This is a genomic window from Soehngenia saccharolytica DSM 12858 (genome assembly GCF_059568515.1).
Genome location: NZ_JCANTN010000016.1, coordinates 1 through 47,285, shown reverse-complemented (window position 1 = coordinate 47,285; position 47,285 = coordinate 1). Strand labels below are relative to the sequence as shown.

The window sequence follows — 47,285 nt, the reverse complement described above, 5'->3', positions numbered from 1 at the left end:
AGAGTGTAAACTATGAAACCGCCGTATACCGGACGGTACGTACGGCGGTGTGGGAGGTCGATAAATAAATTAATTATTTATCTCCTACCCGATTGAACTTGATTTGAAGAAATATAGATATTTTGCTATAATGAGTTGATAATATTTTATTGGAGATATGATAAAATGATAATAGAGATCAACAATTTAAAAGAAGTGGAAAAACTAGGAGAAAAACTTGGCTCATTACTTGAAAAGAAAGATATAATATGCCTTAATGGCGATTTAGGAGCAGGAAAAACCACTTTTACTCAAGCTATTGGAAAAGGGCTTGGAGTAAAAGCATATATTACAAGCCCAACTTTCACTATTATAAATGAATACGAAGGGAGACTACCTCTTTATCACTTTGACATATATAGGCTTAATGATGAAGAGGAGTTAGATTTATTGGGAGCAGAAGATTATTTTTATTCGGATGGCGTATGCGTAATAGAATGGGCTGAAAATGCTGAAAATATATTGCCAAAAGAAAGGCTAGACATATGGATTAAAATAGTCAATGAAAACAAAAGGGAATTTAAATTTGTTCCACATGGAGATAGATATGTCAAATTAGTGGAGGAGTTGTTAAAATGAGAATATTGGGCATGGACACATCAACATTGATGACAACTGTTGCTATAACCGATGATCAAAGGCTTTTGGGCGAGTACTCGCTGTCAGTAGATATGAGCCATTCCGAAATGTTGGTTCCAATGATAAAGAGTGCATTGGATGGGCTGAAAATCGATATCGAAGATATAGATCTTTATACTATTTCAATAGGGCCAGGTTCTTTCACGGGGTTAAGAATTGCACTGGCAACAGCAAAAGGTTTCGCAATAGCTAATAATAAACCGATTATAGGAGTTCCAACATTAGAAGCTTTAGCATATAATATTTTTTCGGAATGCCACATTGTGCCAATGATTGATGCTAGGAGAGACAGAGTTTTTTCAGGCATATATAAATGGGAAGAAAACTGCTTAAAAGTTGTAAAACAAGACGATGCATTGGATATTGTCGAGTACTGCAATTATCTAAACAAAAATTATGACAAACTTTATGTGAACGGAAATGGGAGCATTGCATATAGAGATATAATAGATGAGATTTTAGGAGATAAAGCTATTTTCGCTCCGTTTAATCTAAATTATATTAGAGCTAGCAGCATTTGCGAGATCGCTTATGAGAGATTTAAAGATGGATTAATTGATGATGTTGACAATTTGAAACCAGTATATTTAAGAGAATCACAAGCTGAAAGACAATTTCACAAGGGAGAATAGCATGAGAGTAACAATAAGGCAAATGGAATCCAAAGACATAAATGAAGTATATGAAATTGAGAAAGAATCTTTCTCTACACCATGGAGTTATGAAGCATTAAAGAAAGAAGTTGAAGAGAATTTACTGGCTTTGTACATTGTTGCCGAAATAGAAGAAAAAGTAGTTGGCTATCTTGGCATGTGGAAAATAATGGATGAAGCTCATATAACAAATATTGCTGTAAAAAAAGAATATAGAGGGCAAGGCATAGGAGACTACTTAATGTTAGCAATAATTGATTACTGTGATAAGCACAATATACCAAATATCACTTTAGAAGTCAGAAAATCCAACCAAGTAGCTATAAACTTATATAAGAAACATGGATTTACTGAATGTGGAATTAGACCAAAATACTATACAGATGAAAATGAAGATGCATTAATAATGTGGAGAAGAAAATAGAGGTGAAATATGAAGACATTGGCAATAGAAACTTCGTGCGATGAAACATCGATAGCCGTTATAGAAAATGGCAGGAAAATACTTTCAAATATAATATCTACACAAATAGAAACTCATAAAAAATTTGGTGGAGTTGTACCAGAGATAGCATCGAGAATGCATGTGGAAAACATCAGCCAAATATTGAAAAGTGCATTGGAAGAAGCAAATATTAATTTGGACGACATAGATTTTATATCTGTCACACAAGGGCCTGGACTAGTTGGAGCGCTATTAGTAGGCATGTCTTTTGCAAAAGCTCTATCTTATAGCTTAGATATACCGTTAGTAGGGGTAAATCACATAAAGGGGCATATATGCGCAAATTATTTATCACATCAAGACCTAGAGCCGCCTTTTATAGCCTTAGTAATATCTGGCGGGCACACTTATTTAGTCGATGTCTCTGGATATGATGAATATAAAGTCATAGGAAGGACTAGAGATGATGCAGTAGGGGAAGCATTCGACAAGGTCGCTAGAGCATTGGGGCTGCCTTATCCAGGAGGACCTATGGTAGATAAACTTGCAAAAACAGGAAATCCAGAAGCAATTAATTTTCCTCGCGTATATCTAGAAGAAAAAAGTTATGACTTTAGTTTTAGTGGCCTTAAAACAGCTGTTTTAAACTATTTAAACCAAATGAAATTAAAGAAAGAAACGATTAGCATAGAAGATGTGGCAGCTAGCTTTCAAATGTCGGTAATTGACGTGTTGAGCGAGAAAACATTTAGGCTCTTAAAAGAAACTAAGAAAAACAAATTGGTTATCGCAGGTGGAGTTGCAGCTAACAGCGGCATCAGAGATGTATTTACTAAAAAAGCAATAGAAAATGATATTGAACTATATATCCCAACTATAACTCTTTGCACTGACAATGCTGCGATGATAGGTTCAGCTGGATATTATAGTTATATTTCCGGAAATAAATCTATGCTGGATTTGAAAGTCGATGCCAATTTAAGTCTATAAAGGATGGACTGCCATCCTTTAAGACATTTCTATCCATTCATCATACATATCATTTAATTTTTCTGCGATATCGTCACGTTTCTTTGATATATCTAAAGCCTTCTCATGATTCTCATATGTTTTGGGGTCTGCTAATATCATATCAAGATCATTTAATTTTTGTTCTAGTTTAAGAATTTCTTTTTCTAAAAGCTTCTGTTTTTCTTTCTGCTCTTTTTCTCTTTGGATTAATTCTTTTTCTTTCTTTTTCTCTAGTTTTATCTGAGTCTTAGTTCTTTCTTCTTCGATGGGCTCTTCTTCATTTAATTCCTTTTTCTTTTCTAAAAAGTAATCATAATTTCCAAGATATTCAAAAATGCCTTCTTCTGTTAATTCATAAATCTTAGTGGCAATTTGATTTAAGAAATACCTATCATGAGATATTACGAAAACTGTACCAGAATACGAATTTATAGCATCTTCTAAAACTTCTTTAGAATCAATATCTAAATGGTTTGTAGGCTCATCCATTAACAAGAAATTGGCATTTGAAAGCATGAGCTTAAGTAATGACAATCTAGCTTTTTCTCCGCCGCTTAAAGAAGACACCTCTTTAAACAAATCATCGCCAATGAAGAGAAATCTACTCAAGTAAGTTCTAACTTGATAATGAGTTAGATATGGGTAAGAATCCCAAATTTCATCTATGACAGTTTTGTCATATGAGAGTTGTTCCATTTCTTGATCAAAATAACCTGTAACTACATTTTTTCCTACGATGATATTTCCATCGTCATATTCCATATTTCCTAACAATATTTTAAACAATGTTGTTTTACCAATTCCATTGGGACCAATTAAAGCTACTTTTTCTCCTCTGTAAATGCTTAATGAAATATCTTTAAAGAGAGTTTTTCCATCAAAAGATTTAGATATATTTTCTGCCAATAAAACATCTCTGCCTGAAGTAACACTTGGCTCAAAGTTTAATGAAAGCATTTTTTTATTATTTTCTACTTTATCGATTAGCTTAATCCTATCTAGCATTTTTTGCCTGCTTCTGGCTTGTTTGATATATCTTTCTCCACCGTATTGCATATATCTTTCGATGATTTCTTGTTGTCTCTTTATTTCTTTTTGCTGATCTTCATATTGCTTTTTTAAAACCTCAATATCTTTCTTTCTTTGTTGCATGAATTTTGTATAATTTGAGTTGTATATGTATAAGTTTTGATTTTCTAAGTAGAAAACTCTATTCACTACTTTATCTAAGAAATACCTGTCGTGTGAAATCAATAATAAAGCCTTGTCATAATCTTTAATAAAACTCTCTAACCATTCAATAGACTCTATATCCAAATGGTTGGTAGGTTCATCTAATAAGAGTATGTCAGGCTTTTCCAATAACAATTTTGCTAAAGCAACTCTTGATTTTTGACCACCGCTTAGTACACTAACGCTCTTATCCATGTCCTCATCTGAAAAACCTAAGCCTTTTAACACGCCTTTGATTTCGGATTTGTAACCATATCCATTTCTATTGCTAAATTCTTCTAAAAGAGTTCCATATTCTTTTAAATTGGATTCGTATGAATCGTCACCTGCGTTGCTTTTTTCAGAAATTAGTTCTGCTAAGGAATTTATTCTTTTTTCCATCTCTATTAAATCTTCAAAAACAGTTAGACATTCCTCAAAAATCGTAAGATTAGAGTCAACTTTGGTATGTTGTTTGAGGTAGCCTATTTTCATTGATGATTTAATGAATATTTCGCCGCTATCTGGTTCTACATTGCCCGCAATAATTTCAAAAAGTGTGGTTTTGCCGGCGCCATTTAAGCCAATCAATCCAATTTTGTCTTTGTCCTCAACAAAAAAAGAAATATTTTCAAGTATTTTTTTATCTACATACGATTTTGTTATATTTGACGCTGAAAGTACTAGCACATTTATCCCTCCGACCAGTATATTTTAACATAATAAAGGAATATAATAAATAGCAAAACAGATTACAAATCTTAATTTTGACTGCAATACAACTTGTTCATTGTGATATCATTGTATTAGGAGGAAGAACCATGATTATACTGATAATTAGAAATCTATTTAGCTGTGTTGGAATAATAATGCTTCTATCGTACCTTATGACAAGGCATAAATCTCTAAGGGAGATGATAACAAAAAAGGAGACCAGCTTAAATGAAAAAATAATATTGACTTTAATCTTTTCCATTTATGGCATTATTGGGACGTACACTGGCATTCCAATAAATGGTGCAATTGCAAATTCAAGAGTAATTGGAGTATTTGTTGGCGGACTAATAGGTGGGCCTTTTGTAGGGGCAATGTCAGGGCTAATTGCAGGATTACATAGAATGCTAATAGATATGAATGGATTTACATCTTTATCTTGCGCTATTTCTACATTCTGCGAAGGAACACTTGCGGGATTTTTGAAGAATAGATACGACAAGAGCGACAATAAGGTCACTTTTGCATTGTTTTACGGAATGTTGGCTGAAATTATGCAAATGGTAATTATTTTAATTTTTTCGAAACCATTTTTATCTGCACTTGAATTAGTTAAATTAATAGCTTTGCCCATGGTAATCACAAATGGCATAGGAATTAGCCTTTCTATATCTTTGATTCATAGCTCAATAACTGAGATAGAGTCGAGAGAAGCATATCAAGCACAATTAGCTTTAAAGATTGCAGACAAAACTTTTCCATATATCAGAAATGGTCTAAATAAAGATAATGCTAGTGTTGTAGCTAATATTATTTTGGAAATGACAGATTTTGACGCAGTTGCGATTACAGATAATACAAGAATACTCGCACATGCCGGTGTTGGTGAAGAACATCATAAAGAAGATAAATACATAATGACAGAGCTTACGAAAAATGTCATAAACACAGGATTGTGCAAAGTTGCTGAGGATAAAAACACTATAAATTGCTCAAATAGTAATTGTAAGTTAAACTCAGCCATAGTAGTTCCATTAAAATATAACGATAGGATAATGGGAACATTGAAATTGTATAAGAAATCCAAACATTCAATTACTAAATCAGAAGAAGCATTAGCGAATGGCCTTGGTAAGCTATTTTCTACACAAATTGAGTTGGGTGAATTAGATTATCAATCTCAACTATTGACCAAATCAGAGCTTAAAGCTTTACAGGCTCAAATAAATCCACATTTTTTCTTTAACGCTATAAATACTATAGCTTCATTGACAAGATCTTCTCCAGATAAATCAAGGGAATTGTTAATTCACTTGAGCAACTATTTTAGAAATAGTTTAAATGATCCTTCTGATGAAGTTGACTTATATAAAGAGATAGAGAACATAAAGTCATACTTGGAGATTGAAAAAGCAAGGTTTGGAGATAAACTCAACATTGTCTTCGATATACCAAAAGAACTAAACTGCACACTTCCTCCATTGATAATTCAACCGATAGTTGAAAATGCCATTAAACATGGTATTTTCGAAAAGTATGATGGAGGAGAAATTAAAATAGTGGTTAGAAAAGGGAATTCAGTAATTTTTATATTTGTCATAGACAATGGAGTGGGAATGGATAAAAACATGCTGGAGAGAATTTTTAAAGCGAATAGTAAACAGGGGATAGGACTCAAGAATGTCAATGACAGATTGAGAGTAAAATATGGAGAGGAATACAAATTGAAAATAACTAGCAAAATCAATCATGGCACAACTGTTCTAATTAGAATCCCGTTAAAAGAAAGGATGATTTTACATGATCAAAGTGCTAATTGCTGATGATGAATACTTAGCAAGAGAGGACATCAAATATTTCTTAAGCAAATATGATGAATTTTCTGTTGTGGGAGAAGCCAATCATGGCAAAGAAGTCTTGGAGATGAACCGAAAATTTAGACCAGATGTAATTTTTTTGGATATAAAAATGCCAGTCTTAAGTGGCATAGAAGTTGCTAAAATAATAAACGACTTAATAGAAAGACCAGAAATAGTTTTTTTGACTGCATATGATGACTATGCGATAAATGCTTTTGAATTAGATGCAATTGACTACATGTTAAAGCCAATTTCAGAGGATAGATTTAATCGATGTATTGAAAAATTGAAAGCGAAATTATCAAGTAATGAAGGAAAATATAAATCCAACAATACAAGTGGCAACTATAGAAATATGCAAATTATTAGCGCATATAAAAATGGTGTGATAATACCAATAAGATATAATGACATTATCTACGCTACTATTTGCGACAGAGATACTATTTTAGTGACTAAAAACGATGAATATAGAGTCAATATTACCCTTTGTGAACTCTATGAGTCACTAAAAGATTACAATTTTTATAAAACTCACAAGTCTTTCATTATAAACTTAAATTATATTGATAGAATAGAGCCTTGGTTTAACTCAACTTATAATATTATTGTAAGGGGAATAGATATTAAGATACCTGTCAGTAGAAACTATGTGAAAGGATTTAGAGAGAGGATGAATATCAACTAGTTGCATTTTACTAGTTGATATTTTCATTTTAAGCACTTAATTTTGCGCTTTAGCACCAAAATATGAATAAGCAACTTTTATTTGATATAGTTAAAATAGGGTGATTTTATGGAAAGTATAAAATATTTAGATTTATTAAAATCAAGATTGAGCAGGTTTTTTGATATAGAAGAAAATTATATTTTGGACAATACAAATTTTGAACTGATGGCTAAGTGTGAGGTTGTTTCAGAGAGGTATTTTCTCACTAAAGGGAATGTATTGGATTCATTCAACACTTATGAATATTATCTTATAAAGACAATTGATAAATGTGATTTAGAATATCTACAATCTATTATTGATAAAATTAAAAACAACTTACAAATATACGATGTAGACGAGAACCATATGAGAACAACTGTGAATGTAGTATTTATAGTAGATGAGAATGTAGAGAAAGAAGTAGAGAATTTTATCAAGAAATTCAAATTTTATAAGAGCTATAAATTTGGATTAAGAGGTTGGGTGGATATAAGCTTAATATTAATAAATGCTGATGACAACAAGATATTAACAAATAAGAAAGGAAAGGAGGTTGTGGGATATTTGCTTGCAAATTAGAATATATAAAAGAAAGGAGATTTAGTATGAGCTCATTATTAATTGTATTAGGCAGTATTTTTGTATTTTTATTAGCCTATGCCACGTATGGATCATGGCTTGCAAAAAAATGGGGAATAGATATAAACAGAAAGACTCCTGCTCATGTAATAAATGATGGAGTAGATTATGTCCCCACAAGACCACAAGTACTTCTAGGCCATCACTTTGCGTCAATTGCAGGTGCTGGGCCGATAAATGGGCCAATACAAGCAGCTGTATTCGGATGGTTACCAGTATTATTATGGGTAGTGATAGGAAGCATATTCTTTGGCGGAGTACATGATTTTGGATCATTATTTGTTTCAATTAGACATGACGGTAAATCGATCGGAGAAGTTATAAATGATACCATGGGTAAGAGAGGAAAACAACTTTTTTCAATATTTGCATGGCTAACATTGCTATTGATTGTATCTGCATTCACAAATATAGTAGCAAACACTTTTGTAAGCACACCACAGGCAGCTACATCCTCTATGCTTTTTATTGTCTTAGCAGTTGGATTTGGATATGCTACTAATAGAAAAGGAGTTTCATTAAAATTAGGCACTATTGTGGGAGTAATTCTATTATTTTTATGTGTTTGGCTGGGAACTATTTTTCCACTAAATTTAAGTCTCAACATATGGATAATAATCTTAGCTATTTATATTTTTGTAGCATCAACAGCTCCTGTGTGGATATTGCTTCAACCTAGGGATTATTTGAATTCATTTTTATTGTATGCAATGATGATTGGAGCTGTATTAGGAATAATCATATATAGACCATCTATCCAATTAGAGGCAGTTACAGGCTTTAAAGCTGCAAATGGACAATATCTGTTTCCAATGCTATTTGTAACAGTAGCATGTGGTGCGATTTCAGGATTTCACTCACTTGTAGGATCCGGCACAACAGCTAAACAGCTAGATAGTGAAAAAGATGCAAAGCTCATTGGTTATGGGGGGATGCTAATAGAAGGCGTTTTAGCAGTAGTTGCTTTGATTACAGCTGCCTATTTAACAAAGGGTGAGTTTAGTGAACTACTACAAGGAGGACCTGTAAATGTATTTTCAAATGGAATAGGAGTATTTATGTCTAAATTTGGAATACCATTTGAGGTTGGAAAGACATTCGTTGCCTTAGCGGTTTCTGCATTTGCTCTTACGAGTTTAGACACAGCTACTAGATTAGGAAGGTTTATATTCCAAGAGTATTTTGAAAAAGAGGGAGTAGAAAAGCAATCACCACTAACAAATAAATATGTCGCAACTACAATTACTGTAGTCTTAGGGGCATATTTAGCTACTGGAGGCTATGCGTCAATATGGCCAATATTTGGATCGGCAAATCAATTGTTATCGGCACTGGCTTTGATGGCAGTAGCATTGTGGCTTAAAAAGTCAAAGAAGAGTTTCAGTATGATCACCATACCAATGGTGTTTATGTTGATTGTTACGTTGACAGCTTTGGTATTTCTAATTCAATCTAACTTCGTCAATCAAAATTATATATTGGTAATTTTCCCTGTACTTCTATTTATCTTGGCGATAGTTCTTGCTGTTTCTGGATATCAGATTTTGTTTAAAAAAGAAGATTTAAACAACTAGTTTTTCTGACAGCCCTAATTTTACTTATTTTAGGAAATTCTGATGTGAAAAAATTGACACTCTTTTTTAATAATGATATAATTATTGCATTAAAAAAGAGGTGGTGAATTTAGTGGCAAAGGATAATCAAGTGTCCATAACAGTCATAAGAAGACTCCCAAAATACTATAGATATTTAACCGAATTAAAAGAAAAAGGGATTAGCAGAATTTCATCTCAAGAGTTAAGCGTACTCACCGGATTTACTGCTTCTCAGATAAGGCAGGATTTTAACAACTTTGGAGGTTTTGGACAACAAGGTTATGGATATAATGTTGAAGATCTTCATAGAGAACTTAAGAAAATATTAGGATTAGATACAAATTACAATGCTGTCATAGTTGGAGCTGGAAATTTAGGCCAAGCTATAGCCAATTACAAGGGATTTGAAGATGCGGGATTTAAAGTATTGTCTCTATTTGATAGAAACCCAAAAGTTATTGGATTAAAAATTAGAGATATTGAGATTAGAGATATAGAAACTATAGATTCATTTATAAAAGAAAACAATGTTCAAATTGGCATAATAACAACACCTAAGGAAAGCGCTCAAAGTGTCGCTGATATTTATGTTCAAAATGGGATAAAGGGAATTTGGAATTTTGCACCAACAGATCTAGTTGTACCTGATAATGTAGTTGTTGAACATGTTAGACTAAACGAAAGCCTATTCATTTTATCTTATTTTTTAAGAGCAATGAACGAGCAATAGAAATTTTATAAAGAAAACTGGCTATTCAAATAATAATAGACAGTTTTCTTTATTGATATACTAATTTCTGTATGATATAATTTAATCATTGTTAGTGCAATATGTGTGAAAATGTTTTCACGCAATTAAAGGAGGTAATATTACCGTGTCAAAGGAAATTTTAAACCCATTAGAAAGTGCACAAAAACAAGTTAAGGAGGCTTGCGAAGCTTTAGGTCTTGAGGCATCTGTTTATGAACTACTAAAGGAGCCTAAGAGATTTATTGAAATTTCTATTCCAGTTAAAATGGATGATGGAACAGTAAAAGTATTTAAAGGCTATCGATCAATGCATTCTGATGCAATAGGACCTGGAAAAGGTGGAGTGAGATTTCATCCAAATGTAAATCCAGATGAAGTAAAAGCCCTTAGCGTATGGATGACATTTAAATGTTGTGTAACAGGAATACCATATGGTGGAGGAAAAGGCGGTATATGCGTAGATCCTTCTACTTTGTCAAAAGGTGAATTAGAGAGACTATCAAGAGGATACGTACAAGGTTTGTATAAGTACTTAGGTGAAAAAATAGATATACCTGCTCCAGATGTTAATACAAATGGACAGATTATGGCTTGGATGGTAGATGAATACGTCAAATTAACTGGAAATATGTCTTTAGGAGTATTTACAGGAAAACCTGTAGAATGGGGCGGTTCATTGGGCAGAAACGAAGCTACAGGCTTTGGTGTAGCTGTAGTAGCAAGAGAAGCAATAGCTAAGTTAGGCATAGACATGGCCAAATCAACTGCTGCAGTTCAAGGTTTTGGAAATGTTGGAAGTTACACTGTTAAAAATGTCCAAAAACTTGGAGCTAAGATAGTTGCTGTAGCTGAATGGGCAAAAGAAGTTGGGACTTATGCTATATACAATGAAGAAGGTCTTGATTTCAAAGACATGCAAGACTATGTTTCAGAACATAAGAACTTAGTAAATTATCCAAAAGCTAAAATAATTACTTTAGATGAATTCTGGGGATTAAATGTGGACATAATGATTCCAGCAGCTTTGGAAAATGCTATAACAGCTGATATTGCACCAAAAATTAAAGCAAAACTAGTTTGTGAAGCAGCTAATGGGCCAATAACACCAGAAGCAGATGAAATATTAAACAACAACGGAATTATAGTAACACCAGATATACTTACTAATGCTGGTGGGGTTACAGTATCATACTTTGAATGGGTTCAAAATCTTTATGGATATTATTGGAGCGAAAAAGAAGTAGAAGAAAAAGAAGAAATAGCAATGGTAAATGCTTTCAATGCAATTTGGAAAATTAAAGAAGAGTACAATGTACCAATGAGAAAAGCTGCATATATGCATTCAGTAAAGAAAGTTTCTGATGTAATGAAATTAAGAGGTTGGTATTAATAAAATTTGTATCAACAAAAAAACTAGTCGAAAGACTAGTTTTTTTATTTATAATTTTTTTATTATAGTATAATGTATATAAAAATGTAAAGGAGTCATATAATGAATTACAAAATAGAAGAAGGAGTAAACAGCTTATTCATAACAGGATTAGAAGACTTTGATCCTAAGCATATATTTGAATGTGGACAATCATTTAGGTGGAAGAGAGAAGAAGATTTAAGCTATACAGTCATAGCAAAAAATAAATTAATTAATATAAAGAAAATTGAAGATATAGTAGTTGTAAAAAATACGGATTACGATGAGTGGATAAACTTTTGGCATTCATATTTTGACTTAGACAGAGATTATTCTACTATAAAGAACAATTTATCACATGATGAACATTTATTAAAAGCGATAGAATTTGGAAGTGGAATGAGATTGTTGAATCAGGATCCATTTGAAACTACGATATCTTTCATCATATCATCCAACAATCAAATACCTCGCATAAAAAAATCAGTTGAATTAATAGCAAATGACCTCGGGACTTTTATTGGCAGTTTCAACGGAGCCGATTATTACAGCTTTCCAGATGCTTTGACCATAGCTGGATTAAGTGAAGAATACATTAAAGAAAAATATAAAGTCGGATTTCGCGCAAAATATATATTAGAAACTTCTAAGAAAATAGCTAGTGGAGAATTTGATTTGAATGAAATTTGGAATTTGCCATATGAGATCGCTAAGAAAGAATTGATGAAATTACCAGGTGTTGGACCAAAAGTAAGCGATTGTATATTGCTTTTCGCATATAAAAAGCAAGAAGCTTTTCCGATAGATGTCTGGGTTAACAGAGTTATGAAAACACTATATTTAGGTGATGATGCCACAAAAAAAGACATAGAAGAAGCTAAAAATGAATTATTTGGGGACATATGTGGCTATGCACAACAGTACCTATTCTATTATGCAAGGGAATTGGGCATTGGAAAATAAACATAATATGGAGGTATAATATGCTTGGAACTATTGTAAATTCTATAACTATAATCATTGGTTCAATTATAGGAATATTGCTGAAAAAAGGAATTAAAGAGGACTATAAAAACACAATAATGGATGGCATCGGCATAAGTGTCTTGGTTATTGGAATTTCAAACGCATTGGAGTTTGAAAATCTTGTAGTTGTGATAATTAGTATTGTTATAGGTAGTATTATTGGTGAGCTGATCGACGTAAATAAAAGACTAAATAACCTTGGAGATAGGTTGCAATCAAAGTTTAAAAATGAAGAAGGAAATTTTTCTAAAGGATTTGTGACTGCATCTTTAGTCTATTGTGTGGGAGCAATGGCAATAGTCGGCTCAATACAATCCGGTTTGTCAGGAAACCATGAAACTCTATATGCCAAAGCTGTTCTTGATGGAATCACAGCAATTGTATTTGCTTCTACATTAGGCATTGGCGTAATGTTTTCAAGTGTAGCAGTATTTTTGTATCAAGGCATAATTACACTGTTTGCAAGTTCTGTAAGCTCTATATTGACTACAATAGTCATCAATGAGATTTCTTCAGTTGGTGGAATTTTAATCATGGCAATAGGAATAAACTTATTAGGTCTAAAAGAAATTAAAATTGCTAATATGCTGCCTGCAATAATAGTGCCTCCCATATATTATATCTTGCTATCCTTATAGCTTTTATGAGAAATTAAGAAAATTAAAGCAAAAACTAGATATTTAAAGAAATAACGAGGAAATAGCGGAAAAACGCTCAAAAAACCCTAAAATACATACTTGATTAGCTATTTAAATATAGTTATTATTGTATTAGATGTTAGCACTCAATTAATGTGAGTGCTAACAATATGAGCACGAAAAATATGATGGAGGAGGAGTAAAGATGAGTTTAAAACCACTTGGAGACAGAGTTATAATTAAAAAGATTGAAGCTGAGGAAAGAACAAAGAGCGGTATAGTTTTACCATCAACTGCAAAAGAAGAACCATCAATGGCAGAAGTAGTTGCTGTAGGTGCAGATATATTAAACGATGAAAAGAAAAAAGATCAAATAAAAGTAGGGGACAAAGTAATATTCTCAAAATATGCTGGAACAGAAGTAAAATTAGATGGACAAGAATTAACTATTCTAAAATTATCTGATATATTGGCTGTGGTTGAATAATAAAAAATTTACTACAAAGGAGTGTTGGAGATGGCAAAAGAGGTTAAATTCAATGAAAATGCAAGAAAAGCAATGGAAATCGGAATCAATAAACTTGCTGATACAGTAAAAGTAACACTTGGACCTAAAGGAAGAAACGTAGTATTAGAAAAAAGCTATGGTTCACCAGTAATAACAAATGATGGCGTTACAATCGCAAGAGAAATTGAATTAGAAGATAAATTTGAAAACATGGGAGCACAATTAGTTAAAGAAGTTGCAACAAAGACTAATGATGTTGCTGGAGATGGTACAACAACAGCTACATTGCTAGCACAAGCTATAATAAGAGAAGGATTGAAGAACGTTGCAGCTGGAGCTAACCCAATGATCATTCAAAAGGGAATTAGAAAAGCAGTAGAAAAGGCTGTAGAAGGGATAAGAAGCTATTCCGTTCCAATCGAATCAAAAGAAGCAATTGCACAAGTTGCATCGATTTCAGCCGCTGATGAAGAAATAGGACAACTGATAGCAGACGCTATGGAAAAAGTAGGCAATGACGGCGTAATCACTGTAGAAGAATCTAAATCTATGGGAACTACTCTTGAAGTAGTAGAAGGTATGCAATTTGACAGAGGATATGTTTCAGCTTACATGGTAACTGACACAGAAAAAATGATAGCTGAATATGAAAATCCATATATTTTGATCACAGACAAAAAAATATCAAGCATACAAGAAATATTGCCAATACTAGAAAAAATAGTACAATTGAGTAGACCACTTGTGATTATCGCTGAAGATGTTGAAGGCGAAGCAATGGCTACATTGGTAGTAAATAAATTGAGAGGAACATTTAACTGTGTAGCAGTTAAAGCTCCAGGATTTGGAGATAGAAGAAAAGAAATGCTCCAAGATATAGCAGTATTAACTGGTGGAACAGTTATTTCAGAAGAACTTGGCTATGACTTAAAAGAAGCTACAATTGAGATGCTTGGTAGAGCTGGAAAAGTTAAAGTAGATAAAGAGAATACAGTTATAGTAAATGGAGAAGGAAATCCTGAAGAAATTCAAAACAGGATAAAACAAATAAGAAGTCAGCTTGAAACTACTGAATCTGAATTTGACAAAGAAAAACTTCAAGAAAGATTAGCTAAATTAGCTGGAGGAGTTGCAGTAATTCAAGTTGGTGCTGCAACAGAAACTGAATTAAAAGAAAGAAAATTGAGAATAGAAGATGCATTAGCAGCTACAAGAGCAGCAGTTGAAGAAGGAATTGTACCAGGAGGAGGAACTGTCCTTGTAGACGTAATTCCAAAAGTAGCAGAATTGTTAGACTCAACAGAAGGCGACGAAAGAACAGGAGTTAAGATAATCCTTAGAGCACTAGAAGAACCTGTAAGACAAATTGCTACAAATGCTGGATTAGAAGGTTCTATTATAGTTGAAAAGGTAAAAGAATCTGAACCTGGAATTGGATTTGATGCATTGAAAGAAGAGTATACAAATATGCTTCAAAGAGGAATAGTTGATCCAACTAAAGTTACTAGATCAGCTTTACAAAATGCTGCAAGTGTTGCTTCTATGATACTCACAACTGAAGCAGCTGTAGCTGAAATGCCAAAACCAGAAACAATGCCACCAATGGGCATGGGTGGAATGGACGGAATGATGTAATTTAAAAAGGTCACCTTGATAGGTGGCCTTTTTGTGTACTTCATTAATATTAGGGTAGGTTGACAATGAACTTAAAGTAGGTTATGATTTTAACAAAGATAATATGGGGTGATTGTGTGGAAAGGGAAGTAGAACTTTTAAAAGCATTAGCTGATAGCAGCAGACTTCAAATATTGGATATGTTGTCATGTGGACCTATGTGTGCTTGTGAGATAATGAAAAGACTTGATTTGACGCAACCGACAATTTCTCACCATATGAAAATTCTAACAAGCTCTGGACTTGTCGATGTTAAGAAAGACGGGAAATGGATGAATTACTCAATTAATAAGGATTCAGTCAATGAAATAATAAACTACATAACATATATCACAAATCCTAAAGACGATTGCATATGCAAGAGAATGATTAAATGACTTTGTTAATTTCATAATTATTTTATTAAGATTAGCATCTGCTAATCTTTTTTGATTAATCGCAAAGAACAATATTTTAATATGCTTGACAAACAAAATTGAAGTTGTTAAATTAGAAAGAAAAACTTAAATAGTTTATTGGAGGGATTATTAAATTGGAATTTATTGGAGAGGGTTTAACTTTTGACGATGTGCTATTGCTTCCAGGGAAATCTGAGATACTTCCTAGAGATACAAATGTCAAAACTAATTTAACGAAATCTATTACTTTGAACATTCCGTTGATGAGTGCAGGAATGGATACAGTAACTGAAGCTAGAATGGCTATAGCTATGGCTAGAGAGGGCGGTATAGGAATTATCCATAAAAACATGAGTATAGATAGGCAAGCCTTGGAAGTAGACAAAGTTAAAAGGTCAGAGCATGGGATAATTACAGATCCATTCTATTTATCTAAAGATCATTTAATTTCTGATGCTTTGGAATTGATGGAGCGTTATAGAATATCTGGTGTTCCGATTGTTGACGAGAATCACAAATTAGTTGGCATATTAACCAATAGAGATATTAGATTTGAGAGAGATACAAGTAAGAGAATAGACGAAGTAATGACAAAAGACAATTTGATTACTGCAAACAACTCTGTAACTATGGACGAAGCATTAGAGATAATGAAAAAATACAAAATTGAAAAACTTCCAATAGTGGATGATGATTTTAAATTAACAGGGTTGATTACTATAAAAGACATTGAGAAATCCATAGAATTTCCAAACTCTGCTAAAGATGCGAATGGAAGATTATTAGCAGGTGCTGCAGTTGGTGTAACTTCAGATATGATGGAGAGAGTAGCGGCTCTTATAAAAAGCAAAGTAGATGTTATTGTTCTTGACACAGCCCATGGACATTCAAAAAATGTATTAGATGCAGTGGCTAAAATTAAGAGAGAATATCCAGATTTGCAAGTGATAGCTGGGAATGTAGCAACAGCGGAGGCAACTGTAGACTTGATAAAAGCAGGCGCTGATGCTGTAAAAGTAGGGATTGGGCCTGGATCTATCTGCACAACTAGGGTAGTAACAGGCGTCGGAGTTCCACAAATCACTGCGATAATAAATTGTGCAAAAGCGGCAAATGACTATAATATTCCTGTCATTGCAGATGGCGGGATAAAATATTCAGGAGATATAACAAAAGCTTTAGCTGCTGGAGCAAGTGTGGTTATGGCTGGATCTTTATTTGCAGGCACTGATGAAAGCCCAGGTGAAGAAGTTCTATATGAAGGAAGAAGATATAAAGAGTACAGAGGAATGGGCTCGATGGGTGCTATGGACTCTGGAAGTAGCGACAGATATTTCCAGACAGAGACTAAAAAATATGTTCCTGAAGGAGTCGAAGGAAGAGTTGATTATAAAGGAGCGCTATCTGATGTAATATATCAACTAATTGGTGGATTAAAATCAGGAATGGGATATGTTGGCGCAAGGAACTTAGAGGAATTAAGGTTGAAATCAAAGATGATCAAAATTTCTTCTGCGACACTCATTGAAAACCATCCACATAACATAAGTATAACAAAAGAAGCCCCAAATTATCAAAGAGGGCAAAAGTATTAGAATTATATGAAACTATACAAATTTATACAATTGTAGTACAATAATTGTATAAATTACAAAAATAAGGTGATTACAATGAAAATTGGCATAGATGTTGGTTCGACAACGTTAAAATGCGTAGTATTAGACGATAGGAATAAAATGATTTTTCATTCATACGAAAGGCATTATTCTCAGATAAACGAAAAGACAGTTTCCTTATTGGAACAATTAAAAAGTGAATTTCCAGATATAAACAGAGCCTCGATAGCTATATCAGGCTCTGCAGGCATGGGATTGGCGCAAAGACTAGACATTCCATTCATTCAAGAGGTTTATGCCACGAGATTAGCTGTAATGAAAGAGATTGAAAATCCTGATGTAGTTATAGAGCTTGGTGGTGAGGATGCAAAAATACTGTTTTTGTCAAATGGAATGGAAGTGCGAATGAACGGTTCTTGTGCTGGCGGTACAGGAGCTTTCATAGATCAAATGGCTACATTGATGGGAATTACTCTGACTCAAATGAATGATTTAGCAAAATCATACAATAAGATATACACGATAGCTTCAAGATGTGGAGTATTTGCAAAATCAGACATACAACCTCTTTTAAATCAAGGGGCAAGCAAAAACGACATATCATGTAGTATATTTCAAGCTGTTGTAAACCAAACAATTGGAGGATTAGCACAAGGCAGACCTATTAAAGGGAAAGTGGTTTATTTGGGTGGCCCTCTTACATTTTTCTCTGAGCTTCGAAAGAGATTTGATGAAACATTGGGATTGATAGGGATTTGTCCTGAAAATTCACTGTACTTTGTTGCATTGGGAGCAGCTTACAGTTCGGAGAGTGCTCTGATTTCATTAGATGAGTTGATTTCCAAGATAAGAAATGTTAAATTCACTACTCGGGCAAGTGGTGCAAAGAGGTTGTTTAACTCTGAAGAAGAATACAATGAATTCAAACTAAGACACGACAAAGACAAAGTCGATTACACTGATCCTAAAAATTACACTAAAGGAGCTTATCTAGGGATAGATGCAGGTTCCACAACTATTAAAGCATGTATTATGGCAGAGGATGAAACGATATTAGATAGTATGTATTCACAAAATGAGGGAAATCCTGTACCAATTCTTAGAGAATTTTTGATTGATTTCATGACTAAGTATCCGCAGATTGAAATACTAGGATCTGCAGTTACTGGATATGGGGAAGAGCTCATAAAAAATGCATTTTCTATTGATTTAGGCATTGTTGAAACTATCGCTCATTACACAGCTGCTAAAAAATATAAACCAAATGTTGATTTTATAATCGACATAGGTGGGCAAGACATAAAGTGCTTTAAAATAAAAGAGGGGTTAATAGACAATATATTTCTTAATGAAGCTTGCTCTTCAGGTTGTGGATCTTTTTTACAGACTTTTGCTCAAGCATTAGGTTATGATATTGCTGATTTTGCAAGGTTAGGAATATATTCACAAAATCCAGTAGATTTAGGGTCAAGGTGTACTGTTTTTATGAATTCATCAGTTAAACAAGCCCAAAAAGATGGTGCTACAATAGCAGACATATCCGCAGGACTTTCTATCAGCGTTATTAAAAATGCTTTGTACAAAGTAATAAGAGCATCAAATGCTGATGATCTTGGAGACAACATTGTAGTACAAGGTGGTACGTTCTATAATGATTCAGTCTTGAAAGCTTTTGAAGACGAGCTTGGTAAAGATGTAATTAGACCTAATATATCAGGTTTGATGGGTGCATATGGTGCAAGCCTGTATGCAAAATACAGTGTAAAAGGAAAAACAAGTACAATAGATTTAGAAGGGTTATTGAATTTTGAACACAAAGTAAAAAGTGTCATATGTGGCTTGTGCGAAAACAATTGCACTCTAACTATAAACACATTTGGAGATAATCGTAAATTTATTGGCGGAAATAGATGCGAAAGACCAATAAAAGGCAAGACAAAAGAAGAAAAGTACAATATGTACGATGAAAAAAGGAAATTATTAGAAAGTTATAAACCTATTCCAGGTAAAAGAGGCAAGATAGGATTACCTTTAGCTTTAAACAACTATGAGTTGCTTCCATTATGGCATACGATATTTACAATGTTAGGCTTTGAAGTAGTAACTTCTCCTTTTTCTAACAGAGAACTCTATACTAATGGACAGCACACTATACCATCAGATACAGTTTGCTTCCCTGCAAAGCTTGTGCATGGACATATTGAATATTTGCTAGATGAAGGTATAGATGTAATATTTTACCCTTGCTTGACATATAATTTTAATGAAAAAAAGGGTGATAATCATTTTAACTGTCCAGTAGTTGCATATTATCCTGAAGTAATAGCAGCAAATGTAGAGAGGACAAAAGATGTCATTCTTATTAATGACTATATTGGGCTTCACAATAAGACATCTCTCATAAAAGGACTTTATAAAGCATTAAACAAACATTTTAACGACATCAATCAGCAACAAATTAGATTTGCGGTGGAATGTGGAATGAGAGAATATAAACTCTATCTCAATAGGATAAGAAAAAAAGGCGAAGAATTTCTTGATTTATCGATGAGATTAAATAAAAGAGCTATTGTACTTGCAGGCAGACCTTATCATTTAGACCCTGAAGTAAATCATGGAATTGACAAGCTGCTTACTGAGCTTGGTGTTATAGTTTTATCAGAGGATTCTATAGCACATCTAGGGAAGAAAGTTGAGACAAATGTATTAAATCAATGGACATATCATTCAAGGCTTTACACAACAGCTCAACTGATTTCCAATTATGACAATGTTGAACTTATTCAGTTAGTATCATTTGGTTGTGGATTAGATGCTATAACAAGTGATGAAGTAAAAGAAATATTGCAAGAAAACGGCAAAATTTACACACAAATAAAGATAGATGAGATAACTAATCTTGGAGCAGTAAAAATAAGAGTTAGAAGCTTATTAGCTGCACTAGATCAAAGGGCAAAAGAGGGTGAACAAGTTGAGCAGGAAATATGATAGAGTTGAATTTACAAAAGAAATGAAAAAGGATTTCACAATATTGTGTCCAAACATGGCACCAATACATTTTGGAATTCTAGAAAAAATATTCAGGCTTCAAGGTTACAATTTAGTTGTCTTGAGGAATGAAGGACCAAATGTAGTTGATGAAGGTCTAAGGACAGTTCACAATGATACTTGTTACCCTGCTTTGCTAGTCATTGGACAAATGTTGGATGCTTTAAATTCAGGGAAATACGATACAAATAAAGTTGCTCTAATGATAACGCAGACAGGAGGCGGATGTAGAGCATCCAACTACATTCACTTATTAAGGAAAGCCTTAAAAAAGTCTGGTTATGAACATATTCCAGTTATATCATTAAACGCTGGAGGACTTGAAAAAAATAGTGGATTTAAAATCACTTACAAAATGTTAATGCAGTTAGTAGCTGCAGTAGCGTACGGCGATTTATTGATGCTTTTAAACAATCAAGTAAAACCATACGAATTAAATGTTGGACAGAGTGAAGCATTAGTGCAAGGCTGGATTGAAGAGATTGGCAGTCGTTTTGAAAGAAATGAGGCAGTAGGTGTTAAAAGCATTAGAAAAGTTTCTGAAGAAATCGTTGATTCCTTTGCAAAGATACCAATTAATAAAACCAAAAAGATAAAAGTTGGCATAGTTGGAGAGATATATGTCAAATTTTCAAGTCTAGGAAACAATAGGCTTGAAGACTTTCTTCATGAAGAAGACTGTGAAGTTATGGTACCAAGTTTGATGGGATTTTTGATGTACTGCGTTGAAAATGGAGTTATAGACTATAAATTATACGGCAATGGTCGATTTAAAAGCCGCTTGATGAAGATGGTAAATGATTATTTATCAAAAGTGGAACTGGCTACTAGCAATGCTGTCAGAGCAAGCGGAAAATTTGTTGTGCCTTCATCGTTTAATCATACAAGAGAGCTTGTAGATGGCATCATAGGATTAGGATGTAAAATGGGCGAGGGATGGCTTCTTCCTGCCGAGATGGTGGAACTTATAAATTTAGGATATCAAAATATTGTAGTCGCACAACCTTTTGGATGTTTACCTAATCACATAGTTGGAAAAGGAGTAATTGCGAATATAAAGAAGAAGTACCCGGATGCGAATATTGTCCCGATAGATTATGATCCGAGTGCTACAATAGTAAATCAAGAGAATAGAATAAAGCTGATGCTTTCAGTTGCGAAAGAGAAAATAAATGGTTTTGATTCTTCTATCTTAAATACAATTGAAGATGAAGAGGAGTTAGCTTTTAAAAAATAAATGATGCCTAGGCATCATTTATTTTTTAATAACCTCATTGAATTAGCTACTGCTAAAATAGTAACCCCTACATCTGCAAATACTGCATGCCACATTGTAGTAATACCAAAAGCGCCTAATATTAAAACTAAGAACTTAATTGAGAGTGATAAATAGATATTTTCGTATACTATTTTTCTTGTCTGTGAAGATATTTGAAATAATTCAATTAGCTTTTTTAATTCGTCGGTCATAAGCACAATATCTGAAGCTTCAATAGCTGCATCTGAGCCTAATCCACCCATTGCAATCCCTACGTCTGCTATAGATAAGACTGGGGCGTCGTTTATTCCATCTCCGACAAATACCATTTTAGAGTTTTTTGTAGATTTTCTATTCATCAACTTTTCGGCAATATCAACTTTATCATCAGGCAATAAATTTGCATAGTATGAATCTATTCCAAGATCAAATGCTATTTTGCTAGCAGTTTTTTCGTTATCGCCAGTGAGCATTACTATGTTTTTAATGCCATTTTTTTTCAATGTGTCGATTGTATATTTTGCATCGTCTTTTATTTTATCTGTAATCACAATATATCCTTCAAAATTACCATCAATAGCTATATATATACTATCGCTATTTTGGTATTTTTCATCTATTTCTATTTCTTTTGACTTTAGGAAATCAATTTTACCTAAAAGTATTTTACTGTTATTTACCGTAGCTTCAATTCCATTTCCAGCATATTCCTTAAATTCTTCGATTGATGATAAATTTATTTCTTTTTTATAATGTTCAATAATTGATTTTGCTATTGGATGATTTGAATTATACTCTGCATATGCTGCAAAATATAATATTTCATCAATTGAGTAATTTCCGACTGTGAATACATCCGAAACTTTGAAAACACCCTCGGTTAGTGTTCCGGTTTTATCAAATACAACAGTATCTACGAAATTTAAAGCTTCTAAAAAATTACCTCCCTTTATAAGTATCCCATTTTTAGAAGCTTTACCTATTCCAGCAAAAAAACCTAGTGGTATAGATATTACTAGAGCACATGGACATGATACAACTAGAAAGACTAATGCTCTATAAATCCAATCTTTAAAGAGAGCTCCTTCTATAAACAGCGGTGGTATGATGGCAAGGCCTATCGCAAGAAAAACCACAACTGGTGTGTAGTATTTAGAAAAAACAGTTATAAAATTTTCAGTTGGAGCTTTTTTTTCACTTGCTTCTTCAACAAGCTTTAATATTTTTGAAACTGAAGATTCCTTATATTCTTTTTCTACTTTAGCCTTTAAGAGTCCTTGAAGATTGATATATCCTCCTAATATTTCATCTCCGGTTTTTACATCTTTGGGCATTGATTCGCCAGTTAGTGCTTTTGTATCCATTGATGATTCACCATCTATTATGATGCTATCCAATGGAACTTTTTCTCCAGGCTTTATCAGTATATAATCCCCAATTTTAACATCCTTTGGATTCACTTTTACAAAATCTTCATTTTCAATTAAATTTGCATAATCTGGTCTGATATCCATCAATTTTGCTATTGATTTTCGAGATTGATTTACTGCTTTTGATTGGAAGTATTCTCCGATTTCATAAAATATCATAACTGCAATTGCCTCTTCAAATTGACCGATTGCTATAGCTCCTAGTGTTGCAACTGACATTAAAAAGTTTTCATCAAATACTTCTCCAGCTTTTATATTATTTAGTGAAGCTTTTAAAACTCCTATTCCAGCTATTAAGTAGCTTGCTAAGAAGAACGGATACTTTAGATACTCGTTAAAAGGCAATGTAATGCCTAAAATAAAAAATAGAAGGCTTATGAATAATCTTTTTAGAGTTTTGTTACTTTCATCATACTTATCGTCTTTAATCTTAGTTGTGTTATCATTAAATTCAATTATTTTAACATCGGGTTCTATAGATGTAATTGTACTTTTTATTTGATTGATCAATTCTTCATTTTGTTCAACGCTAAATTCTACTATTAGCTTTTTATTTATGAAATTCAAAGTAGCTTTTTTTACTCCATTAATTTTATTAACTCTGTCTTCAATTTTTTGCGCACAATTTGCGCAATCTAATCCTTCTAAAACAAATATTCTATTTTCCATTGTCATTCACCTCTGTTTTTATGTCTTATATGGACAATACCTTGGCCTATTATTTCTTTGACATGCTCATCGTCAAGTGAATAATATACAACTTTGCCATCTTTTCTGTTCTTTACAAGATTACTGTTTTTTAATACTCTTAACTGATGTGAAATAGCTGATTGGCTCATATCCAGTAAACAAGCTATATCACAGACGCACATCTCAGAATCTAGAAGTGCTAGAAGTATTTTTATTCTCGTCTTGTCGCCAAAAACTTTGAAGAAATCCGCAGCCTCGCCTAAAAGTTCATCGTCAGGCAGATTTTCTTTAACTCTATTTACAACATCTTCATGAATGCAATTTGATTCACATAGAGGAATACTATTTTTTTCATTAATCATTTTATAACCTCCAATCATATATGAATGTATATTCATATGTTCATATATAATATAACTCAAACAAAAATATTATTCAAGCATTATTTGTAACTTAATTGTTACACATTTTTAATTTTATAAAGGTATAATATCAATGAAAGGAGATTCAGAGATGAAAAAGATTAGTTTATTTTTGTGCTTATTAGTGTCAACATCAATGATTTTAACAGCCTGCCAACCATTAAACAGTAGTGAAGACACTGATAATAAATATATATTAAACAAAATATTACCTAAGGAGATAGATTTACCTCTTGCAAAAGAAAGCTTAAATCAAGAGGAAACCAAAAAAATAATAGAAAAATACTTGAATTTATTGAATCAAAACTTTGATGTTGACTTGGAAAATTACGACATTGGTGATCTAGATGGTGATAGCATAGATGAGATTGTGATGTATGTCAATGAAGAATCAGGTAAAGATAACAAAGGGAAACTATTGGTCTATTCATACGATGGAGAAGGATATTTTTTGCTAGATGAAATCGAAATAAAGTTTGATAAGAAAAATATAGAACTTCGGGTAGGGAAAATATCTGATGATAAAGAAGGAATAATAATTAGCAATTTGGCTAATGATGAAACAACGGTAATATATGTCTATATTATAGACGATGGAAAACTTGTAACTGCTATAAACCCTAAAAAAGTTAATTTATTCTCCATAAATGGAAGTTCTGAAATTAAAGATATTGATGGAGATGGAATATTGAATTTTAACATTTGTACTTATGATCCAGAAGCGGATAAAAATGAAGATTCTAAAATAGTCATTTGGTACAAGTGGGATGGCAAGGACTCGGCTAAGGTTGTAAGAAAAGAATATTTAAGTGAAGAAAGTGAAGAATACGACATAAATCAAAAATATAGTGTTATAAGCGCAAATGCTTTAACAATTGATGACTTATATAGCAAAGCAGATGAAATGACAAAAACAGAGTTTTCTGAGCTATTAAGTGAATATTTAATGCTGATTGACAGTGATCTTGAAAATCAAAATATTGAACTAGCTAAAAATATTTTTGGCACTGACAAACGCAAATACGATTATTTGTTTAATAATCATGAGTCAATAGGGATTGATGAGCTTAAAAAAAGGACAACTCTCATAGAAGATAAGGAACTGAATGACTATTTAACCAATAACATAAAAAAAGGTTATATGATCACTAAGAAAGATGGTAAGTTAGAGTTAAAAATAGATTATGATTATTTTATAAAATCATTTGATGGTTCGCTTACGAACGAGATGTTAAGCTATCTAAGGATAAAAGATGCTTATGAAAACCGACCTATTACTGACGGAACTATTCTTCTAGTGGATAAAAATGAAATAGCAATGAGGTTGAGTGAAATAGAAAATTTTAGGCTAGTATTTCCTTACTCTACTTTATTAGATGAAGTACTAAATATTTATAATAGCTATTTAGACGCATTGTTGTTTTTAGATGATGAAAAAGAGAATGTTACAAAATCTGAATACAAAATAGATGCTGAATACAAAGAAGAACTAGTAAAAATAAAAGAAGCTTATCCTAAAACTTATTTTTCGGAGTTGATTGAGAGAATGTTGACATTAGTTGAAGGTATAGGCGGTGGAGCTATTACACCTACAATAAAAGATTATATCAGGGATATATTTTAAATAAAAGCACCTATTCTAGGTGCTTTTATTGTGCAATTTATTTATTCGCTCAATTAATTAATATGGAAAATTTTTAATTTTTATAGATATTCTGTAGTGATTTTGCATTAATTTATATGAAGATTTATTATATTATTAAGCATTTCATAAAATAATAGTATTTGACAGAATGATAACAATGAATTATATTATGTATAGATACATTTCTATATGAGGAGGGATAAGTTGTTCAACTGGATTAATAATCAAATACTCAAAATGGAATGGCTTTCAGATATAGTCGCAAATTTAGTTACAAAAGTTATAGGGTTAGACATAAATTCAAGACTTGGTGCGAGCATACATTTTTTCATTTATGATTCAATTAAAATATTTATTTTGTTATCTGTCCTTATATTTTTAATATCCTATGTTCAAAGTTATTTTCCACCTGAAAGAACAAAAAAGATTTTAGGGCGATTTCATGGAATTGGCGCGAATACTTTAGCTGCATTATTAGGTACTGTGACTCCATTTTGCTCTTGCTCATCAATTCCTTTGTTTATAGGATTCACAAGTGCTGGCTTGCCATTAGGAGTTACTTTTTCATTCCTAATTTCATCTCCTTTAGTGGATTTAGCATCAGTAATACTTTTAGCTAGCATTTTCAATTGGAAAATTGCGATTGCATATGTAGTAGTAGGCGTTATATTAGCTGTAATAGGAGGAACAACAATAGATAGTCTTCACATGGAAGAATACGTTGAAGAATTTGTTTACTCTACAAACCAACTTGACGAAGATGCTGAAGAACTTGGGTATAAAGATAGAATTGCCTTTTCAAAAGAACAGGTTAAAGATATTGTTGTCAGAGTATGGAAATATGTTTTAATTGGAGTGCTGATCGGTTCTTTAATTCACAATTACATTCCTGAGAATATAATAAATTCGATTTTAGGCAAGGATAAATGGTACTCTGTTTTAATTGCGACGATAGTGGGGATTCCTATGTATGCAGATATATTTGGCACTTTACCTATTGCAGAAGCGTTAGTTGCAAAGGGAGTTGGTCTGGGTACTGCTCTGTCATTTATGATGTCGGTTACGGCACTATCTCTTCCTTCAATTATCATGCTTTCAAAAGTAGTAAAAAAGAAATTATTAGGACTTTTTATAGCTTTAGTAACTGTTGGAATAATTATCATAGGCTACACATTTAATTTCATATCATATTTATTTATATAGGGGGGTTATTTATATGATTATTAAAATTTTGGGTTCAGGATGTAAGAAATGCAATGAGTTAGAAGAAAATGCTAAAGAAGCAGTAAAAGAGGTTGGTTTAAATGCAGAGATCATTAAAGTAACAGATTTCAAAGAAATTGCAAAATACGGAGTTATGACAACACCTGCACTGGTTATCGACGAGAAAGTGGTGTCTAAGGGGAAAGTTCTAAAGAAAGATGAAATAAAAGAAGTTCTATCTAAATAGTATTCTAATCATATAAAAGACTAGAATATCAAAGTTTAACAAAAATTTCTTTAAATTTATGTTAAATATATACAAAAAGGCTTGTTAAATAAATCTTGAAAACGCTTTGGTATTTAGATATAATAAAGCTAAGACGTCACTATCTAAATATTAAGGGGGAATAGACCAATGAAGAAATTTTTAGTAATTGCAATGTCAATGATATTGTTAATTGCTAGCTTAGCTGGATGCAGTTCAGGTGGAAGCGAAGGTGCAGAAATCGCTTTGATTACTGATAAAGGGAATATTGATGACAAATCATTTAACCAAGGTGCTTGGGAAGGCGTAAAAGCTTTCGCAGAAGCAAACAATATTTCACATACTTACATTAAACCTGAAGAAGCATCAGATGCAGGCTATTTAGCAGCAATCGATCTTGCAGTTCAAGGTGGAGCAAAAGTTATTGTAACTCCAGGGTTCTTGTTTGAAGTTCCAATTTATCAAGCACAAGATAAATATCCAGATGTTAAATTTATATTGCTTGATGGAGCACCACATAATGCAGACTACACAGACTTTAAAACAGGTCCAAATGTAGCAAGTATAATGTATGCTGAAGAGCAATCAGGATTTTTAGCAGGATATGCAGCAGTTATGGATGGAATGACAAAATTAGGATTCATGGGTGGAATGGCAGTACCTGCAGTTCAAGCTTTTGGGTATGGATTCCTACAAGGAGCTGAATATGCTGCTAATGAATTAGGATTACCAGATGGTTCAGTTAAAGTTACTTATCACTACACTGGAAATTTTGAAGAAAACGACACAAACAAAGCTACAGCTAAAACTATGTATCAAGAAGGCGTAGAAGTAATATTTGCTTGTGGTGGTTCTGTAGGTAAGAGTGTTATGTCAGCAGCACAAGAAGCTGGCGGAAAAGTTATAGGTGTTGACGTTGACCAAAGATATGATAGTGAAACAGTTATCACATCAGCTACAAAAGGTTTAGCTGCATCAGTACAAAGCGTACTTGAAGCAATCTACAAAACTGATAGCTGGGAAAATTATGCAGGTAAGACAACAGTATTTAATGCAGCAAATGACGGTGTTGGTCTTCCAACAACTGTAATTGGAGATGAAAAAGCAGATGCATTTGACAGATTTGAGAAATTTACAAAAGAACAATATGATGCAATATTTGCAAAATTAAAGAATAATGAAATTGAAATTATTCGTACAATTGATGTAGCAGATCCAACAGGCTATGCGACTGCAGAAGAATTAACTCAAGGTCTAGGCTTGGTAAAAGTAGTCGTAACAACAAGATAATAGTTAATTGTTTGATTACATTTTTATGCTTCAATTGTAAGGAAAAAGGGGAAGGCGAAAGTTTTCCCCTGTTTTTTCTAATAGAAAAGATAAAAATAACTTAATATTTGAGAGTGCCCCGATAAGTTAAAGATTATCGTCTAAGTAATTTGGCACTATTTGTTGTTAGAAAAAATATGAATTGCGCAAAGGGTGAATGATGTGGAAAATGAAAACTATATAATAGAAATGCTCAATATCACTAAAGAATTCCCTGGGATAGTCGCTAATGATAATATCACCCTAAGACTTAAAAAAGGAGAGATACACGCACTATTGGGTGAAAATGGGGCTGGGAAATCAACTTTGATGAGTGTTCTATTTGGTCTTTATCAACCTGAGAAAGGTGAAATCAGGAAAAATGGAGAAGTAGTAAAGATTAACAATCCAAATGATGCAAACGATTTAGGAATAGGAATGGTTCATCAGCATTTTAGATTAGTTGAAGTTTTTACAGTTCTTGAAAACATAATACTTGGGGTAGAACCTACAAAAAATGGATTTCTAGATATGGATCAAGCAAGAGAAAAAGTAGTCGATTTAAGCCAAAGATACGGACTTAAAGTTGATCCAGATGCTGTCATAGAAGACATATCTGTTGGCATGCAGCAAAGAGTAGAGATATTAAAGATGCTTTATCGCGATAATGAGATACTGATATTTGATGAACCGACAGCTGTGTTGACGCCTCAAGAAATAGCTGAATTATTGCAAATAATGAAAGATTTAGCAAATGAAGGAAAGTCGATATTATTTATTTCACATAAATTGAATGAAATAATGGCAGTAGCAGATAGATGCACAGTACTAAGAAAAGGTAAGTGCATGGGAACAGTTGAGATAAAAGATACTACTAAAGAAGAACTATCGAGAATGATGGTAGGTAGAGAAGTTTCACTTAAAGTCGATAAGAAAGAAAGCCAACCGGGAGAGGTTGTACTTTCTATTAGAAATATGACAGTTCCTTCAAAAATTCATAAAAATAATGCGGTAAGAGATGTCTCATTTGATGTAAGAAGAGGAGAGATAGTTTGTATCGCTGGAATTGATGGAAATGGGCAAACTGAGTTGGTTCAAGCATTAACAGGACTTGAAAAAATGACATCAGGACAAATCAATTTATGCGGTAAAGACATATCAAAAGCTTCAATAAGACAAAGATCAATAGCAGGCATTAGCCACATACCAGAAGATAGGCAGAAATATGGACTTGTATTGGATTATACTCTAGAAGAAAATCTAGTACTGCAAAGATATTGGCAGCCTCAATTTCAAAATAAAGGATTTATAAAATTTGATGAAGTTAGAAAATACGCTTTAAGATTAATTGACAAATTTGACATTAGAAGTGGACAGGGGCCAATTACGGTTGTAAGGAGCATGTCTGGAGGAAATCAGCAAAAAGCGATTATTGCTAGAGAAATGGATAAAGATCATGAATTATTAGTTGCAGTTCAACCTACTAGAGGTCTAGATGTTGGAGCTATTGAGTACATTCACAAAATGTTGGTAGAAGGCAGAGACAGCGGGAAGGCTGTACTATTAGTTTCATTAGAATTAGATGAAGTACTAAATGTTAGCGACAGAATACTTGTAATGTATGAAGGCGAGATAGTAGGACAGTTAGATCCTAAAGAAACAACTGATGAGGAATTGGGTTTATACATGTCAGGTGCAAAAAGAGACAATGTAAAGGAGATATACAATGCAGGATAAAAATGGTATGAATTCAAAAACAAATGAAAAGAAAAAATTTAGTGAAATTAAAGGATTTTCATCATTTACTTCTGCTTTGATGGCTATTGTTGTAGGACTATTGTTTGGATTTATTGTAATGCTATTAGCAAATCCGAACAATGCAGTTGCAGGATTTAGATATGTCCTTCTAGGTGGGCTTGGCAGATTTGGAGATGTTCTATATTTTGCAACTCCAATTCTTATGACAGGTTTATCTGTTGCTTTTGCGTTTAAAATGGGGCTATTTAACATAGGGGCTTCAGGACAGTATACTATGGGGATGTTTTTTACGCTTTATGTTGCATTCATGTTTAACTTACCTCCTAGCATACACTGGATAGTAGCAATATTAGCTGGAATGATAGGTGGAATGTTATGGGGATTTATACCAGGAATATTCAAGTCGCTGTTAAACGTCAATGAAGTAATCACTTCAATCATGACTAACTATATAGGAATGTACTTGGTGGATATGCTCATAAGAAGCAATGAAGCAATGTACATCCCATCAATGACCAGAACAAAATATATACCGCAGCAAGTTCAAATAAGATCACTTGGTATTGCTGGATCAAATGTAAATTTTGGAGTAATATTTGCAATTTTAATTGCTATATTACTGTATGTAGTTTTGCAAAGAACTACATTTGGCTATGAGCTTAAAGCAACTGGATATAATAAACACGCAGCACAATATGCTGGAATGAACGGCAAGAGAAATATAATTCTCACAATGGTAATTGCAGGAGGATTGGCAGGCCTAGGAGGAGCATTTGCAATATTGGCACCATCGGAAATAGCAGGAAGTAGTATGACATATGAACCAATAAATGTAATTGCGGCAAATGGATTTAACGGAATAGCAGTTGCATTGCTTGGGAACTCACATCCAATAGGAACTATTTTTTCAGCTTTATTTATATCATATATTCAAAGAGGCGGCACTTTAGCAAGCTTAGTTGGATATAAACCTGAGATCATAGATTTAGTTATTGCTGTAATTATTTACTTCTCAGCATTTGCAGCAATAATGAGCTCTGGGATACGTAGAATTTTTTCAAACAGAAGGGAAAAAGAGAGTTTAATTACTGAACCACAGATTGGAGAATCTTCAGAAAATGTAGATTCTGGTGGAAATGACGAAATTGAAAAGAATACAAATAAGGAGGCAGAATAATGGATACTTTTTATTATTTAGTTCAAAATATGCTTCCTGTATCAATACCACTTTTATTAGTAGCTTTAGGTGGAATGTTTACTGAACGAAGTGGAGTAATTAATATAGGACTCGAAGGGACAATGCTTACAGGTGCTTTTGCAGGTGCGTTATTTGCTTTTGCTGTACAAGGTTCAGGCCTATCACCAAACATGATACTTTTACTAGGTATGATTGTAGCTGCAATTGCAGGCGCTATATTTGCTCAACTACTTTCTTTTGCTGCAGTTACTATGAAAGCAAATCAAGTAATTGTTGGGACAGCAATGAATATGATGATGCCAGCGTTGATACTGTTGATTTCGAAGATGTTTTTTAACAGCGATGGAATAACTACAAACGTAAGATATTTTATCAGAGAAGTCCCTGTTTTGAGTGGAATACCAGTAATTGGAGATTTGTTTTTCAAAAACACTTATTTAACAGTGCTTATAGGATTCTTGATTTTGATCATATCAACACTAGTTTTATATAAGACTAAATTTGGACTTAGGCTAAGAGCCTGTGGAGAACATCCACATGCAGCAGATTCAGTAGGCATAAATGTATCTAAAATGAGATATATTGGCGTTACTATCTCCGGTATATTAGGAGGCTTAGGAGGATATTTTTACTCAGTGGGAATAACTGATGGAAATATAAACGGCCATAATGGGGTAGCAGGATTCGGATTTTTAGCATTAGCTGTAATGATATTTGGCCAGTGGCAGCCAATTAAAATTATGTTTGCTGCTTTATTCTTCGCATTCTTGAGAACATTAGCTTATTCTATACCTTTGATACCATTCTTAGCTAATTTAAATATACCAACTGACTACTATAAAATGATGCCATATGTTGCAACAATTATAGTATTGGCTTTAACATCAAAGAATTCTCGAGCACCAAAAGCAGAAGGAATTCCATTTGATAAAGCACAAAGATAAAATAAACACCTAAGTGAAATCACTTAGGTGTTTTATCATACATAGTCTTCTCTATTAAATATACCCTTAATTTTATTTCCATTCAAAAATTCAAGGATGTTATTGACTGCAAACTCTGCAGCTTTCACCATAGAGCCTGGCACCATACCAGAGTTGTGAGGGGATCCTATGACATTAGGTAATTCCACAAATGGATAATCAACTTTAAACTCTCCATGTCTAAAAGGCTCAATCCACCAAGCGTCAATGCCAGCTTTAAATTCAGGATGGTTTAAAAGATGCTCATACAAATCCTTTTGATTTATAATTTCTCCACGGGCTACATTTATTAATATTGCATCACTCTTCATATTGCTAAATTCTGTCTTTCCAATCATACCTTTAGTCTTTTGAGTGAGTGGTATAGTGATAAATATAAAATCTGACTGGCTCAAGACATAGTTTAAATCATCAACAGTACCGGCAAAGAACACATCTAAATCAGTTTTTCCAGTAGTGTTAACTGCATAAATCTTTGGCTCGAATGGTTGAAGAAGTTTATAGATTTCCTTGCCAATTCCACCAAAACCAATAATCGCAAAATTTGCTCCATGAAGAAGTTTACTTTTGCTTGATTGATCAAATATTCCTTCTTGCAATTTTTTATGATTCACAAATAAATTTTTAGAAAGCGACAATGCCATCGCCAATGCATGCTCTGCCATTGCCTGAGCATATGCACCAACATTTCCAGCTACCATAAGGTTATCGGGGAAAATCTCAAATGGCAAGTGATCACCACCTGCTGACAAAAGTTGCATTAATTTAACATTTTTAAAGTATTTATATTCTTCATCATCAAATTCTCTAATTGGATTCCAAGAAAATACTATGTCAGCATTTTTTATAGCCTCTGCTCTGTCTGGTTCATTTTCCAAAAAATAAATATTTGCTTTTTCTGACAATTTATTCTCTATTATTTCTCTTTGCTTGGAATTTGGAGTAAAACTTACTAGTATATTTTGTTTCAAATTAACACGACCTTTCTATTTTACTATTAAATAGATACCCTTCAATGCATTTACATTAAACAAAATTTTAATATACCATTGACACTTATAATAAAAGCTGTTACACTCAATTTGAAATAAGAAATATAGCTCATATAAATCCCATAATAAGGTTGGGATGTTTCTACAAAGTGACCGATAATCATTTGTCTATGAGCGAAAGTGTACCTAGGGTTCTTTTTAAGAGACCAAGCGGTACAGATGTCTTTGGACATTACACCGGAGGGATAAAAGCCCAGGCGGGTAGGTTTCGCATACGACCTACCCACCTGGGCTATATTTTTTACTAATATTTTAAGGAGGTCTTTTATGGTTAATTTAAGCAATTCTGATTTAGTGTACTCCGGTAAGACGTTAGGCTCTTTGTCAATTGTTGGGGTAGGATCAATTTTGATCCTGCTCCAATACTATATTTAAGAACAGCCGTAGGCTATTTTTTACTAATATTTTAAGGAGGTCTTTTATGGTTAATTTAAGCAATTCTGATTTAGTGTACTCCGGTAAGACAAAAGATGTTTATAGGTTAAAAGATGGAAATTATGTTTTAAAATTTAAAGATGATGTGACAGGAGAAGACGGAGTATTCGACCCAGGAGCAAATAAAGTTGGTCTTACGATTGAAGGGGCAGGTAAGTCTGGGCTTAGGTTAAGTACTTACTTTTTTGAACTCTTCAATAAAAAAGGAATACCCACACATTTTATCTCATCGGATATTGACAGCAATACTATGACAGTTTTACCTGCTAAACTGTTTGGAAAAGGTGTAGAGGTAATAGTTAGATATAGAGCGGTGGGAAGCTTTTATAAAAGATATGCATTATATGTTGAAGAAGGAAGAAAAATAGGACCATATGTTGAATTCACTTTAAAAGATGATTTAAGAGATGATCCTTTGATAACAGAAGATGCACTTCAAATATTAAATATTATGAGTAAAGAACAGTCAAATAAAATTAAAGGTATGGCAGTTGAGATAGCAGAGATTGTAAGAGAAGAATTAGAAAAAAAGGGTATAGAATTATATGATATTAAATTTGAATTTGGAAGAATAACAGAAGATAATCACATCGGATTGATTGATGAAGTGTCAGGTGGGAATATGAGAGCCTATAAAGATGGTGTGTATATAGAACCATTGACACTTGAAAAAATAATGTTAAATAATTAATTAAAAGTAATTAGATTAAATTTTATGCACCGAAAGTGTACCTAGGGTTCTTATTAAAAGACCGAGCGGTACAGATGTCTTATGGCATTACACCGAAGGGAGAAAAGCCCAGGCGGGTAGGTTTCGCAGATGACCTACCCGCCTGGGCTTAAAATTTTAGGAGGTTGAAAAATGAAAAATTTTAGAATCATGATTGAAAAAAAGAAAGATTTTAATGTAGAGGCAATAAAACTAAAAAAAGATGCTAAATTTCTCGGCATAGAAAAATATGACGATATAACTGTATTTAATGTTTATGATTTATTTAACGTTGACGAAGAAAAACTAAATGAAATAGTTGAAAAGATTCTGTTTGAACCAAACATTGACAATATATACTCCGGTGAATTAAATCTAAACAATGGGGAATTGGCTTTTAGATTTGAATACAACAAAGGGCAATTTGATCCAAGACAAAATGCCACAGAAATACTTATAAATAAATACTTAGGATATGAAGACTCATCTGTAAAAGTATCAAAGATCATTTTAGTAAAAGGCATGTCAAAAGAAAACTTCTCTAAATTAAAATCCTACTATATAAATCCAGTAAACTCTAAAGAAGTGCCTCTTAACTTAATAAGTGAAGATAAAGAAGAAATAGAACCTAAAGAGATTGAAATCATCGATAATTTTGTAAATTACTCAGAAGATGAGTTAATAGAATTAAAGGAAAAATACAATCTAGCACTTGACTTAGAGGATCTTCTATTCATAAAAGATCATTGCAAAAAAACCATGAAAAAACCCACTATTACAGAAATTAAAATCCTTGATACCTATTGGTCAGACCATTGTAGACACAAGACTTTTATGTCAGAGATAACTGAAATAAAGCTTGAAGATGGAGATTATAAAAGCTTATTTGAAAATGTGCTCAAAGAATACATGAAGTCAAGAGAATACGTTCACAACAACAATAAACCTATATGCTTAATGGATTTAGCAACGATAAATATGAAAGAAATCGAAAAAAACGGTAAGCTAACGGACAGAGAAATTTCTGAAGAAGTCAATGCTGCAAGCATAGAAGTTGAAGTCGATGTAAATGGAGAGAAAGAGAAATGGCTATTGATGTTTAAGAATGAAACACATAACCATCCAACTGAAATAGAGCCATTCGGTGGGGCTGCTACTTGTCTAGGCGGGGGTATTAGAGATCCACTTTCTGGAAGAGGCTATGTTTATCAAGCAATGAGAATTACAGGGGCAAAGGATCCAAGGACAAAATTTGAAGATACATTGCAAGGGAAACTTCCTCAAAGAAAAATCACTACTATGGCAGTTGAAGGATACAGTTCATATGCATATCAAATCGGTGGAGCCTCTGGATATATAAAAGAATTTTATGATGACGGTTTTGAAGCGAAGAGATTAGAATTAGGGGCTTTAGTAGCAGCAGCACCAAAGGACTGGGTAAGAAGAGGAGTTCCTAAACCTAATGATCTTGTATTACTTGTTGGTGGAAAGACTGGAAGAGATGGATTGGGAGCAGCTGTTGGGTCGTCAGTAGAGCAGAAAAAAGACACATTGATAACAGCAGGAGCTCAAGTCCAAAAAGGAGACCCTCAAACTGAAAGAAAAATTGTGAGACTTTTTAGAAATGAAGAAGCTTCAAAGATGATTAAACGATGTAATGACTTTGGTGCTGGTGGAGTAGCTGTAGCTGTTGGAGAATTAGCAGATGGATTGTTAATTGATTTAGATAAAGTACCGACGAAGTATGAAGGAATGGATGGCACAGAAATAGCTCTATCAGAGTCTCAAGAAAGAATGGCGATAGTTATAGATGAAAATGACTTGGAAAAATTTAAAAAATTAGTAGAAGAAGAAGATTTAGAAGTAGCAGTTATAGCAAAGGTAACAGAAGAAAAACGAATGAAGATGCTTTGGAGAAATAAAATAATAGTTGATTTAGAAAGAAGCTTTCTTGACACAAACGGAATTAGAAAAAAAGCAAAAGTTCATGTAGTATCTCCTTTAAAAGAGAAATCGGTGTTTTTAGATAAAATGAATTCTAACAAAACGAATGCTGAAAGATTTATTGATAATTTAAAAGATCTGAATTGCTGTTCTCAAAAGGGATTAATCGAAAGATTTGACAATACAATTGGTAAAAATGCAGTGGTTGTTCAGCTTGGAGGGAAAGAAAAGTTGACGCCTCAAGTTGGAATGGCTGCTAAATTTCCAGTCATGGGCAAACACACAAACACTGCTTCTATAATGACATGTGGATATGATCCTGAAATAGCTAAGTGGAGTACATTCCATGGGGGTTATTACGCTGTTATTGACTCAGTAGCGAGAGTAATAGCTTTGGGAGGGGATTACAAAAGAATAAGATTGTCTTTCCAAGAATTCTATGAAAGCTTAGGAGAAGATCCTAAAAAATGGGCTAAACCATTTACATCCTTATTGGGAGCATATAAAGTGCAAAAAGAACTAGAGATTCCAAGTATCGGCGGGAAGGACAGCATGAGTGGGAGCTTTGAAAATATTAATGTAGCACCATCGCTGTTTAGTTTTGCAGTATGTGTTGAAAACAGTGAAAATATAATTTCTCAAGAATTTAAAGCAACAGATTCCCTAGTAATTGAAGTCATGTTAAAAAGGGATGAAAATGACTTAGTCGATCTAGATAGTTTAAAGTATAATTACAGCTTAATTAAAAAATTAGTTGATGAAAAGAAAATACTTTCTTCAAATGTAATTAGTCATGGAGGATTAGCAAAAGCAATATTTGAAATGTGCATAGGTAATGACATAGGCTTTAAATTTAGCAAAGAGTTTGATGACATGTATATGCCATCATATGGGAATATTATATTAGAGATTTCACAAGAGAATAAAAAAGATATATCTTCTTTAAATTATAGAGTTGTAGGAACTACACAAAAAGAAAAATGCATAAAAATCGGAGAAGAAACCCTTGAATTAGATGAATTAAAAAAAGTCTATTTAGGTGTTTTGGAGGATATATTTCCTATAAAAGAAGACATCAGAAAAGAAGTATCAAATATTGAGTACAAAGGTTCACACTCCATGAAGAACACTAAGACAATTGCTAAGCCTAGAGTATTGATACCGATTTTTACAGGTACAAATGGCGAATACGACATGATGAGTTCATTTGAAGAATGTGGAGCAATTGTAAATACATTTGTATTAAAAACATTTAACACAAGTGAAATAAAAAAATCGATTAGATTACTCTCAAATTTGCTAAAAGAAACGCAAATACTAGGACTAGCAAATGGATATTTCTTAGGAAATGAGCCCGAAACTGCGGCTAAATTATTGAAGGTCATATTTGATGATGAGTATTTAAAAGAATCAGTATATGAATTGCTGTATAAAAATGATGGACTTATTTTAGGGATAGGTTCAGGCTTTAATGCACTTATTAAACTTGGACTTATTGAACATGGCAAGTTTGTCAAAGAGAATGAACAATCGCCATCGATTGTATACAATTATTCAGGCGATTTCTATTCAAATTTTGCTGATGTAAAAGTAACTTCTAAGTTGTCCCCTTGGTTTAATGACATGGAGATAGGTTTTGAATACACACTGCCGATCGCAACAAAGGAAGGAAGAGTGTTCTTGAATGATAGAAAAGAATTGATTGAAAAAGGCCAAATATCAACTCAATTTGTAAAAAACGGAAAAGCTACCTACGATGGACTTTTCAATCCAACTGGATCTGAATTTGCTATTGAGTCTATGACTAGTCCTGATGGGAGAATATTAGGAACAGTATCTGCAATCGATAGAATTGCTGATGGAATTTACAAGAATATAGAAATTAAGGGCAAACACAAGATATTTGAATCTGGAGTAAATTACTATAAATAATGGAGGGATAACTATGAAAGTTGCAATAGTTATGGGAAGTAAATCAGATATAAAAATAGCTTTGGAAGCAAAGGAAGTATTAGATAGCTTTGGAATAGAAAACGAAATGAGAGTCATATCAGCACACAGAACTCCTAGGATAGCAATTGAATTTGCTGAAAAACTAGAGGAAAATGGGTTCGATTTGGTAATAGCAATAGCAGGTAAAGCTGCACATCTAGCTGGAGTGATAGCAAGCATTAGCGTACTTCCTGTAATAGGAGTACCAGCAAAATCGTCTACTCTAGATGGACTGGATTCTCTTCTTTCTACTGTACAAATGCCAAAGGGTGTACCAGTTGCAACAGTTGCGATAGATGGCGGTTATAATGCAGGAATACTATCGGCAGAAATTTTATCTATCAGTGATAAAACTTTAAGAGAAAAACTGAGAGCTCACAAAGAAAAGATAGAATCAGAGACAATTAAAAGCGATGAAGAAATTAGGAAATATTAATAGGGGGTCTTCTTTTGAGTGGTATAATAGGAGTTTTCAGCAAAGATAATCAAAAAGTTTCAAAATATATTTATTACGGCCTTTATGCATTACAGCATAGAGGCCAAGCAAGCGCTGGAATTTCAATAAATAACAATGGATTTATCGATTATGAAAAGAATTTAGGATTAGTTGGCGATGTATTTACTAGTGAAGTAATTAATAGACTTATTGGCAATATTGCAATAGGGCAAGTAAGATATGCATCACATTCTGAGAAAAGGTCCAAAATAAATTCAGAGCCGTTAGTAGTGGGATATAAAAATGGTGCACTCTCAATATGCATGGATGGTGCATTGGCAAATTATAAAGAATTAAGAGAAAAACTTGAAGAAAATGGTCATTTATTTCAAACTGACTTAGCTGTAGAAGTGATTGCATCATTGATTGCGAAATATCATAAAGATAGTTTGCTAGATGCGATAAAAAAGGCTCTAAGTGAAGTAAAAGGCTCTTATTCTCTAATTATAATGACTAAAGATTCATTGATTGCTGCAAGAGATCCACATGGAATAAGGCCACTTTCTATTGGCAAAATAGGTGATGACTTTATCTTTTCTTCAGAAACATGTGCTATTGAATGTATTGGAGGAGAATTTATAAGGGATTGTGATCCTAGTGAAATAGTGATTATTGATAGTAACGGAATTAGAAGCGAGAAGCTTCAAAGTAAAAAAAGAGCATTATGCATATTTGAATTAGTTTATTTAGCAAGACCAGATAGTTATATAGACAAAAGATATGTATATACATCAAGATTTAATGCTGGTGAAATCCTTTATACAGAATGCCCCATAAAAGCTGATATTGTCATTGGAGCTCCTGATTCAGGAACAGTTGCTGCAATAGGGTATGCCAAGAAATCCCAAATACCTTACACTGAAGGAATAATCAAAAATAGATATATAGGGAGAACTTTTATTGAACCAACTCAAGATATAAGAGAAGAAGGAGTGAGAATAAAATTAAACCCTTTAACTTCAAATATAAAAGGAAAAGATTTGATATTAGTAGATGATTCAATTGTCAGGGGAACGACCATCAAAAGAACTGTAGAAATGTTAAGAAACGCAGGAGCTAAAAGCGTACATGTAAGAATTGCTTCACCACCTGTAAAACACAGTTGTTTTTTAGGGGTGGACACACCAAATGAAGAGAATTTAATAGCAAATTACATGACAGTTGAAGAGATCAGAAAAGCTATAAACGCTGATTCTCTATATTTTATATCGCTTGAAGGCTTAGTCGAAGCTAGTGGTGGGAATAATGGATTTTGTAAAGGCTGCTTTAATGGTGAATATCCAGTAAAAAGATTAAAGGAGGAATAAAAATGCCTATTGACTACAAAGCTTCAGGAGTAGATGTAGATGCTGCAAACAAAGAAGTCGATCTGTTGAAAGATATAGTTAAAAAGACATACACAAAAGGAGTGCTTTCAGATTTAGGGGGGTTCTCAGGACTATTTGAAATAGATACTAATGAGTATAAAAATCCAGTCTTAGTATCTGGAACAGATGGAGTAGGTACAAAATTGAAATTAGCATTTATGATGGATAAACACGACACTGTTGGCATCGACTGTGTAGCTATGTGCGTAAACGATGTTTTATGTCAAGGTGCAAAGCCACTATTTTTTCTTGACTATATTGCTACTGGGAAATTGATACCTGAGAAGATGGCACAGATCGTTTCGGGAGTTGCGAAAGGTTGTTTAGATAGTGGATGTGCATTAATAGGTGGAGAAACTGCTGAAATGCCTGGATTTTATGCTGATGGTGAATATGATATTGCTGGATTCTGTGTCGGAATAGTAGATAAACAAAAAATAATAACAGGCGAAAATATAAAGCCAAATGATTTGATTTTAGGACTTCCTTCATCAGGAGTTCATAGCAATGGGTTTTCTCTTGTTAGAAAATTATTTTTTGAAGATAACAATTACAAAGTTGATTGCTATATAGAAGAATTTGGCAGAACATTAGGCGAAGAGTTATTGACTCCAACTAGAATATATGTAAAAGAGATATTAGATTTGATGAAGAACTATGAAATTAAAGCAATGAGCCATATAACAGGTGGGGGATTCTATGAGAACATTCCAAGGATGCTAAAAGAAGGGTTAAGAGCAAAAATATATATGAGTGAATTTAATACACCTGCAGTATTTCGTTATATTCAAAAACTTGGGGAAATTGAAACAAAAGAGATGTATAGGACTTTTAATATGGGGATTGGCTTGGTGATGGTGGTTGATAAAGAGATTGCATCTGAAATAATCGCACTTTATAAATCAAAAGGTGAAGATATATATATAATAGGCGAGGTACTGGAAGGTGAGAGGAGCATAGATCTATGTCTGTAAAAAAATTAGCTGTATTGATATCGGGTGGAGGCACAAATTTGCAAGCCATAATTGATGCAACATCACAAAAAAAGATAAATGCAGAGATTAAAATTGTCATATCTAATAGAGAAGATGCTTATGGACTTGTAAGAGCAGAAAAACATGGAATTAAAAATATGTGTATAAGTTCAAAAAATCTAACTGACGAAGAATACAGCGAAAAATTATTAGAGATATTCAAAAAAGAAGAGATAGATTTTGTAGTTTTGGCAGGTTTCTTAAAAATACTCTCTAAAGATTTGGTGATGCAGTATAAAAATAGGATTATAAACATTCATCCATCATTGATTCCGAGTTTTTGTGGAAAAGGATATTATGGGATTAAAGTTCATGAAAAAGCAATTGAATATGGTGTTAAAGTAACAGGTGCAACCGTTCATTTTATTGATGAAAATGCAGATACAGGGCCAATTATTGAGCAAAAAGCAGTAGATGTTGACGATTTTGACTCACCTAACTCTTTGCAACAGAAAGTATTATCGATAGAACACGAGATATTGGTATCGTCACTTGAAAAGCTCTGCAACGACGAACTTGTAGTGATTGGTAGAAGAGTTGTAAAAAGAGGAGGAAAAGATGAAAAGGGCATTGATAAGCGTTTATAACAAGCAAGGGATTGTTGAATTTTCAGAAAAGTTAATAGCATTAGGATGGGAAATAATATCCACAGGTGGAACATATAAAGAACTTAAACAAGCAAATATACCTGTGACAGAAATAAATGAAATAACAAAATTTCCAGAGATTTTAGATGGAAGAGTAAAAACTTTAAACCCTATCTTACATGGAGGCATATTATTCAGGAGAGATAATGAAAAGGACTTAGAAACAGTAAATAAATATGGATTATGTGAAATAGATATGGTAGTCAATAATTTCTATCCATTTGAAGAAACCATAAAAAAAGATGGGATAACTGAAGAACAAGTCATTGAAAACATAGACATAGGCGGACCTTCAATGCTAAGGGCTGCGAGTAAGAATTTTAAATTTGTAACAGTAATATTTGACAACGAAGACTATAATACTGTTATTGATGAGATAGCAAGATTTGGGGACACGACATTAGAGACTAGAAAAATACTTGCAGGGAAAGCATATTCATACACAGCATATTATGACAGTTTAGTTTCGGATTATTTTAATAGCACAAATTCTGTATTATTTCCTAAACATCTCACAATGGGCTATAAGAAAAATAGCGATCTTCGATATGGAGAAAATCCACATCAAAAAGCGGCTCTATATGAGAAAAATATACAAAATACCCCAAATGCAATAAACTCTAAGAAACTTCATGGCAAAGAGATGTCGTATAACAACATATTTGATGTGAATGCTTTATTGGAATTATTAACTGAGTTTAACGAACCCACAGCTGTGGCTATAAAACATGGCAACCCTTGCGGAATTAGTTCATCTCACGATATTTATACAGCTTATTTAAACGCATATAACGCAGATACTGAGTCAATATTCGGAGGTATAGTCGGTTTAAATAAAGAAGTAGACGAAAAGCTAGCCAGTAAACTATCAGAGATTTTTTTAGAGATAATACTTGCACCTTCATTTACTTCAAAAGCACTTGAAATATTAGAAAAAAAGAAAAACATCAGGTTATTAGAAATAGATAAATTAAATGAATTTAAGAAAGACAAAATGACTTTCAAAGCAATAAATGGAGGGCTTTTATATCAAGAAAAAGACAATTTGCTTATAAATGGCAAATTAGAAGTGGTGAGTAAAAGGAAACCAACCCCAGGAGAACTCGAAGATATGAATTTTGCATGGATAATTTCCAAATACATAAATTCAAATGGAGTTGTACTAGCAAAAGACAAGACATCTCTTGGAATTGGACTCGGAGATGTCAATAGATATTTTGCAGTTGAATCTGCTTTGAAAAAAGCAAAAGGCAATACTGAAAATTCTGTTTTAGCTTCAGATGGATTTTTTCCATTCGACGACTCAATAAAATTGTTAGCTCAACATGGGATAACAGCCATAATCGAACCAGGTGGCTCAATTAGAGATAAAGAAGTAATAGAACAAGCTGATAAAAATAATATTGCATTGGTATTTACAGGGATCAGGCATTTTAAACATTAGGAGGTGTGAGATGAAAGTTTTAGTTGTGGGAAGTGGTGGCAGAGAGCATGCAATCATCAAAAAACTATCAGAATCAGAAATGGTAGACAAAATTTATTGTGCCCCTGGGAATGGAGGGACTTTAGAACTTGCTGAAAATGTAGATATAGATTCTTTAGACATAGATAGATTAAAAAAATTTTCCATTGATAACAATATTGATTTAACAATTGTTGGACCTGAAGATCCACTGGCAAAAGGAATTGTAGATGAGTTTACAAAAGAGAACTTAGTGATTTTTGGACCTGATTTTAAATGTGCACAACTTGAAGCAAGCAAAGACTATTGCAAGAAATTTTTAATTGACAATGAGATTCCTACTGCTAAATATAATACATACTTCAATTATGAAGAGGCAGTGGCTGGATTGAATGACTTTTTATTTCCACTTGTAATAAAAGCAGATGGTCTATGCTTGGGGAAAGGCGTAACAATTTGCAATGACAAAGAAGATGCAATTGAAACTTTAAAGAGCATATTCATTGACAAAATATTCGGCTCGCAAGGAGAAAAAGTGATAATAGAAGAGTACTTAGATGGTACTGAAGCATCACTGATGTGCTTTGTATCTCACAATAAAATATATCCAATGGAAAGCGCAAAAGATTACAAAAAAATTTATGACAATGATTTTGGACCAAATACAGGAGGGGTTGGAGCTTATTCGCCAAGTCCGCTATTTACAGATGAATTTAAGAAAAAGATAAATGATAATATAATTAGAAAAATTGAAAAAGGCTTCGAAAAGTATGATTTCGATTATACTGGGATACTGTTTATTGGTTTGATGATTTGCAATTTAAATCCTTATGTGTTGGAATTTAATGTTAGATTTGGAGATCCTGAGACAGAGGTGGTATTGCCTAGATTAAAATCAGATTTATTTAAAATAATGATCGATGTAATAGATGGAAAATTAGAAGCTAAATCGCTTGTTTGGAATGAAAGACCTTCTGTTGCTGTTGTTCTAACATCTGGAGGTTATCCAAAAGAATACGAAAAAGGATATGAAATAACTGGATTAGAAAAAATAGATAAAGATGTATATGTATTTCACAATGGTACTAAGAGAGTAAATGGGAAACTTCTAACAAACGGAGGGAGAGTATTAACTATTGGCTGTGTTGACGATATGAACAAAGCAATCGAGAAAGTTTATGAAGAGATTAAAAAAATAAATTTTCATAAAATGCAATTTCGAAAGGACATAGGAAGAACTTTCTTTTTGTAAATAATCTATATTACTAAATATTTTTTAATTATGATATACTAATCTTAAGTTATAATTATAGCTGATTTTAAGGAGGAGATAGCTTGAAAACAGATGTCCAAATAGCTCAAGAGGCTAAAATGTTACCAATTAAAGATATAGCTGAAGGATTGGGTATATCTGAAGATGAAATAATCAATTATGGGAAGTACAAAGCTAAGATTTCGCTAGATGTTTACAAGAAACTGAAAGATAAGAAGGACGGAAAACTAATATTAGTAACAGCTATTAATCCAACTCCTGCAGGGGAAGGTAAAACAACTACAAACATCGGATTATCAATGGCCTTAAACAAAATTGGAAAAACCTCTATTTCTACTTTAAGAGAACCATCTCTTGGGCCTAGCTTTGGAGTAAAGGGTGGAGCAGCTGGTGGAGGATATTCGCAAGTAGTTCCAATGGAAGATATAAATCTTCATTTTACTGGAGATTTTCATGCTATAACATCTGCTCACAATTTGATTTCAGCACTTCTTGATAATCATATACAACAAGGAAACGAATTAGGCATAGATCCAAGAAGAGTTGTGTGGAAAAGGGTAATGGATATGAATGATAGAGCTTTAAGACATATTGTGATTGGATTAGGTGGAAAGCCTAATGGCATGCCTAGAGAAGATGGGTTTGACATAACAGTTGCATCCGAGATTATGGCTATTTTCTGCCTTTCTGAGAGCTTAGAAGACTTAAAAGAAAGAGTATCAAACATGATTGTTGCATATAAATTTGACGGTTCCCCAGTGTTTGTCAAAGATTTAAAAGCACAAGGATCAGTAGCACTTTTGATGAAAGATGCAGTAGCACCTAACTTAGTACAGACACTAGAAAACACTCCTGCTATAATTCATGGTGGGCCTTTTGCGAATATAGCACATGGAAGCAATTCAATATTAGCAACCAAATTGGCTTTAAAACTTTGTGAATACACAGTTACAGAAGCAGGTTTTGGTGCAGATTTAGGAGCTGAAAAGTTTTTTGACATCACATCCAGGTATGGTGGGTTCAAACCAGATGCAGCAGTTATAGTAGCAACAGTAAGAGCTTTGAAACATCACGGAGGAGCTAAAAAAGATGAATATGGATTAGAAAACTTTGATTATTTAAGCAAAGGCTTTGAAAACCTTGAAAAACATATAGAGAATTTGAAAAAGTTCGGAGTGCCTGCTATTGTTGCCTTAAACAAATTCCCAACAGACACAAAAGCAGAACTTGATTTTGTAATAAATAGATGCAATGAATTGGGAGCAGAAGCAGTATTATCTGAAGTATGGGCCAAAGGTGGAGAAGGCGGAATAGACTTAGCAAAGAAAGTTGTTGAAGTTGTTGAGAAGAATGAAGCAGATTTTAGATTTTTATATGATGTAGAAGAAAATATCAAACAAAAAATCGAAAAGATAGCTGTTGAAGTCTATGGTGCAGATGGTGTGGAATTTAGCTCCCAAGCTTTAAAACAAATTAAAGACATAGAAAAGCTAGGATTGGATAAGATGCCAATTTGTATGGCCAAAACCCAATATTCTCTATCCGACGATCCTAATCTATTGGGTAGACCAAAGAATTTTAAAATTACAGTAAAAGAGATAAAGATATCCAATGGAGCTAAATTTTTAGTTGCTTTGACTGGCGATATAATGACTATGCCAGGTTTGCCAAAAGTACCAGCGGCAAATAGCATTGACATATTGGAAAATGGGGAAATAGTAGGATTATTTTAAAGCTGGATTTTTTCCAGCTTTTTATTTACTTTTATACTTTTATACTGTAATATATATATAGATTAATAAATAAAAGACCAGCTAATTAAAGTCAATAGATTTTAGCAAAATAATATTAAATATTTTTTGAAAAATTAATAATAAAAAAATGCACACCTAATAAACCAATGATTATTGGTTTAAAAAACGAAGCTGTTATTTAAAATTGTTCTTTGAAAACTAAACATTAAATACAGATCATTAGGCTACTGAAGACCTAGTAAGAAGTAGTTCCTCATGCTCTTCTGGGGTTCTTAGCTCAAAAGGCTTTTTGTCTCTCATGACGGCGAATATAATATTTACTAATTTTCTCATTACAGCACCTAATGCAACCTTTTTGGGCTTGTTTGTACA

General features: G+C 33.1%; 38 protein-coding genes, 1 pseudogene and 1 riboswitch. Of the genes and pseudogenes, 34 read left to right on the top strand and 5 right to left on the bottom strand.

Annotation, left to right across the window (positions count from 1 at the left end; translation table 11 throughout):
- The first annotated feature begins 165 nt into the window (after nt 1-165).
- The 4 genes from tsaE to tsaD are packed head-to-tail and all read left to right on the top strand — an operon-like array spanning nt 166 to nt 2,766.
- Nucleotides 166-618: a tRNA (adenosine(37)-N6)-threonylcarbamoyltransferase complex ATPase subunit type 1 TsaE gene (gene tsaE / locus BO51_RS05925; protein WP_496484883.1), complete on the top strand. Its 453-nt coding sequence runs from the start codon at nt 166-168 to the stop codon at nt 616-618.
- A complete protein-coding gene (gene tsaB, locus BO51_RS05920; RefSeq protein WP_496484881.1) occupies nt 615-1,310 on the top strand; it encodes a tRNA (adenosine(37)-N6)-threonylcarbamoyltransferase complex dimerization subunit type 1 TsaB in 696 nt (231 codons plus the stop codon). Before tsaE ends, tsaB begins: the two co-directional genes overlap by 4 nt.
- Before the next feature lies 1 nt (nt 1,311).
- Nucleotides 1,312-1,755 carry a ribosomal protein S18-alanine N-acetyltransferase gene (gene rimI / locus BO51_RS05915; RefSeq protein ID WP_496484879.1) on the top strand — a complete coding sequence of 148 codons (444 nt, stop codon included), beginning with the start codon at nt 1,312-1,314 and terminating at the stop codon, nt 1,753-1,755.
- Between the two features lie 9 nt (nt 1,756-1,764).
- The gene (gene tsaD / locus BO51_RS05910; RefSeq protein ID WP_496484877.1) at nt 1,765-2,766 is read left to right on the top strand and encodes a tRNA (adenosine(37)-N6)-threonylcarbamoyltransferase complex transferase subunit TsaD; all 1,002 of its coding nucleotides are present in this window, start codon (nt 1,765-1,767) and stop codon (nt 2,764-2,766) included.
- Nucleotides 2,767-2,784: 18 nt separating this feature from the next.
- Here the strand turns inward: tsaD and abc-f are convergent, their stop codons facing one another.
- On the bottom strand, nt 2,785-4,689 hold the full coding sequence (gene abc-f, locus BO51_RS05905; protein ID WP_496484876.1) for a ribosomal protection-like ABC-F family protein: 1,905 nt from the start codon (nt 4,687-4,689) through the stop codon (nt 2,785-2,787).
- Between the two features lie 131 nt (nt 4,690-4,820).
- On the opposite strand from abc-f, the gene BO51_RS05900 reads away from it, so the two are divergent.
- From BO51_RS05900 to BO51_RS05835, 14 genes are all read left to right on the top strand, one after another.
- Nucleotides 4,821-6,536: a LytS/YhcK type 5TM receptor domain-containing protein gene (locus BO51_RS05900; RefSeq protein ID WP_496484875.1), complete on the top strand. Its 1,716-nt coding sequence runs from the start codon at nt 4,821-4,823 to the stop codon at nt 6,534-6,536.
- Nucleotides 6,514-7,260, top strand: coding sequence for a LytR/AlgR family response regulator transcription factor (locus BO51_RS05895; RefSeq protein ID WP_496484873.1), 747 nt, complete (start codon nt 6,514-6,516; stop codon nt 7,258-7,260). The genes BO51_RS05900 and BO51_RS05895 overlap by 23 nt, the downstream gene beginning before the upstream one ends.
- A 108-nt stretch (nt 7,261-7,368) precedes the next feature.
- Entirely contained in the window at nt 7,369-7,863 is a 495-nt protein-coding gene (locus BO51_RS05890; protein ID WP_496484871.1) for a DUF8052 family protein, read from the top strand.
- 26 nt (nt 7,864-7,889) lie between these two features.
- Nucleotides 7,890-9,497: a carbon starvation CstA family protein gene (locus BO51_RS05885; RefSeq protein ID WP_496484869.1), complete on the top strand. Its 1,608-nt coding sequence runs from the start codon at nt 7,890-7,892 to the stop codon at nt 9,495-9,497.
- 112 nt (nt 9,498-9,609) lie between these two features.
- A complete protein-coding gene (locus tag BO51_RS05880; RefSeq protein WP_496484867.1) occupies nt 9,610-10,248 on the top strand; it encodes a redox-sensing transcriptional repressor Rex in 639 nt (212 codons plus the stop codon).
- Nucleotides 10,249-10,393: 145 nt separating this feature from the next.
- Entirely contained in the window at nt 10,394-11,659 is a 1,266-nt protein-coding gene (locus BO51_RS05875; RefSeq protein WP_496484865.1) for a Glu/Leu/Phe/Val family dehydrogenase, read from the top strand.
- A gap of 102 nt (nt 11,660-11,761) precedes the next feature.
- Nucleotides 11,762-12,643 carry a DNA-3-methyladenine glycosylase family protein gene (locus BO51_RS05870; RefSeq protein ID WP_496484863.1) on the top strand — a complete coding sequence of 294 codons (882 nt, stop codon included), beginning with the start codon at nt 11,762-11,764 and terminating at the stop codon, nt 12,641-12,643.
- A 20-nt stretch (nt 12,644-12,663) separates the two neighbouring features.
- Nucleotides 12,664-13,344, top strand: a complete 681-nt coding sequence (locus BO51_RS05865; protein ID WP_496484861.1) for a DUF554 domain-containing protein — start codon at nt 12,664-12,666, stop codon at nt 13,342-13,344.
- 205 nt (nt 13,345-13,549) lie between these two features.
- Complete coding sequence (locus BO51_RS05860) at nt 13,550-13,831, top strand: co-chaperone GroES (protein ID WP_496484859.1); 282 nt, start codon at nt 13,550-13,552, stop codon at nt 13,829-13,831.
- A 30-nt stretch (nt 13,832-13,861) separates the two neighbouring features.
- Complete coding sequence (gene groL, locus BO51_RS05855) at nt 13,862-15,487, top strand: chaperonin GroEL (RefSeq protein ID WP_496484857.1); 1,626 nt, start codon at nt 13,862-13,864, stop codon at nt 15,485-15,487.
- Nucleotides 15,488-15,603: 116 nt separating this feature from the next.
- Complete coding sequence (locus tag BO51_RS05850) at nt 15,604-15,903, top strand: ArsR/SmtB family transcription factor (RefSeq protein WP_496484855.1); 300 nt, start codon at nt 15,604-15,606, stop codon at nt 15,901-15,903.
- Nucleotides 15,904-16,058: 155 nt separating this feature from the next.
- Nucleotides 16,059-17,519: an IMP dehydrogenase gene (guaB, locus tag BO51_RS05845; protein WP_496484853.1), complete on the top strand. Its 1,461-nt coding sequence runs from the start codon at nt 16,059-16,061 to the stop codon at nt 17,517-17,519.
- A 75-nt stretch (nt 17,520-17,594) separates the two neighbouring features.
- The gene (locus BO51_RS05840; protein WP_496484851.1) at nt 17,595-20,528 is read left to right on the top strand and encodes an acyl-CoA dehydratase activase; all 2,934 of its coding nucleotides are present in this window, start codon (nt 17,595-17,597) and stop codon (nt 20,526-20,528) included.
- Nucleotides 20,512-21,825: a hypothetical protein gene (locus BO51_RS05835; RefSeq protein ID WP_496484849.1), complete on the top strand. Its 1,314-nt coding sequence runs from the start codon at nt 20,512-20,514 to the stop codon at nt 21,823-21,825. Before BO51_RS05840 ends, BO51_RS05835 begins: the two co-directional genes overlap by 17 nt.
- Before the next feature lie 14 nt (nt 21,826-21,839).
- Here BO51_RS05835 and BO51_RS05830 read toward each other — a convergent pair whose 3' ends face one another.
- The gene (locus BO51_RS05830) at nt 21,840-23,945 is read right to left on the bottom strand and encodes a heavy metal translocating P-type ATPase (RefSeq protein WP_496484847.1); all 2,106 of its coding nucleotides are present in this window, start codon (nt 23,943-23,945) and stop codon (nt 21,840-21,842) included.
- 2 nt (nt 23,946-23,947) lie between these two features.
- Nucleotides 23,948-24,328 (bottom strand): ArsR/SmtB family transcription factor, encoded by a 381-nt coding sequence (locus tag BO51_RS05825; protein WP_496484845.1) that lies wholly within the window; start codon nt 24,326-24,328, stop codon nt 23,948-23,950.
- A gap of 151 nt (nt 24,329-24,479) precedes the next feature.
- Here BO51_RS05825 and BO51_RS05820 point away from each other — a divergent pair, with 151 nt between their 5' ends.
- The 7 genes from BO51_RS05820 (at nt 24,480) to BO51_RS05790 (ending at nt 32,709) form a co-directional block, all read left to right on the top strand.
- A complete protein-coding gene (locus tag BO51_RS05820) occupies nt 24,480-26,012 on the top strand; it encodes a hypothetical protein (protein WP_496484843.1) in 1,533 nt (510 codons plus the stop codon).
- Between the two features lie 225 nt (nt 26,013-26,237).
- Nucleotides 26,238-27,236, top strand: coding sequence for a permease (locus BO51_RS05815; RefSeq protein WP_496484841.1), 999 nt, complete (start codon nt 26,238-26,240; stop codon nt 27,234-27,236).
- A 13-nt stretch (nt 27,237-27,249) separates the two neighbouring features.
- Nucleotides 27,250-27,483 carry a thioredoxin family protein gene (locus BO51_RS05810; protein WP_496484839.1) on the top strand — a complete coding sequence of 78 codons (234 nt, stop codon included), beginning with the start codon at nt 27,250-27,252 and terminating at the stop codon, nt 27,481-27,483.
- Nucleotides 27,484-27,651: 168 nt separating this feature from the next.
- Entirely contained in the window at nt 27,652-28,791 is a 1,140-nt protein-coding gene (locus BO51_RS05805; RefSeq protein ID WP_496484837.1) for a BMP family lipoprotein, read from the top strand.
- A gap of 228 nt (nt 28,792-29,019) precedes the next feature.
- On the top strand, nt 29,020-30,546 hold the full coding sequence (locus BO51_RS05800; protein WP_496484885.1) for an ABC transporter ATP-binding protein: 1,527 nt from the start codon (nt 29,020-29,022) through the stop codon (nt 30,544-30,546).
- The gene (locus BO51_RS05795; RefSeq protein ID WP_496484835.1) at nt 30,536-31,744 is read left to right on the top strand and encodes an ABC transporter permease; all 1,209 of its coding nucleotides are present in this window, start codon (nt 30,536-30,538) and stop codon (nt 31,742-31,744) included. The genes BO51_RS05800 and BO51_RS05795 overlap by 11 nt, the downstream gene beginning before the upstream one ends.
- Nucleotides 31,744-32,709 carry an ABC transporter permease gene (locus tag BO51_RS05790; protein ID WP_496484833.1) on the top strand — a complete coding sequence of 322 codons (966 nt, stop codon included), beginning with the start codon at nt 31,744-31,746 and terminating at the stop codon, nt 32,707-32,709. Before BO51_RS05795 ends, BO51_RS05790 begins: the two co-directional genes overlap by 1 nt.
- 35 nt (nt 32,710-32,744) lie before the next feature.
- On the opposite strand, the gene BO51_RS05785 is transcribed toward BO51_RS05790, so the two are convergent.
- The gene (locus BO51_RS05785; protein ID WP_496484831.1) at nt 32,745-33,719 is read right to left on the bottom strand and encodes a 2-hydroxyacid dehydrogenase; all 975 of its coding nucleotides are present in this window, start codon (nt 33,717-33,719) and stop codon (nt 32,745-32,747) included.
- A 110-nt stretch (nt 33,720-33,829) separates the two neighbouring features.
- Nucleotides 33,830-33,931: riboswitch (purine riboswitch) on the top strand.
- Between the two features lie 290 nt (nt 33,932-34,221).
- On the opposite strand from BO51_RS05785, the gene BO51_RS05780 reads away from it, so the two are divergent.
- The 9 genes from BO51_RS05780 to BO51_RS05740 all read left to right on the top strand — a co-directional run bounded on the left by BO51_RS05780 (nt 34,222) and on the right by BO51_RS05740 (nt 46,892).
- Nucleotides 34,222-34,926, top strand: coding sequence for a phosphoribosylaminoimidazolesuccinocarboxamide synthase (locus tag BO51_RS05780; protein WP_496484829.1), 705 nt, complete (start codon nt 34,222-34,224; stop codon nt 34,924-34,926).
- Nucleotides 34,927-35,097: 171 nt separating this feature from the next.
- The gene (locus BO51_RS05775; protein ID WP_496484827.1) at nt 35,098-38,820 is read left to right on the top strand and encodes a phosphoribosylformylglycinamidine synthase; all 3,723 of its coding nucleotides are present in this window, start codon (nt 35,098-35,100) and stop codon (nt 38,818-38,820) included.
- A 13-nt stretch (nt 38,821-38,833) separates the two neighbouring features.
- Nucleotides 38,834-39,316 carry a 5-(carboxyamino)imidazole ribonucleotide mutase gene (purE, locus tag BO51_RS05770; protein WP_496484825.1) on the top strand — a complete coding sequence of 161 codons (483 nt, stop codon included), beginning with the start codon at nt 38,834-38,836 and terminating at the stop codon, nt 39,314-39,316.
- A 14-nt stretch (nt 39,317-39,330) separates the two neighbouring features.
- Complete coding sequence (gene purF, locus BO51_RS05765; protein ID WP_496484823.1) at nt 39,331-40,683, top strand: amidophosphoribosyltransferase; 1,353 nt, start codon at nt 39,331-39,333, stop codon at nt 40,681-40,683.
- Between the two features lie 2 nt (nt 40,684-40,685).
- Nucleotides 40,686-41,717: a phosphoribosylformylglycinamidine cyclo-ligase gene (gene purM / locus BO51_RS05760; RefSeq protein ID WP_496484822.1), complete on the top strand. Its 1,032-nt coding sequence runs from the start codon at nt 40,686-40,688 to the stop codon at nt 41,715-41,717.
- Entirely contained in the window at nt 41,708-42,364 is a 657-nt protein-coding gene (purN, locus tag BO51_RS05755) for a phosphoribosylglycinamide formyltransferase (protein WP_496484820.1), read from the top strand. The genes purM and purN overlap by 10 nt, the downstream gene beginning before the upstream one ends.
- Complete coding sequence (gene purH, locus BO51_RS05750; RefSeq protein WP_496484819.1) at nt 42,336-43,868, top strand: bifunctional phosphoribosylaminoimidazolecarboxamide formyltransferase/IMP cyclohydrolase; 1,533 nt, start codon at nt 42,336-42,338, stop codon at nt 43,866-43,868. The genes purN and purH overlap by 29 nt, the downstream gene beginning before the upstream one ends.
- 10 nt (nt 43,869-43,878) lie before the next feature.
- Nucleotides 43,879-45,138: a phosphoribosylamine--glycine ligase gene (purD, locus tag BO51_RS05745; RefSeq protein WP_496484818.1), complete on the top strand. Its 1,260-nt coding sequence runs from the start codon at nt 43,879-43,881 to the stop codon at nt 45,136-45,138.
- Between the two features lie 83 nt (nt 45,139-45,221).
- Nucleotides 45,222-46,892: a formate--tetrahydrofolate ligase gene (locus BO51_RS05740; RefSeq protein WP_496484816.1), complete on the top strand. Its 1,671-nt coding sequence runs from the start codon at nt 45,222-45,224 to the stop codon at nt 46,890-46,892.
- Nucleotides 46,893-47,132: 240 nt separating this feature from the next.
- Here the strand turns inward: BO51_RS05740 and BO51_RS05735 are convergent.
- Nucleotides 47,133-47,285, bottom strand: a pseudogene (locus tag BO51_RS05735) (IS110 family transposase); the annotation flags it as partial.

Coding starts and splice junctions, on each gene's coding strand:
- tsaE (WP_496484883.1), top strand. CDS start 166: ATGATAATAGAGATCAACAATTTAAAAGAAGTGGAAAAACTAGGAGAA.
- tsaB (WP_496484881.1), top strand. CDS start 615: ATGAGAATATTGGGCATGGACACATCAACATTGATGACAACTGTTGCT.
- rimI (WP_496484879.1), top strand. CDS start 1,312: ATGAGAGTAACAATAAGGCAAATGGAATCCAAAGACATAAATGAAGTA.
- tsaD (WP_496484877.1), top strand. CDS start 1,765: ATGAAGACATTGGCAATAGAAACTTCGTGCGATGAAACATCGATAGCC.
- BO51_RS05900 (WP_496484875.1), top strand. CDS start 4,821: ATGATTATACTGATAATTAGAAATCTATTTAGCTGTGTTGGAATAATA.
- BO51_RS05895 (WP_496484873.1), top strand. CDS start 6,514: ATGATCAAAGTGCTAATTGCTGATGATGAATACTTAGCAAGAGAGGAC.
- BO51_RS05890 (WP_496484871.1), top strand. CDS start 7,369: ATGGAAAGTATAAAATATTTAGATTTATTAAAATCAAGATTGAGCAGG.
- BO51_RS05885 (WP_496484869.1), top strand. CDS start 7,890: ATGAGCTCATTATTAATTGTATTAGGCAGTATTTTTGTATTTTTATTA.
- BO51_RS05870 (WP_496484863.1), top strand. CDS start 11,762: ATGAATTACAAAATAGAAGAAGGAGTAAACAGCTTATTCATAACAGGA.
- BO51_RS05865 (WP_496484861.1), top strand. CDS start 12,664: ATGCTTGGAACTATTGTAAATTCTATAACTATAATCATTGGTTCAATT.
- BO51_RS05860 (WP_496484859.1), top strand. CDS start 13,550: ATGAGTTTAAAACCACTTGGAGACAGAGTTATAATTAAAAAGATTGAA.
- groL (WP_496484857.1), top strand. CDS start 13,862: ATGGCAAAAGAGGTTAAATTCAATGAAAATGCAAGAAAAGCAATGGAA.
- BO51_RS05840 (WP_496484851.1), top strand. CDS start 17,595: ATGAAAATTGGCATAGATGTTGGTTCGACAACGTTAAAATGCGTAGTA.
- BO51_RS05830 (WP_496484847.1), bottom strand. CDS start 23,945: ATGGAAAATAGAATATTTGTTTTAGAAGGATTAGATTGCGCAAATTGT.
- BO51_RS05825 (WP_496484845.1), bottom strand. CDS start 24,328: ATGATTAATGAAAAAAATAGTATTCCTCTATGTGAATCAAATTGCATT.
- BO51_RS05820 (WP_496484843.1), top strand. CDS start 24,480: ATGAAAAAGATTAGTTTATTTTTGTGCTTATTAGTGTCAACATCAATG.
- BO51_RS05810 (WP_496484839.1), top strand. CDS start 27,250: ATGATTATTAAAATTTTGGGTTCAGGATGTAAGAAATGCAATGAGTTA.
- BO51_RS05805 (WP_496484837.1), top strand. CDS start 27,652: ATGAAGAAATTTTTAGTAATTGCAATGTCAATGATATTGTTAATTGCT.
- BO51_RS05800 (WP_496484885.1), top strand. CDS start 29,020: ATGCTCAATATCACTAAAGAATTCCCTGGGATAGTCGCTAATGATAAT.
- BO51_RS05795 (WP_496484835.1), top strand. CDS start 30,536: ATGCAGGATAAAAATGGTATGAATTCAAAAACAAATGAAAAGAAAAAA.
- BO51_RS05790 (WP_496484833.1), top strand. CDS start 31,744: ATGGATACTTTTTATTATTTAGTTCAAAATATGCTTCCTGTATCAATA.
- BO51_RS05780 (WP_496484829.1), top strand. CDS start 34,222: ATGGTTAATTTAAGCAATTCTGATTTAGTGTACTCCGGTAAGACAAAA.
- BO51_RS05775 (WP_496484827.1), top strand. CDS start 35,098: ATGAAAAATTTTAGAATCATGATTGAAAAAAAGAAAGATTTTAATGTA.
- purE (WP_496484825.1), top strand. CDS start 38,834: ATGAAAGTTGCAATAGTTATGGGAAGTAAATCAGATATAAAAATAGCT.
- purM (WP_496484822.1), top strand. CDS start 40,686: ATGCCTATTGACTACAAAGCTTCAGGAGTAGATGTAGATGCTGCAAAC.
- purN (WP_496484820.1), top strand. CDS start 41,708: ATGTCTGTAAAAAAATTAGCTGTATTGATATCGGGTGGAGGCACAAAT.
- purH (WP_496484819.1), top strand. CDS start 42,336: ATGAAAAGGGCATTGATAAGCGTTTATAACAAGCAAGGGATTGTTGAA.
- purD (WP_496484818.1), top strand. CDS start 43,879: ATGAAAGTTTTAGTTGTGGGAAGTGGTGGCAGAGAGCATGCAATCATC.